At 60.0% G+C, this 57,259-nt stretch carries 53 protein-coding genes (1 of these 53 only partly in view); 19 read left to right on the top strand and 34 right to left on the bottom strand.

Translation table 11 applies throughout. From position 1 onward, the window contains the following. The 12 genes from fabZ to rpsB form a co-directional block, all read right to left on the bottom strand. Positions 1-5, bottom strand: the 5' portion of a protein-coding gene (fabZ, locus tag QYQ93_RS07360) for a 3-hydroxyacyl-ACP dehydratase FabZ (protein ID WP_034118457.1). It extends 436 nt beyond the left edge of the window; the window shows 5 of its 441 coding nt (coding positions 1-5); the start codon lies at positions 3-5; its stop codon lies beyond the left edge, outside the window. Positions 6-116: 111 nt separating this feature from the next. Then, positions 117-1,172, bottom strand: coding sequence for a UDP-3-O-(3-hydroxymyristoyl)glucosamine N-acyltransferase (gene lpxD, locus QYQ93_RS07355; protein ID WP_043049623.1), 1,056 nt, complete (start codon positions 1,170-1,172; stop codon positions 117-119). A 3-nt stretch (positions 1,173-1,175) separates the two neighbouring features. Continuing rightward, on the bottom strand, positions 1,176-1,679 hold the full coding sequence (locus QYQ93_RS07350) for an OmpH family outer membrane protein (RefSeq protein WP_003172279.1): 504 nt from the start codon (positions 1,677-1,679) through the stop codon (positions 1,176-1,178). A gap of 45 nt (positions 1,680-1,724) precedes the next feature. Then, complete coding sequence (gene bamA / locus QYQ93_RS07345; RefSeq protein WP_043049622.1) at positions 1,725-4,112, bottom strand: outer membrane protein assembly factor BamA; 2,388 nt, start codon at positions 4,110-4,112, stop codon at positions 1,725-1,727. Positions 4,113-4,186: 74 nt separating this feature from the next. Then, complete coding sequence (gene rseP / locus QYQ93_RS07340) at positions 4,187-5,539, bottom strand: sigma E protease regulator RseP (protein WP_338476624.1); 1,353 nt, start codon at positions 5,537-5,539, stop codon at positions 4,187-4,189. Between the two features lie 53 nt (positions 5,540-5,592). After that, positions 5,593-6,783 carry a 1-deoxy-D-xylulose-5-phosphate reductoisomerase gene (gene ispC, locus QYQ93_RS07335; protein WP_043049620.1) on the bottom strand — a complete coding sequence of 397 codons (1,191 nt, stop codon included), beginning with the start codon at positions 6,781-6,783 and terminating at the stop codon, positions 5,593-5,595. Further along, the gene (locus tag QYQ93_RS07330) at positions 6,780-7,586 is read right to left on the bottom strand and encodes a phosphatidate cytidylyltransferase (protein ID WP_043049619.1); all 807 of its coding nucleotides are present in this window, start codon (positions 7,584-7,586) and stop codon (positions 6,780-6,782) included. Before QYQ93_RS07330 ends, ispC begins: the two co-directional genes overlap by 4 nt. Then, positions 7,587-8,342 carry a polyprenyl diphosphate synthase gene (gene uppS / locus QYQ93_RS07325; protein ID WP_034118451.1) on the bottom strand — a complete coding sequence of 252 codons (756 nt, stop codon included), beginning with the start codon at positions 8,340-8,342 and terminating at the stop codon, positions 7,587-7,589. A 17-nt stretch (positions 8,343-8,359) separates the two neighbouring features. Next, on the bottom strand, positions 8,360-8,917 hold the full coding sequence (gene frr / locus QYQ93_RS07320; RefSeq protein WP_043049618.1) for a ribosome recycling factor: 558 nt from the start codon (positions 8,915-8,917) through the stop codon (positions 8,360-8,362). Further along, positions 8,914-9,657 (bottom strand): UMP kinase, encoded by a 744-nt coding sequence (pyrH, locus tag QYQ93_RS07315; RefSeq protein WP_003172271.1) that lies wholly within the window; start codon positions 9,655-9,657, stop codon positions 8,914-8,916. Before pyrH ends, frr begins: the two co-directional genes overlap by 4 nt. Before the next feature lie 211 nt (positions 9,658-9,868). Next, positions 9,869-10,732, bottom strand: coding sequence for a translation elongation factor Ts (gene tsf / locus QYQ93_RS07310; protein WP_043049617.1), 864 nt, complete (start codon positions 10,730-10,732; stop codon positions 9,869-9,871). Between the two features lie 191 nt (positions 10,733-10,923). Further along, positions 10,924-11,661: a 30S ribosomal protein S2 gene (gene rpsB, locus QYQ93_RS07305; protein WP_003219330.1), complete on the bottom strand. Its 738-nt coding sequence runs from the start codon at positions 11,659-11,661 to the stop codon at positions 10,924-10,926. A 387-nt stretch (positions 11,662-12,048) separates the two neighbouring features. Here rpsB and map point away from each other — a divergent pair, with 387 nt between their 5' ends. The 3 genes from map to dapC all read left to right on the top strand — a co-directional run bounded on the left by map (position 12,049) and on the right by dapC (position 16,956). After that, positions 12,049-12,831, top strand: coding sequence for a type I methionyl aminopeptidase (gene map, locus QYQ93_RS07300; protein WP_338476623.1), 783 nt, complete (start codon positions 12,049-12,051; stop codon positions 12,829-12,831). Between the two features lie 65 nt (positions 12,832-12,896). After that, on the top strand, positions 12,897-15,599 hold the full coding sequence (locus QYQ93_RS07295; protein ID WP_217880358.1) for a [protein-PII] uridylyltransferase: 2,703 nt from the start codon (positions 12,897-12,899) through the stop codon (positions 15,597-15,599). Positions 15,600-15,756: 157 nt separating this feature from the next. Further along, on the top strand, positions 15,757-16,956 hold the full coding sequence (gene dapC / locus QYQ93_RS07290; RefSeq protein WP_338476622.1) for a succinyldiaminopimelate transaminase: 1,200 nt from the start codon (positions 15,757-15,759) through the stop codon (positions 16,954-16,956). A gap of 10 nt (positions 16,957-16,966) precedes the next feature. On the opposite strand, the gene QYQ93_RS07285 is transcribed toward dapC, so the two are convergent. After that, positions 16,967-18,610, bottom strand: coding sequence for a Na+/H+ antiporter (locus tag QYQ93_RS07285; protein ID WP_338476621.1), 1,644 nt, complete (start codon positions 18,608-18,610; stop codon positions 16,967-16,969). Between the two features lie 267 nt (positions 18,611-18,877). On the opposite strand from QYQ93_RS07285, the gene QYQ93_RS07280 reads away from it, so the two are divergent. From QYQ93_RS07280 to QYQ93_RS07265, 4 genes are all read left to right on the top strand, one after another. Then, the gene (locus QYQ93_RS07280) at positions 18,878-19,186 is read left to right on the top strand and encodes an arsenate reductase (RefSeq protein WP_231998992.1); all 309 of its coding nucleotides are present in this window, start codon (positions 18,878-18,880) and stop codon (positions 19,184-19,186) included. Between the two features lie 31 nt (positions 19,187-19,217). Further along, positions 19,218-20,252: a 2,3,4,5-tetrahydropyridine-2,6-dicarboxylate N-succinyltransferase gene (gene dapD / locus QYQ93_RS07275; RefSeq protein ID WP_043049611.1), complete on the top strand. Its 1,035-nt coding sequence runs from the start codon at positions 19,218-19,220 to the stop codon at positions 20,250-20,252. A gap of 67 nt (positions 20,253-20,319) precedes the next feature. Beyond that, the gene (locus QYQ93_RS07270) at positions 20,320-21,525 is read left to right on the top strand and encodes a cysteine desulfurase (RefSeq protein ID WP_338476620.1); all 1,206 of its coding nucleotides are present in this window, start codon (positions 20,320-20,322) and stop codon (positions 21,523-21,525) included. Beyond that, positions 21,522-21,935 (top strand): SufE family protein, encoded by a 414-nt coding sequence (locus QYQ93_RS07265; protein WP_043049609.1) that lies wholly within the window; start codon positions 21,522-21,524, stop codon positions 21,933-21,935. The genes QYQ93_RS07270 and QYQ93_RS07265 overlap by 4 nt, the downstream gene beginning before the upstream one ends. A gap of 493 nt (positions 21,936-22,428) precedes the next feature. Here the strand turns inward: QYQ93_RS07265 and tcdA are convergent, their stop codons facing one another. Beyond that, positions 22,429-23,238, bottom strand: coding sequence for a tRNA cyclic N6-threonylcarbamoyladenosine(37) synthase TcdA (gene tcdA, locus QYQ93_RS07260; RefSeq protein ID WP_422394039.1), 810 nt, complete (start codon positions 23,236-23,238; stop codon positions 22,429-22,431). 217 nt (positions 23,239-23,455) lie between these two features. On the opposite strand from tcdA, the gene QYQ93_RS07255 reads away from it, so the two are divergent. The 4 genes from QYQ93_RS07255 (at position 23,456) to QYQ93_RS07240 (ending at position 28,663) form a co-directional block, all read left to right on the top strand. After that, positions 23,456-26,047 (top strand): glycosyltransferase, encoded by a 2,592-nt coding sequence (locus QYQ93_RS07255; RefSeq protein ID WP_338476618.1) that lies wholly within the window; start codon positions 23,456-23,458, stop codon positions 26,045-26,047. 223 nt (positions 26,048-26,270) lie between these two features. Next, positions 26,271-27,422, top strand: a complete 1,152-nt coding sequence (gene dapE / locus QYQ93_RS07250) for a succinyl-diaminopimelate desuccinylase (RefSeq protein ID WP_043050894.1) — start codon at positions 26,271-26,273, stop codon at positions 27,420-27,422. Further along, complete coding sequence (locus tag QYQ93_RS07245; protein ID WP_338476617.1) at positions 27,422-28,231, top strand: putative RNA methyltransferase; 810 nt, start codon at positions 27,422-27,424, stop codon at positions 28,229-28,231. The genes dapE and QYQ93_RS07245 overlap by 1 nt, the downstream gene beginning before the upstream one ends. A 54-nt stretch (positions 28,232-28,285) precedes the next feature. After that, positions 28,286-28,663, top strand: coding sequence for a hypothetical protein (locus QYQ93_RS07240; protein ID WP_043050896.1), 378 nt, complete (start codon positions 28,286-28,288; stop codon positions 28,661-28,663). Between the two features lie 131 nt (positions 28,664-28,794). On the opposite strand, the gene QYQ93_RS07235 is transcribed toward QYQ93_RS07240, so the two are convergent. After that, positions 28,795-29,004: a cold-shock protein gene (locus QYQ93_RS07235; protein ID WP_043050897.1), complete on the bottom strand. Its 210-nt coding sequence runs from the start codon at positions 29,002-29,004 to the stop codon at positions 28,795-28,797. A gap of 180 nt (positions 29,005-29,184) precedes the next feature. Here QYQ93_RS07235 and plsB point away from each other — a divergent pair, with 180 nt between their 5' ends. Genes plsB through QYQ93_RS07220 form a run of 3 tightly spaced genes read left to right on the top strand, consistent with a single transcriptional unit; the run spans position 29,185 to position 32,874 of the window. After that, positions 29,185-31,704, top strand: a complete 2,520-nt coding sequence (gene plsB / locus QYQ93_RS07230) for a glycerol-3-phosphate 1-O-acyltransferase PlsB (RefSeq protein ID WP_043050898.1) — start codon at positions 29,185-29,187, stop codon at positions 31,702-31,704. Between the two features lie 51 nt (positions 31,705-31,755). After that, positions 31,756-32,157, top strand: a complete 402-nt coding sequence (locus QYQ93_RS07225) for a YbaY family lipoprotein (RefSeq protein ID WP_043050899.1) — start codon at positions 31,756-31,758, stop codon at positions 32,155-32,157. Positions 32,158-32,184: 27 nt separating this feature from the next. Then, positions 32,185-32,874, top strand: coding sequence for a DUF4197 domain-containing protein (locus QYQ93_RS07220; RefSeq protein ID WP_043050900.1), 690 nt, complete (start codon positions 32,185-32,187; stop codon positions 32,872-32,874). Positions 32,875-32,999: 125 nt separating this feature from the next. Here the strand turns inward: QYQ93_RS07220 and QYQ93_RS07215 are convergent, their stop codons facing one another. The 3 genes from QYQ93_RS07215 to QYQ93_RS07205 form a co-directional block, all read right to left on the bottom strand. Beyond that, positions 33,000-33,233: a hypothetical protein gene (locus tag QYQ93_RS07215; RefSeq protein WP_043050901.1), complete on the bottom strand. Its 234-nt coding sequence runs from the start codon at positions 33,231-33,233 to the stop codon at positions 33,000-33,002. 624 nt (positions 33,234-33,857) lie between these two features. After that, on the bottom strand, positions 33,858-36,923 hold the full coding sequence (locus tag QYQ93_RS07210; protein WP_338476616.1) for an efflux RND transporter permease subunit: 3,066 nt from the start codon (positions 36,921-36,923) through the stop codon (positions 33,858-33,860). 4 nt (positions 36,924-36,927) lie between these two features. Then, positions 36,928-38,028 (bottom strand): efflux RND transporter periplasmic adaptor subunit, encoded by a 1,101-nt coding sequence (locus QYQ93_RS07205; RefSeq protein ID WP_338476615.1) that lies wholly within the window; start codon positions 38,026-38,028, stop codon positions 36,928-36,930. Positions 38,029-38,121: 93 nt separating this feature from the next. Here QYQ93_RS07205 and QYQ93_RS07200 point away from each other — a divergent pair, with 93 nt between their 5' ends. Continuing rightward, positions 38,122-38,757, top strand: a complete 636-nt coding sequence (locus QYQ93_RS07200) for a TetR/AcrR family transcriptional regulator (protein WP_043050905.1) — start codon at positions 38,122-38,124, stop codon at positions 38,755-38,757. 39 nt (positions 38,758-38,796) lie between these two features. On the opposite strand, the gene QYQ93_RS07195 is transcribed toward QYQ93_RS07200, so the two are convergent. Next, positions 38,797-39,579 carry a class I SAM-dependent methyltransferase gene (locus tag QYQ93_RS07195; protein ID WP_338476614.1) on the bottom strand — a complete coding sequence of 261 codons (783 nt, stop codon included), beginning with the start codon at positions 39,577-39,579 and terminating at the stop codon, positions 38,797-38,799. A 96-nt stretch (positions 39,580-39,675) separates the two neighbouring features. Here QYQ93_RS07195 and QYQ93_RS07190 point away from each other — a divergent pair, with 96 nt between their 5' ends. Beyond that, positions 39,676-40,296, top strand: a complete 621-nt coding sequence (locus QYQ93_RS07190; RefSeq protein ID WP_043050907.1) for a hypothetical protein — start codon at positions 39,676-39,678, stop codon at positions 40,294-40,296. Between the two features lie 3 nt (positions 40,297-40,299). On the opposite strand, the gene QYQ93_RS07185 is transcribed toward QYQ93_RS07190, so the two are convergent. From QYQ93_RS07185 to ppc, 7 genes are all read right to left on the bottom strand, one after another. Beyond that, a complete protein-coding gene (locus tag QYQ93_RS07185) occupies positions 40,300-40,998 on the bottom strand; it encodes an extensin family protein (protein WP_043050908.1) in 699 nt (232 codons plus the stop codon). Between the two features lie 3 nt (positions 40,999-41,001). Continuing rightward, the gene (locus QYQ93_RS07180) at positions 41,002-41,829 is read right to left on the bottom strand and encodes an isocitrate lyase/phosphoenolpyruvate mutase family protein (RefSeq protein WP_338476613.1); all 828 of its coding nucleotides are present in this window, start codon (positions 41,827-41,829) and stop codon (positions 41,002-41,004) included. A 27-nt stretch (positions 41,830-41,856) separates the two neighbouring features. Continuing rightward, positions 41,857-42,717, bottom strand: coding sequence for a DUF72 domain-containing protein (locus tag QYQ93_RS07175; RefSeq protein WP_043050910.1), 861 nt, complete (start codon positions 42,715-42,717; stop codon positions 41,857-41,859). Next, positions 42,717-43,019 carry a hypothetical protein gene (locus QYQ93_RS07170; protein ID WP_043050911.1) on the bottom strand — a complete coding sequence of 101 codons (303 nt, stop codon included), beginning with the start codon at positions 43,017-43,019 and terminating at the stop codon, positions 42,717-42,719. The genes QYQ93_RS07175 and QYQ93_RS07170 overlap by 1 nt, the downstream gene beginning before the upstream one ends. Before the next feature lie 160 nt (positions 43,020-43,179). Then, entirely contained in the window at positions 43,180-43,866 is a 687-nt protein-coding gene (gene tsaB, locus QYQ93_RS07165; RefSeq protein WP_338476612.1) for a tRNA (adenosine(37)-N6)-threonylcarbamoyltransferase complex dimerization subunit type 1 TsaB, read from the bottom strand. A gap of 89 nt (positions 43,867-43,955) precedes the next feature. Continuing rightward, complete coding sequence (gene adk / locus QYQ93_RS07160) at positions 43,956-44,603, bottom strand: adenylate kinase (RefSeq protein ID WP_032893225.1); 648 nt, start codon at positions 44,601-44,603, stop codon at positions 43,956-43,958. Positions 44,604-44,883: 280 nt separating this feature from the next. Beyond that, positions 44,884-47,511: a phosphoenolpyruvate carboxylase gene (gene ppc / locus QYQ93_RS07155; protein ID WP_338476611.1), complete on the bottom strand. Its 2,628-nt coding sequence runs from the start codon at positions 47,509-47,511 to the stop codon at positions 44,884-44,886. 196 nt (positions 47,512-47,707) lie between these two features. Here ppc and QYQ93_RS07150 point away from each other — a divergent pair, with 196 nt between their 5' ends. The 3 genes from QYQ93_RS07150 (at position 47,708) to QYQ93_RS07140 (ending at position 49,600) form a co-directional block, all read left to right on the top strand. Beyond that, positions 47,708-48,052, top strand: coding sequence for a hypothetical protein (locus tag QYQ93_RS07150; RefSeq protein WP_043050914.1), 345 nt, complete (start codon positions 47,708-47,710; stop codon positions 48,050-48,052). Between the two features lie 280 nt (positions 48,053-48,332). Further along, on the top strand, positions 48,333-48,758 hold the full coding sequence (locus QYQ93_RS07145) for a DUF4398 domain-containing protein (RefSeq protein ID WP_043050915.1): 426 nt from the start codon (positions 48,333-48,335) through the stop codon (positions 48,756-48,758). Between the two features lie 56 nt (positions 48,759-48,814). Then, complete coding sequence (locus tag QYQ93_RS07140; protein ID WP_043050916.1) at positions 48,815-49,600, top strand: OmpA family protein; 786 nt, start codon at positions 48,815-48,817, stop codon at positions 49,598-49,600. A 410-nt stretch (positions 49,601-50,010) separates the two neighbouring features. On the opposite strand, the gene QYQ93_RS07135 is transcribed toward QYQ93_RS07140, so the two are convergent. The 8 genes from QYQ93_RS07135 to prfB all read right to left on the bottom strand — a co-directional run bounded on the left by QYQ93_RS07135 (position 50,011) and on the right by prfB (position 57,235). Continuing rightward, a complete protein-coding gene (locus QYQ93_RS07135) occupies positions 50,011-50,412 on the bottom strand; it encodes a hypothetical protein (RefSeq protein WP_124421687.1) in 402 nt (133 codons plus the stop codon). A gap of 124 nt (positions 50,413-50,536) precedes the next feature. Next, positions 50,537-50,863: a hypothetical protein gene (locus QYQ93_RS07130; protein WP_043050917.1), complete on the bottom strand. Its 327-nt coding sequence runs from the start codon at positions 50,861-50,863 to the stop codon at positions 50,537-50,539. Further along, positions 50,860-51,765, bottom strand: coding sequence for an alpha/beta hydrolase (locus QYQ93_RS07125; protein WP_043050918.1), 906 nt, complete (start codon positions 51,763-51,765; stop codon positions 50,860-50,862). Before QYQ93_RS07125 ends, QYQ93_RS07130 begins: the two co-directional genes overlap by 4 nt. 43 nt (positions 51,766-51,808) lie before the next feature. Continuing rightward, the gene (locus QYQ93_RS07120) at positions 51,809-53,086 is read right to left on the bottom strand and encodes a flavohemoglobin expression-modulating QEGLA motif protein (RefSeq protein WP_043050919.1); all 1,278 of its coding nucleotides are present in this window, start codon (positions 53,084-53,086) and stop codon (positions 51,809-51,811) included. Positions 53,087-53,107: 21 nt separating this feature from the next. Continuing rightward, complete coding sequence (locus tag QYQ93_RS07115) at positions 53,108-53,656, bottom strand: hypothetical protein (protein ID WP_043050920.1); 549 nt, start codon at positions 53,654-53,656, stop codon at positions 53,108-53,110. Between the two features lie 16 nt (positions 53,657-53,672). Further along, positions 53,673-54,389 carry a TetR/AcrR family transcriptional regulator gene (locus QYQ93_RS07110; protein ID WP_080889122.1) on the bottom strand — a complete coding sequence of 239 codons (717 nt, stop codon included), beginning with the start codon at positions 54,387-54,389 and terminating at the stop codon, positions 53,673-53,675. Positions 54,390-54,553: 164 nt separating this feature from the next. Beyond that, the gene (gene lysS / locus QYQ93_RS07105) at positions 54,554-56,056 is read right to left on the bottom strand and encodes a lysine--tRNA ligase (protein WP_338476609.1); all 1,503 of its coding nucleotides are present in this window, start codon (positions 56,054-56,056) and stop codon (positions 54,554-54,556) included. An 83-nt stretch (positions 56,057-56,139) separates the two neighbouring features. Next, positions 56,140-57,235 (bottom strand): peptide chain release factor 2 gene (gene prfB, locus QYQ93_RS07100; protein WP_124399583.1). Its coding sequence is split into 2 segments (ribosomal slippage): positions 56,140-57,162 and positions 57,164-57,235, totalling 1,095 coding nucleotides; the frame shifts between segments, so codons are not numbered across the junction. Positions 57,236-57,259 lie beyond the last annotated feature (24 nt).

Here is a 57,259-nt window from a genome sequence, read left to right as displayed (position 1 = left end):
ATCATTTCGGGGGGAAGCCTGTAATAAAGATTGGGGGCGGGCGGACTAAGCGCACGCCCCGCTAGCAAATCAAGGGAGCAGTCTAGCGGCTGTGCACACTTGATATGGAAATGGTATCAGCCTTCTGATGAAGCATTACCGCCAGGGGTCACGTCCCCAACACGCTTTTCCAGCTGTTTGATGCGTCGTGCCATATCGTCGATCTTCCTCAACCGCGCCGCACTCTTGCGCCATTCAGCCGCAGGTTGCATGGCGGTCCCGGAAGAATAGGCCCCAGGCTCGGTAATCGAGTGGGTCACCATGGTCATACCGGTGATGAAGACGTTGTCGCAAATGTCGATATGCCCGACCAGCCCGACACCACCGGCGAGCATGCAATGCTTGCCGATCCTGGTGCTGCCGGAGATACCCACGCAGGCAGCCATGGCGGTGTGATCGCCAATCTGTACGTTGTGGGCGATCTGGATCTGGTTATCGAGCTTCACACCGTTACCGATCACGGTATCGGCCAGGGCCCCGCGATCAACAGCGGTGTTCACGCCGATCTCTACATCGTCGCCGATCAATACCCCACCGACCTGGGCGATCTTGTGCCAGACACCCTTGGAGTTGGCAAAACCGAACCCTTCACCGCCGATCACCGCACCCGACTGAATGACCACACGCTGACCAATACGCACATCGTGGTAGAGAGTCACACGGGGAGCCAGCCAGCCACCGGCACCGATTTCACAGCGCGCACCGATAAAGCAGTGGGCGCCCACGGTCACGCCTGCACCGATACGCGCGCCACTCTCGATCACGGCAAACGCACCAATGCTGGCCGAAGGGTCAACCTGGGCATCCGGGGCGATCACGGCCGATGGATGAATACCGCCGGCCGCCTTGGGCTTTGGATCGAACAGGTGTGACGCCTTGGCGTACGACAGGTACGGGTCGGCCACCACCAGCGCGTCCCCGATAAACCCTTCGGCGTCAGCGGCCTTCAGCAACACGGCTGCGGCCTGGCAATCGACCAGGTACTTACGGTATTGGGGATTTGCAAGGAAGCTCAACTGAGCTGGGCCAGCCTCCTGCAAGGTGGCTAGCCCAGTGATTTCTTTCTCCGGGGAGCCACGCAAGGTGGCTCCCAGGAACTCGGCCAACTCGCCGAGCCTGATAGTCGCGGTCATGGGTTACTTCAGCTGGTTCATGCGCTCGATCACCTGGCGGGTGATGTCGTATTGAGGCTTGACGTCAATCACGGCGCCGCGCTCGAACACCAGGTCGAAGGCACCCTTCTTGATGACTTCTTCCACGGCGCTGTCGAGCTTGGGCTTGAGCTGCTTGAGCATTTCACGGTCGGCCACAGCCTTGGCTTCGTTCAGCTCCTTGGACTGAAACTGGTAGTCACGGGCCTTTTGCTTGAATTCAAGCTCCAGACGCTCGCGCTCGCCTTGCTGCATCTTGTCGCCACCGGCTACCAGGCGATCCTGGATGCCCTTGGCGCTGCTTTCCAACGTCTTGAGCTTGGTCAGTTGCGGACCGAACTTCTTCTCGGCATCCACCGCGTACTTCTTGGCCGCGTCGGATTCCAGCAGGGCCATCTGATAGTTCAGCACGGCGATTTTCATTTCGGCGAAGGCCGGGGTGGTTACCAGCACAGTGGCCAGCAGGACCAATTGAGTCAACTTACGCACGATGTACTCCTACAGAATCCGTTGTCGTTATCTTAGGTCAGACGCTTAGAACGTCTGGCCGAGGGAGAATTGGAAAATCTGGGTTTCAGCGTTATCCGGTTTCTTGATCGGCATGGCCAGAGCAAAGCTCAACGGGCCCAGCGCCGTCACCCAGGTCACACCCACGCCCACGGAGCTCGCCAGGTTGCTGAGGCTCACGTCGTTGCACTGGGTGTTGGACCGCGAACCGTTCGGGTTGGTGACTTGCTCACACTTGGAGTCGAACACGTTACCCACGTCCCAGAAGACCGAGGTGCGCAGCGAACGCTGGTCCTTGACGAATGGCAGCGGGAACAGGATCTCTGCACCACCCTGGATCAGCACGTTACCACCGAATGGCAGCGGGTCGTTGTCGTCGTCACGTCGAGTTCCAACGTTACCGGTTTGATCAACACCGCGGCTCGGGGTACCACGCGGACCCAAGGTGCTGTCCTTGAAGCCACGTACCGAGTTGAAACCACCTGCATAGTAGTTTTCATAGAACGGCAAGCCGTCAGTGGAACCATAACCGTCGCCATAACCCAGCTCAGTGTGCAGGCGCATGGTGTAGTTGTCGCTCAACGGCTGGAACAGCTGGCCGCGGTAGTCGAGCTTGAAGAACGACAGGTCGCTGCCCGGCGTGGTGACTTCCGCAGTCAGGCTTTGGGAGTGACCACGGGTTGCCAGCACACCTTTGTTCAGGGTCGACTCGGACCAGCCGGCAGACGCCTTGAAGTTCAGGAACTTGTCGCCTTCACGACGGGTGAAGTCAAAGATCTCATCCACGGTGTAAACACCGGTCTTGATCTCATCCTGTTGCGCGGTGATGCCAAAGGTCAGGCGCGAGGTCTCGCTGATCGGGTAACCAATGTTGGCGCCCACACCCAAGCTGTCGATCGCATAGCTTGCAACGTCAACGTCAAGGTCTTTGTAGTCGGTGGTGCGGTAGAAGGCGTTGTAGCCCAGGCTCACACCGTCAGCAGTCCAGTAGGGGTCGACATAACCGAAGTTATAGCGGCTCTGGTATTCGCTGCGGGTCAGGCCGATGGAGACCTTGTTACCGGTACCGAGGAAGTTGTTCTGGGTGATCGAGCCACCGAGGATCAGGCCGGCACTCTGTGCGAAGCCGACGCTGGCGGTGATCGAACCCGAGGCTTGCTCTTCAACGGCGTAGTTCACGTCAACCTGGTCATCCACACCCGGTACGGCCGGGGTTTCGACGTTGACTTCCTTGAAGAAGCCCAGGCGCTCGAGACGGGTCTTGGACTGGTCGATCAGGTAGGTCGAAGCCCAGCCACCTTCCATCTGGCGCATTTCACGACGCAGCACTTCATCGGCAGACTTGGTGTTGCCACGGAAGTTGATGCGGTTGACGTAGGCACGCTTGCCCGGGTCGACCACGAAGGTGATGTCCACGGTGTGGTCTTCATCATTCGGGGTCGGCACGCCGTTGACGTTGGCGAAGGTATAGCCTTCGTTACCCAGGCGACGGGTGATCAGCTCGGAGGTGGTGGTCATCAGCTTGCGCGAGAACACTTGGTCCTTCTGCACCAGCAGCAGGGACTTGACCTGGTCTTCTGGGACTTTCAGGTCGCCGCTGAGCTTGACGTCACGAACCTTGTACTTCTCGCCTTCGTTGACGTTGACGGTGATATAGACGTGCTTCTTGTCCGGAGTGATGGACACTTGGGTCGAAGCGATGTCCATGTTGATGTAGCCGCGGTCCAGGTAGTAGGAGCGCAGGCGCTCGAGGTCACCGGAGAGTTTTTCACGGGCGTACTTGTCATCGTTCTTGAAGAACGACAGCCAGTTGGTGGTCTTGAGTTCGAACAGGTCGACCAGGTCGTCATCAGCGAACTTGGTGTTGCCCACCACGTTGATGTGCTGGATGGCCGCCACGGTGCCTTCGTTGATATTGACCTTCAGGCCCACACGGTTACGAGGCTGCGGGATCACTTCGGTTTCCACGGTCGCGGAGTAGCGGCCCTGGGCAACGTACTGACGTTGCAGTTCGTTACGCACACCTTCAAGGGTAGCGCGCTGGAAGATCTCGCCCTCGGCCAGGCCGGATTGCTTGAGACCCTTCATCAGGTCTTCAGTGGAGATGGCCTTGTTACCCTCGATCGCGATACTGGCGACGGAAGGTCGCTCGACGACCGTGATAACCAGGACGTTACCTTCGCGACCCAGTTGGATATCTTGAAAGAACCCGGTTTTGAACAGCGCACGAGTGGATTCCACCAGGCGACGATCATCCGCCTGTTCCCCGACGTTCAACGGCAAGGCACCAAAGACGCTACCGGCGGAAACCCGCTGGAGGCCGTTGACACGAATATCGGAGATAGTGAAGGACTCGGCGTGAACTTCGGCGATCATCAATACGGTGAGAACCGCAGTTAGCAGCAGACGTTTCATGAAGTCCTTTCTTATTCCAACTGGCAATAAACAAACTGCCGCAAAATGCGGCAGATTCGCAATTCAGCGAAGCGTTACAGTCGTCCCAGATCGTTGACCAGAGCTAACAACATCACCCCGACCACCAAACTGATACCGATCTGTATCCCCCAACCCTGCACCCGATCCGACAAGGGGCGACCACGCACCCACTCGACCAGATAAAACAGCAGATGCCCCCCATCCAACACTGGAATGGGCAACAAATTCAGAACCCCAAGGCTAATACTCAGATAAGCCAGGAAATTCAGGAAATCCGCGACACCCGACTGGGCAGAAGCGCCCGCCACTTTAGCAATGGTTATCGGTCCACTCAAGTTTTTTACCGAGAGCTCACCGAACAACATTTTCTTGAGGGATTCGAGGGTCAGTACGCTCATGGTCCAGGTGCGTTTCGCGCCCTCGCCAATTGCCGCCAAAGGCCCGAAGCTGACCTCTCGCACCATCGACGGCGGCCACTCGACACCCTTGACTCCGGCACCCAGGTAACCCCCGGCTGCCTTGGCTTCTCCCCGAACCGACAAGGTTACCGGGACGTCAATTTGAGCACCCTCGCGCTCAACTTTCAGCACAATCTTGGTATCAGGCCGTACACGCACCAGGTCGACCACTTGCTGCCAGTCACCCAGCGCCTGGCCATCGAGGGCCAGCAGGCGATCGCCGGTTTTCAGGCCAGCTGCCTGGGCCGGGCCTTTCGGATCCAGCTCAGCCAGCACCGGCGGCAACGCAGGACGCCAAGGACGAATCCCCAGGGATTTGATCGGATCGGGCTCGTCGGCCCCCTTGAGCCAATGATCCAGCGCCAATGCCCGCGTGGTTTCGGCGCTGGAATCCTGGTCACGCACCACCACATTGACGGTGCCGCTTTCACCCAGGCGACGCACCAACTGCAAATTGACCGCGCCCCAACCCGTGGTTGGCTCGCCATCAATGGAAACAATTTCCTGCCCAGCGATCAGACCGGCCTTGGCGGCGATACTGTCCGCCTCGACCGCACCGATTACCGGACGCACTTGCTGGCTGCCCATCATGGCCAGCACCCAGAAGAACACTATAGCCAACAGGAAGTTGGCGATCGGGCCCGCTGCAACAATCGCGATGCGCTGACGAACGGTCTTACGATTGAACGATTGGTCCAATTGATCGGCGGGTACTTCGCCTTCGCGCTCATCGAGCATCTTGACGTAGCCACCCAGCGGGATAGCGGCGATCACAAACTCGGTGCCACGACGATCATGCCAGCGCAACAAAGGCATGCCGAAACCGACGGAAAAGCGCAATACCTTGACGCCGCAACGACGCGCCACCCAGAAGTGGCCGAATTCGTGGAAGGTAACCAGCACACCCAGAGCAACCAGGGTGCCGACAATCATGTAGAGCGCACTCATCTAATTTCTCCGCATTTCAATCCAATGCCTGAAGGCTCGAACCCACCCACAGCCTAACGCGTATTGCGGCCCAGCCATTGTCCGGCCAGGGCTCGCGCCTTGGTATCCGCCTCGAACACGGCCCCCAGGTCATTCACCGCCACGACAGACTCAAGGCCCAGGACGTCTTCGATGATACTCGCGATCTGTGGAAAGCGGATGCGCCGTTCGAGAAACGCCGCCACAGCCACTTCATTGGCCGCATTCAGCATCGCCGGCGCGGTGCCACCCGCCTCGGCCGCCTGCCGCGCCAGGCGCAGGCAGGGAAAGCGCTGTTCGTCCGGCGCTTCGAAGTCCAGGCGCGCAACCGCAAACAGATCCAATGGCGCAACGCCGGAATCAATGCGCTGCGGCCAAGCCAGGGCGTTGGCGATCGGTGTACGCATATCCGGATTACCCAACTGCGCCAACACCGAACCGTCTACGTAATCGACCAGGGAGTGGATTACGCTTTGCGGGTGAATCACCACCTCAACCTGGTCGGGCCGCGCATCGAACAACCAGCACGCCTCAATCAATTCCAGGCCCTTGTTCATCATGCTCGCCGAATCCACGGAGATTTTGCGCCCCATGGACCAGTTCGGATGAGCGCAGGCCTGGTCGGGAGACACATGTTCCAACTCGGCCAACGGAGTCTGCCGGAACGGCCCACCAGACGCCGTCAGCAGAATCCGGCGCACGCCGACCTGGCTCAAGCCACGGGCAAAATCCCCTGGCATGCATTGGAAAATTGCGTTGTGCTCGCTGTCGAGGGGCAACAGCACCGCACCGCTCTTGCGCACCGCTTGCATAAAGAGGGCGCCGGACATGACCAGGGCTTCTTTATTGGCCAGCAGAATCTTCTTGCCGGCATCGACTGCAGCGAGGGTCGGGCGCAAACCCGCCGCGCCGACAATCGCCGCCACAACGGTATCCACCTGCGTATCGGCCGACACTTGGCACAGTCCCGCCTCACCCACCAGGACTTGCGTGGCCAGCCCGGCAGTCCGCAGGTCATCCTGCAGACTCCGGGCTGCCGCGGCCTCGGGCACTACGGCAAAGCGCGGCGCATGGCGCACACACAAGGCCAGCAACTCGCTCAAGCGCGTGAAGCCGGTCAGGGCGAAAACCTGATAGCGATCAGGATGACGTGCAATGACGTCCAGGGTACTCAGCCCGACCGAGCCGGTCGCACCCAGTACGGTGACCTGTTGCAGGCGGCTCACGAAGCGATCATCCACAGCAGCACGGCGAAGATCGGCAGCGCGGCAGTCAGGCTGTCGATACGATCCAGCACACCACCATGCCCTGGCAGCAGGTTACTGCTGTCCTTTACCCCGGCCTGGCGCTTGAACATGCTTTCAGTGAGGTCACCCACCACCGAGATGAACACGACGATAGCCGTGCCCAGCAAGGCCAGGAAAATCTCCTTCACCGACCAGCCCCGCACCATACCGACTACCAGCGTGATCAGCAGCGTCAATCCCAAGCCGCCGTATACGCCTTCCCAGCTTTTGCCGGGGCTGACGGCCGGAGCCAACTTGCGCTTGCCGAAGGCACGGCCGGAGAAGTAGGCGCCAATATCTGCGCCCCACACCAGCACCATCACCGCCAGGATCAACTCGTTACCGAGGGGATAACGCTTGATTTCCACCAACCCTTGCCAGGCCGGCAGCAGAATCAGCAGGCCAATCACCAGCTTGCAGGCCACGCTCGACCACTGACCACTGGTGCGCGGGTAAGTCAGCACCAGGAATGTCGCCAACGCCCACCACAGCACTGCCGCACCCAGTACCCAAGGCGCAATGTCAGGCAGGATGTACATCAGGAACAACAGAACTGCGACCACTGCCGCATACGCCATACGCGGCAATTGGTTGCTGAAACCCGCCAGGCGCGCCCACTCCCAGGCTCCCAGCGTCACGACCAGGCCGATAAACAGCGCAAAGCCGGAACCTTCAAGCAGGAAAAAACCACACAAGGCAATCGGCAGCAGGATCAGCGCCGTGATGATTCGTTGTTTTAACATTTAAACCCGGGCTCCAGCTTCGATCTGCTCGCTCGTTTTACCGAAGCGACGCTGACGGGAAGCGAAATCAGCCAGCGCATTACGCATGGCATCGTGTTTGAAGTCCGGCCAGAACAGGTCGGAGAAGTACAACTCGGTGTATGCCATCTGCCACAGCAGGAAATTGCTGATGCGATGCTCGCCACCGGTACGAATGCACAAGTCCGGCAACGGCAGGTCGCCAGTCACCAGGCAGGTTTGCAACAGTTCAGGCGTGATGTCGTCCGGCCGCAGGTGACCGGCCTGCACTTCGCGGGCCAACCGCTGCGCTGCCTGGGCGATATCCCACTGGCCACCGTAGTTGGCTGCGATCTGCAGCACAAAACGATTACTGCCTGCGGTAATGGCCTCGGCTTCGCGCATGGCGGCTTGCAGTTCCGGGTGGAACCGCGAGCGATCACCAATGATGCGCAGACTGATGTTGTTGTCATTGAGGCGCTTGGCCTCTCGACGCAGCGCCTTGAAGAACAGGTCCATCAAGGCGCTGACTTCATCGGCGGGCCGCTGCCAGTTTTCACTGGAGAAGGCGAACAAGGTCAACACTTCGACCTTGGCCTCAGCGCACACCTCAATCACCGCCCTTACCGCGTCAACACCCGCTTTATGCCCGGCAACACCCGGCATAAAGCGTTTTTTCGCCCAGCGATTATTCCCATCCATGATGATCGCGACATGGCGCGGCACCACGGAGGGCACAGTCTGCTTGGTCTTTTCCATGAAGGCGTCCTGACCCCTTATACGGCCATCAGGTCCTTTTCTTTTTCTTCGGTCGCCTTGGTGATCTGCGCTTCGGCGTCCTTGGTCAGCTTGTCGATATCAGCGACGGCACGACGCTCTTCGTCTTCGCTGATTTCCTTGTCCTTGACCAGCTTCTTCAGGTCACCCAATGCATCACGGCGGATGTTGCGCACGGCAACGCGCGCATCTTCAGCGGCACTGCGTGCCTGCTTGGTGAAGCCTTTACGGGTTTCTTCAGTCAGGGCAGGCATGGAGATCAGCAGCAACTCGCCCAGGTTGGTCGGGTTGAGGTTCAGGCCGGCGCTCTGGATCGCTTTGTCCACAGCAGCAAGCATGTTGCGCTCGAAGGCCACGACTTGCAGGGTGCGCGAGTCCTTTACGGTGACGTTGGCTACGCTACTCAGAGGAGTGTCAGCGCCGTAGTAAGGCACCATCACGCTGCCCAGGATGCTCGGGTGCGCCTTGCCGGTACGGATCTGGCCAAATGCGTGGCTCAGGGATTCCAGGGATTTTTGCATACGCGCCTGGGCGTCTTTCTTGATTTCATTGATCATTGTTGGCCTTCCTCGATCAGAGTCCCTTCTGCGCCGCCGTGTACGATGTTCAGCAGGGCGCCGGGCTTGTTCATGTTAAATACGCGCAACGGCATCTTGTGGTCGCGGCACAGACAGATAGCCGTCAGGTCCATCACACCCAGCTTGCGATCCAGCACTTCATCGTAGGTCAGATGATCGAACTTCTCGGCATGCGGGTCTTTGAATGGGTCTGCAGTGTATACACCATCCACCTTGGTCGCCTTCAGCACCACGTCAGCATCGATTTCGATAGCGCGCAGGCACGCAGCCGAGTCGGTGGTGAAGAATGGGTTACCAGTGCCGGCAGCAAAAATCACCACTTCCTTGGCGTTCAGGTGGCGCATGGCTTTGCGGCGATCATAGTGATCGGTCACGCCAACCATGGAAATAGCCGACATCACGATGGCCGAGATGTTGGCGCGCTCCAAGGCGTCGCGCATGGCCAGGGCATTCATCACAGTGGCCAGCATGCCCATGTGATCGCCGGTGACACGGTCCATGCCTGCCGCACTCAGTGCCGCACCGCGGAACAGGTTGCCACCGCCAATCACCAAGCCGACCTGCACGCCGATACCGACCAGTTGGCCGACTTCCAGCGCCATGCGGTCAAGCACCTTGGGGTCGATCCCGAACTCTTCCGAGCCCATCAGGGCCTCGCCGCTGAGCTTGAGTAGAATGCGTTTATAGCGAGCCTGATAACCACTGCCCTGCTGAGCCATTGCGAATCTCTCCTGCGGCGTATTTTTTAAAAAATTCTTGGCGAGCCGTTTACGGCTTGCGTTCACTCTAGCTGGACGCTATCACAGCGCCATCGGAACACGGCTTTGTAAGCCAGTTCCGAGAGGAAACCAAATAAAATTGGCCTTCCCATTTGAAAAGAGGCTGCGCGCGTGAGCGGGCAGCCTCTTTCGGCGACAGTCTGGAACTGTCTTATTGCTTGGCGGCAGCCAGCTGGGCAGCAACTTCTTCAGCGAAGTTGTCGACCGGCTTATCGATGCCTTCGCCTACTTTGAAGTAAGTGAAGGAAACGATTTCAGCACCGGCTTTCTTAGCCAGTTCGCCAACCTTGATTTCAGGGTTCTTGACGAACGCCTGCTCAACCAGGCTTGCTTCAGCCAGGAACTTGCTGATACGGCCTTTGATCATGTTTTCAACGATGTTCTCTGGCTTGCCGGCGATCTTGTCGGCGTTGAGGCTCAGGAACACAGCTTTTTCACGTTCGATTGCGTCGGCAGACACTTCCGAAGGCAGCAGGAACTCAGGGTTGCTTGCAGCAACGTGCATGGCGATGTCTTTGGCCAGCTCAACATCGCCGCCTTTCAGAACAACCGCTACACCGATTTTGTTGCCGTGCAGGTAGCCACCAACAACATCACCTTCAACGCGAACCAGGCGACGGATGTTGACGTTTTCGCCAACCTTGCCGACCAGTACCAGGCGATCAGCTTCTTGAGCTTCGATCAGAGGCTCAACGGTGGTCAGCTTGTCAGCGAAGGCTTTCTCAACGCTGGCAGCAACGAATGCCTTGAAGTCATCCTGCAGGGCCAGGAAGTCGGTCTGCGAGTTCACTTCCAGCAGAACGGCGGATTTACCGTCTTCCTTCAGGGCGATGGCGCCTTCAGCAGCGACGTTGCCTGCTTTCTTGGCAGCCTTGATGGCGCCGGAAGCACGCATGTCATCAATGGCTTTTTCGATGTCGCCGCCAGCCTTGGTCAAGGCCTTTTTGCAATCCATCATGCCTTCGCCGGTACGCTCACGCAGTTCTTTAACCAACGCTGCAGTAATCTCTGCCATTTCAAAATCCTCTTGGATAGGTTTTCAACCATTCCACCCGATCAAACGGGCGATCAATTCTTCCCGAATCTCCGTTGTAGGCCGCTGCACGTTACAAATAATGTAGCTGCGCTGCCGACAAATGGTTTTCGAGGTGGCAAAAAGGGGGCCAAGCCCCCTTTTTGCTTACTGAGTCAACGCCAGGGCGTCAGTTACTCAGCGGCAGCTACCGGAGCTTCTTCAACGAACTGCTCGGTACCACCAGCAACGTGGTTGCGGCCACGGATTACAGCGTCAGCCATCGAACCCATGTACAGCTGGATAGCGCGGATTGCGTCATCGTTGCCTGGGATGATGTAGTCAACGCCTTCCGGGCTGCTGTTGGTATCGACTACGCCGATAACCGGGATGCCCAGCTTGTTGGCTTCGGTGATCGCGATGCGCTCGTGATCAACGTCGATAACGAACAGTGCGTCAGGCAGACCGCCCATGTCCTTGATACCACCCAGGGAACGATCGAGCTTTTCCAGGTCACGAGTGCGCATCAGCGCTTCTTTCTTGGTCAGCTTGGCGAAAGTACCGTCTTCGGCTTGCACTTCAAGGTCACGCAGACGCTTGATGGAAGCACGGATGGTTTTGAAGTTGGTCAGCATGCCGCCCAACCAGCGGTGATCGACGTACGGCGAACCGCAACGTGCTGCTTCTTCAGCAACGATCTTGCCAGCGGAACGCTTGGTGCCGACGAACAGGATCTTGTTTTTGCCCTGGGCCAGGCGCTCTACGAAAGTCAGCGCTTCGTTGAACATTGGCAGGGTTTTTTCAAGGTTGATAATGTGGATCTTGTTACGCGCGCCGAAAATGTACTTACCCATTTTCGGGTTCCAGTAACGGGTCTGGTGACCGAAGTGCACACCGGCCTTCAGCATATCGCGCATGTTGACTTGGGACATGATAGTTCCTTAATAAGTCGGGTTTGGCCTCCACGTATCCCAATGACCAACCAGCGGCTTCAAGGCCTCCGGCACCCAGGTCATCGTGTCGACACGTGTGTGGATTTAAGCTTTGCGGGGTATCCCCGGAAAGCGGCGCATTTTATACCACAGCATCGACAAAAACGAAACCCGCAATCACATTTGCCCCCCGCGACCTTTACCCAACCCCTTGAATAGAGCCAACCTGCCGCCACCTTATAGAGAGAAGCGATCACCAGACGCTCATGATTTGACACCATCGTCTGTTAGAATCGCGTTTTTTGGGACTTGCGCGAATACTTCAACCCTTTGTCGCGCCCCCGTGAACCGTATTGATTTCAGCGCGTCGCGCTAGAGAGAGCCTGTATGACCGTTACCTTGAAAACCGCCGAAGACATCGCAGGCATGCGCGTTGCCGGCAAACTGGCTGCCGACGTGCTGGAAATGATTGCCGAACACGTCAAGCCCGGTGTCACCACCGAAGCGCTGGACCGTATCTGCCACGACTATATAGTCAACGTGCAAAAGGCCATCCCTGCCCCGCTGAACTACAAAGGCTTCCCCAAATCGATCTGCACCTCGATCAACCACGTGGTCTGCCATGGGATTCCCGGTGACAAGCCGCTGAAGGACGGCGACACCCTGAACATCGACGTCACCGTGATCAAGGATGGCTACCACGGCGACACCAGCCGCATGTTCCACGTCGGCAACGTGCCGGTGTGGGCCGAGCGCCTGTCCCAGGTCACCCAGGAATGCATGTACAAGGCCATCGAGATCGTCAAGCCTGGCTGCCGCCTGGGTGACATCGGCGAAGTGATCCAGAAGCACGCGGAAAAGAACGGCTTCTCGGTCGTGCGCGAATTCTGCGGCCACGGCATCGGCAAGGTGTTCCACGAAGAACCGCAGATCCTGCACTACGGCAAGGCCGGCACCGGCATGGAACTCAAGGCCGGCATGACCTTCACCATCGAGCCGATGATCAACCAGGGCAAGTCCGACACCAAGGTACTGGGCGACGGTTGGACCGCCATCACCAAGGACCGCAAGCTCTCGGCCCAGTGGGAACACACACTGCTGGTCACCGACACCGGCTACGAGATCTTCACCCTGCGCGCCGACGACACAATCCCTCGCGTCTCTGCGTAAAAGGCTGTGCTGGTTTTCCCAGGCTGTGCTGTGACTGACTATTAGATAGAAAGGAAAGCCGATCGATGCCCCAGGTGGATCCCGAACTCTTCGACCGCGGCCAGTTCCAGGCCGAACTGGCACTGAAGGCGAGCCCCATCGCCGCCTTCAAGAAGGCCATCCGCCAAGCCCGCGAAGTGCTCGACGCACGCTTTCGCAGCGGTCGGGACATCCGTCGCCTGATCGAGGATCGTGCCTGGTTCGTCGATAACATCCTGCAAAAAGCCTGGGAACAGTTCAGCTGGAGCGCAAACGCCGATATCGCCCTGGTGGCGGTCGGCGGCTACGGTCGCGGCGAGCTGCACCCCTACTCCGACATCGACCTGCTCATCCTGCTGGACAGCGCCGACCACGAGATCTTTCGCGATTCCATCGAGCGTTTTCTGACATTGCTGTGGGATATTGGACTGGAGGTCGGCCAGAGCGTGCGCTCGGTGGCCGAATGCGCCGAAGAAGCCCGCGCCGACCTGACGGTGATCACCAACCTGATGGAAAGCCGCACCATCGCCGGCCCCGAGCGCCTGCGCCAACGTATGCTCGAGGTCACCAGCACTGCACACATGTGGCCGAGCAAGGATTTCTTCCTGGCCAAGCGCGCCGAACAGAAGGCGCGGCATCACAAGTACAACGACACCGAATACAACCTGGAACCCAACGTCAAAGGCTCCCCGGGTGGGCTGCGGGATATTCAGACGATTCTATGGGTGGCGCGCCGCCAATATGGCACGCTGAACTTGCGCGCCCTGGCCGGCGAAGGCTTCCTGGTGGAAAGCGAAAACACCCTGCTGGCCTCGTCCCAGGAGTTTCTGTGGAAGGTGCGCTACGCCCTGCACATGCTCGCCGGGCGATCCGAAGACCGCCTGCTGTTCGATCACCAGCGCTCCATTGCCACCCTGCTGGGCTTTGAAGGCGAAGACGCGAAGACCAGCATCGAAAGCTTCATGCAGCAGTATTACCGTGTGGTCATGAGCATCGCCCAGCTCAGTGACCTGATCATCCAGCACTTCGAAGAGGTGATCCTGGCCCCCGAAGACGAAGCGCCGCCACAGCCGATCAATGCGCGCTTCCAGCTGCACGATGGCTATATCGAAGCACGCAACGACAACGTGTTCCGCCGCACCCCGTTCGCCATGCTGGAAATCTTCGTGCTGATGGCCCAGCAGCCGGAAATCAAAGGCGTGCGCGCCGACACCATTCGCCTGCTGCGGGAAAACCGCCACCTGATCGACGACGAATTTCGCAACGACATCCGCAACACCAGCCTGTTCATCGAGCTGTTCAAGTGCCGCATCGGCATCCACCGCAACCTGCGGCGCATGAACCGCTACGGCATCCTCGGGCGCTACCTGCCGGAGTTCGGCTTTATCGTCGGGCAGATGCAACATGATCTGTTCCACATCTATACCGTCGACGCCCACACCCTGAACCTCATCAAGCATCTGCGTAAGTTGCAGTACACCCAGGTGTCAGAGAAATTCCCGCTGGCCAGCAAGTTGATGGCCAAGCTGCCCAAGCCCGAGCTGATCTACCTGGCCGGGCTGTACCACGACATCGGCAAGGGCCGGCATGGCGACCACTCGGAAATTGGCGCAGTGGACGCCGAAGCCTTCTGCCAGCGCCACCAGTTGCCCCTGTGGGACAGCCGCCTGATTGTCTGGCTGGTGCAAAACCACCTGGTGATGTCGACCACAGCCCAGCGCAAGGACTTGTCCGACCCGCAGGTAATCCACGACTTCGCCGGAATCGTCGGCGATGAAACCCGCCTCGACTACCTGTACGTGCTGACGGTCTCCGACATCAACGCCACCAACCCCACGCTGTGGAACTCCTGGCGTGCCAGCCTGTTGCGCCAGCTCTACACGGAGACCAAGCGCGCCCTGCGCCGCGGCCTGGAGAACCCGGTGGATCGCGAAGAGCAGATCCGCCGCACCCAGAGCGCGGCCCTGGATATCCTGGTGCGCGGTGGCAATGACCCGGACGACGTCGAGCAACTCTGGTCGCAACTGGGTGATGATTATTTCCTGCGCCACACCGCAGGCGACGTGGCCTGGCACAGCGACGCGATCCTGCAGCAACCGGCTGATGGCGGCCCCCTGGTGCTGATCAAGGAAACCACCCAGCGCGAATTTGAAGGCGGCACGCAGATCTTCATCTATGCGCCAGACCAGCACGACTTTTTTGCCGTGACCGTGGCCGCCATGGACCAGCTCAACCTGAATATCCACGACGCCCGGGTCATCACCTCCAGCAGCCAGTTCACCCTCGACACCTACATCGTGCTCGACACCGACGGCGACTCGATTGGCGACAACCCGGTGCGGGTGAAAAAGATCCGCGAGGGCCTGACGGAAGCACTGCGCAACCCGGATGATTACCCGACCATTATCCAACGCCGAGTGCCACGCCAGCTCAAGCATTTTGCCTTTGCGCCCCAGGTGACTATTTCCAACGATGCACAGCGCCCGGTGACAGTGCTGGAACTCAGCGCACCGGACCGTCCGGGGCTGCTGGCACGCATCGGCGGAATTTTCCTTGAATTCGACCTGTCATTGCAGAACGCCAAGATTGCGACCCTCGGCGAGCGGGTAGAGGACGTGTTCTTCATTACCGATGCCGACAACCAGCCGCTGTCCGACCCGGAACTGTGCCGACGCTTGCAGGACGCCATCGTGCAGCAATTGAGCGTGACCCAGGAGCCTGGCGTTGAGCTGACGCGCCTGACTATTTGAACACCCGGCTTATTGTGGGAGGGGGCTTGCTCCCGATAGCGGTGGGTCAGCAACAAAGAGATCAACTGACAGGCCGCTATCGGGAGCAAGCCCCCTCCCACCTTTAGCTCTGCTTTGTCCGGCACATCGCATTACAACTGAATTAACGAGATCTTCGATGAACAACGCCCTTAACCAGTTGCAGCCCTACCCCTTCGAGAAATTGCGCGCTCTGCTCGGCAGTGTCACGCCAAACCCGGACAAACGCCCTATCGCGCTGTCTATCGGCGAGCCCAAGCACACGTCGCCAGCATTCGTTGCCGAGGCACTGAGCAACAATCTCGACCAGATGGCGGTGTACCCCACCACCTTGGGCATCCCTGCACTGCGCGAAGCCATCGGCGCCTGGTGCGAACGCCGCTTCAACGTGCCCAAGGGCTGGCTGGACCCGGCGCGTAACATCCTGCCGGTCAACGGCACCCGTGAAGCGCTGTTCGCCTTTACCCAGACCGTGGTCAACCGCGGCGACGATGCACTGGTGGTCAGCCCGAACCCGTTCTACCAAATCTACGAAGGCGCCGCGTTCCTGGCCGGCGCCAAGCCGCACTACCTGCCGTGCCTGGATGCCAACGGCTTCAACCCGGATTTCGAGGCGGTTTCGCCGGATATCTGGAAACGCTGCCAGATCCTGTTCCTGTGCTCGCCAGGCAACCCGACCGGCGCGCTGATCCCGGTGGGCACTCTGAAAAAACTCATCGCCCTGGCCGACGAACATGACTTCGTAATCGCCGCCGACGAGTGCTACAGCGAGCTGTACTTCGACGAACAAACCCCGCCGCCGGGCCTGCTCAGTGCCTGCGTCGAACTGGGCCGCCAGGACTTCAAGCGTTGCGTGGTGTTCCACAGTCTATCCAAGCGTTCCAACCTGCCAGGCCTGCGCTCGGGCTTTGTGGCCGGCGATGCCGACATCCTCAAGAGCTTCCTGCTGTACCGCACCTACCACGGCTGCGCGATGCCGGTGCAAACCCAACTGGCAAGCATTGCCGCCTGGCAGGACGAAGCCCACGTACAGGCCAACCGTGACCTGTATCGCGAGAAGTTCGACGCGGTGCTGGCGATCCTTAAACCAGTGCTGGATGTGCAGAGCCCGGACGGTGGTTTTTATTTGTGGCCGAACGTGAATGGCGACGATGCTGCTTTCTGCCGTGATTTGTTCGTAGAAGAACACGTGACCGTGGTGCCGGGCTCTTACCTGTCACGGGAAGTGGATGGCGTCAACCCAGGCGCCGGGCGCGTGCGCATGGCGCTGGTGGCACCGCTAGCTGAATGCGTGGAAGCGGCCGAGCGGATTCGAGACTTTATCCAACGGCGCCGATAAGGCCCATGGGTCACTTCATGTGACCCAGATTCGCCTCACTCATATCCAATTCCGCCAGCACTTCCCTCAAAACGTCATCGCCAATCTGGTGATGGCGGCTCAAGCTATAAAGCTCCAGGCGTTGTGCACGCAGGGCCTTGAGCCGCAGTTTGCGCTCCAGCTGATCCATCTGTTGCGCCAGCGCCTGGGCTTCGGCCGAGTCATTGAAGACCTCCAGTTGGTGGCGGTATTCCGACATCAGCCGGGCCTTCAACTCCGTAGCCAGTGCAGCCTGGGCCGCATCCGACGGTTCGGCCTCTGCGGGCTCCTCGGCCTCGAGCGCATGAATGGCCGCCACCGCAGTCTTTTTCCACGCCTCGCGCACCTCGTTATGGCGCTTTTCATCCGGGCTCTTTTCGACGCCACGCAGTAACAACGGCAGCGCGATACAGGCAGCAACCAGCGACAACAAAATCACCCCGGCCGCAATGAAGATCAGCAGGTCACGCTCAGGGAAATTCAGCCCCGGTGCCAACAGCAGCGGCACCGACATGACACCGGCCAAGGTCACAGCCCCGCGGACACCACCGACGGTCAACAACCAGCAGGAACGGGCGGTCGGCACCAGGGTAAGCGCACTTTTCCCACGCAGCCTGCGAAGCAAGCCCGACAGGCGCCAGATGCTTTGCACCCAGATAAAACGTAATACCACCAGCACCAGGAAGATCGCCACCACATCCAGGCAGCGATACAACAGGGTGGGCCACAGCGTGGTTTCGTGACTCACCACCGCCTTGATGATGTCCGGCAATTGCAAGCCGAGCAGCAGGAAGATCAGGCCGTTGAAGGCGAATTCCAGCAACGACCAGACACTGCGATTGAGCAAGCGCGTACTGGTCTGGCGTGGCAGCAGGTCAAGCCAGCTCTGCATCATGCCCGCCGCTACCGCCGACAAAATGCCCGAAGCGCCCAGCCGCTCGGCCAACACGTAGGCAGCAAAGGGCAGCAACAGCATGAACACCACATGGGTCGCCGGGTCATCCCAGCCCCGCGCGATCATCCAGGCGCGCAGGCGGCCAACCAGCCAGCTCAACGCCACGCCGACCGCCAGGCCGCCCACGGCGACCAACACAAATGTCAGGCTGGCATCCGCCAGGGAAAACACCCCGGTCAACGCCGCTGCCAGGGCGAACTTGAAGGTGACCAGGCCCGACGCGTCATTCATCAACGCCTCGCCCTGAAGCATATGCATCAGCGGCTTGGGTAAACGGTTCTGGGAAATGGCCGACACCGCCACGGCATCCGTTGGTGATAAAACTGCCGCCAGGGCGAAGGCCACAGGCAGCGGAATCGTCGGCAATATCCAGTGGATGAAGTAGCCGGCGCCGACCACGGTGAATAACACCAACCCTACCGCCAGCGTCAGGATCGGCCCGCGCAGACGCCACAATTCGCGCTTGGGCATGCGCCAGCCATCCGAAAACAGCAATGGTGGCAGAAACAGAAACAGGAACAGCTCCGGGTCCAGGGCCACATGCAGCCCCAGCGTTGGCCAGGCCAACAAGGCTCCGGCGGCAATCTGCACCAGCGGCAAGGGCAGAGGAATGACACGCCCGACCAGGCGCGAAACGCTGACCAGCATCAGCAGGATAAGAACGGTATAAGCGGTTTGCATAACGCGGGTTTCCCGGGCAATCGACTTGCAACGACACTCGTGAGGCAACAACTGGCCGTTGAAGTGCCATATTACCCGGCTATGTTACCCGTTCATGCTACGCGCAGGCTTTTGCACAAAAGTCGCAGAGTGTTGACGAGCGGCGCCGAAACTTGCTGGTCGTGGCATAATCCGTGACCTTTCATTTTCGTACGTCCAAAGGGGGGCAATTCCTTGACCGCTTCAAGCAAAACCTTGCACCTTTTCGGCATCAAAGCCTGCGATACCATGAAAAAGGCGCGCACCTGGCTCGATGAGCACGCGGTGAGCTATGAGTTCCATGACTACAAAACGGTCGGTATCGACCGCGAACACTTGACCCAATGGTGCAACGAGCACGGTTGGCAGGTGGTTTTGAACCGTGCGGGCACCACCTTTCGCAAACTCGAAGACGAACGCAAAGCCGATCTCGATCAGTCGAAAGCCATTGAATTGATGCTCGCACAACCCTCGATGATCAAGCGCCCGGTGCTCGATCTCGGTGACAGAACCCTGATTGGCTTCAAGCCAGATAGTTATTCGGCGGCCCTCAAGTAGGCCAGCCTTCCATTTTTGTAGAGGTAACAGCATGTCCAATTCCCTGTTCAGCCTGGGCTTCGGCGTCGGCACTCAGAACCGCCAAGGTGCTTGGCTGGAAGTGTTTTACGCACAACCGTTGCTCAACCCGTCGGCCGAGATCGTTGCCGCCATTGCGCCGATCCTGGGTTACACCGAGGGCAACCAGGCGATCACGTTCACCATCAGCCAAGCGCTGCAACTGGCCGATGCACTCAAGAACGTCGACGCCACCCAAGCCGCGCTGCTAAATCGCCTGGCAGAAAGCCATACGCCGCTGGTCGCTACCTTACTGGCCGAAGACGCCGCGCTGACCTCCACGCCTGAGGCCTACCTCAAGCTGCACCTGCTGTCCCATCGCCTGGTCAAGCCCCACGGCCTGAACCTGGCCGGCGTGTTCCCGCAGCTGCCGAACGTGGCCTGGACCAGCCAGGGCGCCATCGATATCAACGAGCTTGCCGAACGCCAACTCGAAGCGCGCCTGCGTGGCGATCTGCTGGAGGTGTTCTCGGTGGACAAGTTCCCGAAAATGACTGACTACGTGGTACCGGCCGGTGTGCGTATCGCCGATGCTGCGCGTATCCGCCTGGGCGCCTACGTGGGCGAAGGCACTACCGTGATGCACGAAGGTTTCGTCAACTTCAACGCCGGCACCGAAGGCCCGGGCATGATCGAAGGCCGCGTATCGGCAGGCGTATTCGTTGGCAAAGGCTCGGACCTGGGCGGCGGTTGCTCCACCATGGGCACCCTGTCGGGCGGCGGCAATATCGTGATCAAGGTGGGCGAAGGCTGCCTGATCGGCGCCAATGCCGGTACCGGTATCCCATTGGGCGATCGCAACACCGTGGAGTCGGGCCTGTACATCACCGCCGGCACCAAGGTTGCCCTGCTCGACGAGCAAAACCAGCTGGTCAAGGTGGTCAAGGCGCGCGAGCTGGCTGGCCAACCAGACCTGCTGTTCCGTCGTAACTCCGAGACCGGTGCCGTGGAATGCAAAACCCACAAATCGGCCATCGAACTGAACGAAGCGCTGCACGCTCACAACTAAGCAGCCACTCGATGCCACTAGCGGGTCGCACCTTCGGGGCGGCCCGCTTATACGAGTTTTGACCACCATGCTTGTGCCCTCCCCCTGGCGCGCCGATTTCCCGGCCATCGCCACCCTGCAACGGCAAGACCAGACCTATCTGGACAACGCCGCCACCACGCAAAAACCCCAAGCCCTGCTGGATGCGATCAGCCATTACTACGCCAATGGTGCGGCCAATGTGCACCGCGCCCAACATTTGCCCGGCGCCCATGCGACCCAGGCCTTTGAAGACAGTCGCAGCAAGGCCGCACAGTGGTTGAACGCAGGTGACAGCGGGCAGATCGTGTTCACACACGGCGCGACTTCTGCGCTGAACCTCCTGGCCTATGGCCTTGAGCACCTATTCAATGCGGGCGATGAGATAGCCATCAGCGCCCTGGAACACCACGCCAACCTGTTGCCCTGGCAGCAATTGGCCAAACGGCGTGCGCTGACGCTGGTGGTATTGCCCCTGGACGATGACGGCGTGATCGACCTGCAAGCCGCCGCATCATTGATCGGCCCGCGCACGCGCCTGCTGGCGGTGAGCCAGTTGTCCAACGTGCTGGGCACCTGGCAGCCGCTGGAAGCGCTACTGACGCTGGCCCAGGCAAACGGTGCCCTGACTGTTGTGGATGGCGCCCAAGGCATCGTGCATGGTCGCCACGACGTACAGGCCCTGGGCTGCGATTTCTACGTATTTTCCAGCCACAAGCTCTACGGCCCGGACGGCGTCGGCGTGCTGTTCGGTCGCAACGCTGCCCTGCATCACCTGCGCCACTGGCAGTTTGGCGGCGAGATGGTGCAGCAGGCAGATTATCAAGGCGCCAGCTTCCGCCCTGCCCCACTGGGGTTCGAAGCCGGCACGCCGCCCATTGCCGGCGTGATCGGCCTGGGTGCCACCCTGGATTACCTGAGCTCACTGGATCAGCACGCCGTGACCGCCCATGAAGCGGCACTGCACGACTATTTGCTGCGCGGGCTGAAAGCACGCAATGGCGTGCGCGTACTGGGATCACCGCAAGCAGCGCTGGTGAGCTTTGTGGTGGACGGTGTGCATAACGCCGACCTGGCTCACCTGTTGACCGAGCAAGGCATCGCCGTGCGCGCCGGGCATCATTGTGCAATGCCGCTGCTCAAGGCCATGCACTTATCCGGCGCCATTCGAGTGTCCCTGGCGCTGTACAACGACTCCGATGACTTGGAGCGCTTCTTTGAAGCGTTGGACCAGGCGCTGGATATGTTGCGATGAGCTTGCCAGTGGACGCGATGGCTGCGCTGCAGGCATTCCAGGCTGTCGGCGGTTGGGAGCAGCGCGCGCGGATGCTGATGCAATGGGGCGAGCGACTGCCCGCGTTGGCGGATGATGAAAAGGTCGACGCCAACCTGGTGCAAGGCTGTGAAAGCCTGGTGTGGTTGGTGGGGCATTTGCAGGACGGCCATTGGCAGTTTGCTGCCAGCAGCGAGGCAAGGATGATTCGCGGGTTGGTGGCGCTGTTGCTGGCGCGGGTCAATGGGGTGTCGGCTGATGAACTGCAAGCGGTGGATTTGCCGGGTTGGTTTGCACAACTAGGCCTGTCCCGGCAGCTGTCACCATCGCGCACCAACGGCTTGAATGCAGTCCTGCAACGTATGCGCGAACTAAGCCATACACACAACTGAATGTGGGAGGGGGCTTGCTCCCGATGGCGGCGTATCAGCCACCAGATCTATCAATCTGACACTCCAACTTGATAGCAACCGACGGTAACCACGATGCGAAGCGAGCCGCTCTTGACCTTGATCTGCTTTTGATCTCAGGCGCCCCGTTAAACCACGCTGGTCGGAATTCGACAGGGATTTGGGGGGTAAACCGGCAGGGATGCCGGTTTAGCCGCCCCGCGCCATGGATGGCGCGTGGCGGCGGCCCCCCCAAATCCATGGCGGATTACGGGCACACCGAGCCTGAGCGAGGTGCCGAGTGGTGGGGCAAGAGCGTTTTGCTTACTTTTGCGCTGTTTGTTCAAAAGTGAGCCGCCGTAAGGGCGGAACCCATAGCGGCCGTTACCCAAATAACGGATATGTACTCAGTCTGATCCAACATCCTGGTCGGCCCTGAGGCCGCCATCGGGAGCAAGCCCCCTCCCACATTTTGAACGGTGTAAAGCTCTGAGACTCAGAGGGGCTTGACCCGCTCCGAAGGTCTGCGCACACCAGCCACAATCTTATCTACCGCTTTGGTCGCCGCGACCATGCCGAACGAAGCGGTCACCATCATCACCGCGCCAAACCCTCCGGCGCAGTCCAGCTTGACCCCATCCCCGACAAAACTCTTCTGTAAACAGATGCTGCCGTCCGGCTTGGGATAGCGCAGCTGCTCAGTGGAAAACACGCAGGGCACGCTGTAATGGCGGGTCACAGTGCGGGAGAAACCATAGTCGCGGCGCAGGGTGGAGCGCACTTTCGAGGCCAGGGGGTCATTAAAGGTACGGTTCAGGTCGCACACTTGGATCAACGTGGGATCAATCTGCCCGCCGGCGCCGCCGGTGGTGATGATCTGGATCTTGCGGCGCTTGCACCAGGCGATCAGCGCCGCCTTGGCGTTGACGGCGTCGATGCAGTCGATCACGCAGTCGATGTTCGGGGTGATGTACTCGGCCATGGTGTCGCGAGTGACGAAATCCGCCACCGCATGCACGGTGCAATCCGGATTGATGCCTCGCAGACGCTCGGCCATTACCTCGACCTTGGGCTTGCCCACGGTGCTATCCAGGGCATGCAACTGCCGGTTGCTATTGCTGACGCAGACATCGTCCAGATCAAACAGTGAAATCTCGCCCACCCCGCAACGGGCAATCGCTTCCGCCGCCCAGGAGCCTACGCCGCCGACGCCGACAATTGCCACATGGGCCGCTTTCAAGCGTTCCAGGCCCTCAATGCCGTACAAGCGGGCGACGCCTGCAAACCGCGGATCTTCTGTACTCATGATCATTACCCCAAAAACCGGCGCGCATTATGGACTACAGAGCGACAAGTTCGAAGCTTCCAGCTACAAGTAAAGAACTTAGGTGAACTTTCGCAGACTAATGTCCGGCTTTTCCTTGTCTGCTATACGCTCAGGAAGGGGCCGGTGTAGGATGCGCGCCGTTCGGCGTAGGCCGACACCTCTTTTCGTTCCACACCTTTTGGAACCCGAAATCGCCATGTCATCGCGTAAATTTGGACTCAACCTGGTGGTAGTGCTGGCAATTGCCGCGCTGTTCACCGGCTTCTGGGCGCTGATCAACCGCCCGGTCACCACTCCCAACTGGCCTGAACAGATCTCCGGGTTTTCCTACTCGCCGTTCCAGCAGGGCCAGTACCCGCAGAAAAACCAGTTCCCCACTGATGAACAGATGCGTCAAGACCTGGCAATCATGAGCAAGTTGACGGATAACATCCGTACCTACTCGGTCGACGGCACCCTGGGCGACATCCCCAAGCTGGCCGAAGAGTTCGGCCTGCGCGTGACCCTGGGGATCTGGATCAGCCCGGACCTGGAACGCAACGAGCGTGAAATCCAGCGCGCCATCGAAATCGCCAACACCTCGCGCAGTGTTGTGCGCGTGGTGGTCGGCAACGAGGCGTTGTTCCGAAAAGAAATCACCCCAGAAGCCCTGATCGTGCTGCTGGACCGGGTGCGCGCCGCGGTAAAAGTACCGGTGACCACCTCCGAGCAATGGCACATCTGGGAAAAGAACCCGCAACTGGCCAAGCACGTTGACCTGATTGCCGCGCACATCCTGCCATTCTGGGAATACATCCCGATGGACAAGGCCGGCCAATACGTGATCGACCGCGCCAAAGACCTGAAGAAAGCCTTCCCGAAAAAACCGCTGCTGCTGTCGGAAGTTGGCTGGCCGAGCAACGGCCGTATGCGCGGTGGCAATGAGTCGTCCCCAGCCGACCAGGCGATTTACCTGCGCACGCTGGTGAACAAGCTCAATCGCCAGGGTTATAACTACTTCGTGATCGAGGCCTTTGACCAGCCTTGGAAGGTCAGCGACGAAGGCTCGGCGGGCGCGTATTGGGGCGTGTTCAACGCCGCACGCCAGCAGAAATTCAATTTTGAAGGCCCGGTGGTGGCGATCCCGCAATGGCGCGTACTGGCCATCGGCTCGGTGGTGCTTGCACTGCTGTCACTGACCCTGCTGATGATCGACGGCTCGGCCCTGCGTCAACGCGGTCGTACTTTCCTGACCTTTGTCGCGTTCCTGTGTGGGTCAGTGCTGGTCTGGATCGGCTACGACTACAGCCAGCAATACAGCACCTGGTTCAGCGTCACCGTGGGCATCCTCCTCGCCCTGGGCGCCCTCGGTGTGTTTATCGTGTTGCTGACCGAAGCCCACGAACTGGCAGAAGCGGTGTGGACCCACAAGCGTCGGCGTGAATTCCTGCCGGTGATCGGGGATTCGCACTACCGCCCGAAAGTGTCCATCCATGTGCCGTGCTACAACGAGCCGCCGGAGATGGTCAAACAGACCCTCGACGCCCTGGCCGCCCTCGATTACCCGGACTACGAAGTCCTGATCATCGACAACAACACCAAGGACCCTGCGGTGTGGGAACCGGTGCGTGACTACTGCGAAACCCTGGGCCCGCGCTTCAAGTTCTTCCACGTCGCCCCTCTGGCTGGTTTCAAGGGTGGCGCGCTGAACTACTTGATCCCGCACACCGCCAAGGATGCTGAAGTGATCGCGGTGATCGACTCGGACTACTGCGTGTCGCCCAACTGGCTCAAGCACATGGTGCCGCACTTCGCCGACCCGAAAATCGCTGTGGTGCAGTCGCCCCAGGATTACCGCGACCAGAACGAAAGCACCTTCAAGAAGCTCTGCTATGCCGAATACAAGGGCTTCTTCCATATCGGCATGGTCACCCGCAACGACCGCGACGCGATCATCCAGCATGGCACCATGACCATGACCCGGCGCTCAGTGCTTGAAGAGTTGGGCTGGGCCGACTGGTGCATCTGTGAAGACGCCGAGCTGGGCCTGCGCGTGTTCGAGAAAGGCCTGTCGGCGGCCTATTACCACGACAGCTACGGCAAGGGCCTGATGCCGGACACCTTTATCGACTTCAAGAAACAGCGTTTCCGCTGGGCCTATGGTGCGATCCAGATCATCAAGCGCCACACCGCCAGCCTGTTGCGCGGCAAGGACACCGAGCTGACCCGTGGCCAGCGTTACCACTTCCTCGCTGGCTGGCTGCCGTGGGTGGCCGATGGCATGAACATCTTCTTTACCGTCGGCGCGCTGTTGTGGTCGGCGGCAATGATCATCGTGCCGACCCGGGTCGACCCACCGTTGCTGATTTTCGCTATCCCGCCATTGGCGTTGTTTGTGTTCAAGGTCGGCAAAATCATCTTCCTCTACCGTCGTGCGGTAGGCGTGAACTTGAAAGATGCGTTCTGCGCCGCGCTGGCCGGGTTGGCGCTGTCCCACACCATCGCCAAGGCGGTGCTGTATGGCTTCTTCACCACCAGCATTCCGTTCTTTCGTACGCCGAAAAACGCGGATAACCACGGCTTCTGGGTGGCGATCTCCGAAGCCCGCGAAGAAATGTTCATCATGCTGCTGCTGTGGGGCGCCGCGCTGGGGATCTACCTGGTACAGGGCCTGCCCAGCAACGACATACGCTTCTGGGTAGTGATGCTGCTGGTGCAATCGCTGCCGTACGTAGCGGCGCTGATCATGGCGTTTCTGTCGTCGCTGCCCAAGCCCGCACCGAAGGCAGAGCCTGTGCCTGCGGTGTAAAAACTTGCGCAAAGCACTAAACGGCGGCCTCTGGCCGCCGTTTTGCTATAAGATAACGGCCCTTTTGTGTGCCTTACACCCATCACTGTAGGAGCGAGCTTGCTCGCGAAAATCGTTAACGATGACGTGGGCATCCTGAATGCACGCGGTGCCCTTGAGTTTTTCGCGAGCAAGCTCGCTCCTACAGTTAGAACGTCGCCGCCTCGATTTCCGGAGTTTCCCCATGACGGCCCATGCCGACCTTTCGCCGACCCTTCAACTTGCCATCGACCTGATCCGTCGCCCCTCGGTCACGCCGATCGATGCCGATTGCCAGAAGCTGATGATGCAGCGCCTGGGCGACGCCGGTTTTGCGCTTGAACCGATGCGCATCTTCGACGTGGACAACTTCTGGGCCACCCACGGCAAGCATGAGGGCCCGGTGTTGTGCTTCGCCGGTCACACCGACGTAGTACCGACCGGCCCGGTGCAGGCCTGGCAGAACGACCCGTTCGATGCGTTGATCGATGAAAATGGCATGCTCTGCGGGCGTGGCGCGGCGGACATGAAAGGCAGCCTGGCGGCGATGCTGGTGGCGGCTGAACGCTTCGTCAGCGACTACCCGGACCACAAGGGGTCGGTAGCGTTCCTGATCACCAGCGACGAAGAAGGCCCGGCGCACCACGGCACCAAGGCCGTGATCGAACGCCTGGCGGCACGCAAGGAGCGCCTGGACTGGTGCATCGTCGGCGAACCGTCGAGTACCACCCTGGTGGGCGATGTGGTCAAAAATGGCCGTCGCGGCTCCCTCGGCGCCACCCTGACCGTACGCGGTGTACAGGGCCACGTGGCCTACCCGCACCTGGCGAAGAACCCGATCCACCTCGCCGCGCCGGCCCTGGCGGAACTGTCTGCCGAGCACTGGGATGACGGCAACACCTTCTTCCCGCCGACCAGCTTCCAGATTTCCAACCTCAACTCCGGCACCGGCGCCACCAACGTGATCCCCGGTGACCTGACGGCGGTGTTCAACTTCCGCTTCTCCACCGAATCCACCGTCGAGGGCCTGCAACAACGGGTCGCGGCGATCCTGGATAAACACGGCCTGGACTGGCACGTGGAGTGGGCACTGTCGGGCCTGCCGTTCCTCACCGAGCCGGGGGCTCTGCTGGATGCGGTATCCGCCAGCATCAAGGCGATCACCGGACGTGAGACCAAGGCGTCCACCAGCGGCGGTACCTCCGATGGGCGCTTTATTGCCACCCTGGGTACCCAAGTGGTCGAACTGGGCCCGGTCAACGCGACTATCCACCAGGTCAATGAACGCATCCTGGCCAGCGACCTCGATGTACTGACCGAGATCTATTACCAGACCCTGATCAAGTTGCTCGCCTGATGCTTGCCTGCCCCATTTGCAGCGCACCGCTCAACGCGGTGGACAATGGCGTGGCCTGCGCGGCCGGGCACCGTTTCGACCGCGCGCGCCAGGGTTACCTGAACCTGTTGCCGGTGCAGCACAAGAACAGCCGCGACCCGGGCGACAACCTGGCCATGGTCGAGGCACGCCGTGACTTCCTCAACGCCGGGCACTACGCCCCGGTGGCCAAGCGCCTGGCCGAGCTGGCCGCCGAGCGCGCGCCGCGGCGCTGGGTCGACATCGGCTGTGGCGAGGGTTACTACACCGCGCAGATCGCCGAGGCCCTGCCCCATGCCGATGGCTATGCCCTGGATATCTCCAAGGAAGCGGTCAAGCGCGCGTGTAAACGTAACCCTGACCTAACCTGGTTGATCGCCAGTATGGCCCGTGTGCCATTGGCCGATGCCAGCTGCCAGTTCCTCGCCAGCGTGTTCAGCCCGCTGGATTGGCAAGAAGCCAAGCGCCTGCTCAGCCCCGGCGGCGGCTTGATGAAGGTCGGCCCGACCAGCGGCCACTTGATGGAACTGCGCGAGCGCCTATACGACGAAGTGCGCGAATACACCGACGACAAACACCTGGCCCTGGTGCCGGACGGCATGAGCCTTGCGCACAGTGAAACCCTGGAATTCACCCTGAGCCTGGCCGCCCCCAAAGACCGCGCCAACCTGTTGGCGATGACGCCCCACGGCTGGCGTGCCAGCGCCGAGCGTCGCAGCGAGGTGATCGAGGCGGCTGAGCCACTGCTGGTCACTGTGTCGATGCGCTACGATTATTTCGTGCTTCAATAACCGCCTTTCAAGCATCCGCGAATGGATTTTCGAATCCCGCAACGAGGAACATCCATGCGCCAACCCGATATTGAGATTTACCTGAAAGACGCCGACGTCGATCACAAGGCCATCGCCGCCTGGCTCGGCGCCGCCCTGGGGCCGTGCACCGAGTGGGTCCAGAAAGGCCAGACCTACAAGTGCAAGGCCGGCAGCGTGCCGGTCACCTGGCTGCCCAAGGCTGTTGGCAAATGGAACAGCCTGTACCTGGAAAGCGACCAGACCCCGTGGGACGACGACATCGCCTGCGCCCGTGCCGCATTTGCCGCGCTGAATGTCGAAGTGCGCTGCGCACCGGGGACGTGGGTCGAGGAAGAAGGAGAGGAAAGTGCCGACACCTGGATTCGCATCAGCATAGACGGTGAAGAACAGATCACCTGGAAGACCACCTGATCCCGAGCTGCAGACCCAATCAAAATGTGGGAGGGGGCTTGCTCCCGATGCAGAGTGTCAGTCACTAAATATAGAGACTGACCCACCGCTATCGGGAGCAAGCCCCCTCCCACATTGGTTCAGTAGTGAACTTACAAACCGACCACATCCTCGGCCTGCAAGCCCTTCTCCCCCGTCACCACAGCGTATTCCACCTGCTGGCCCTCGGCCAACGAACGGTGGCCTTCACCTCGAATGGCGCGGTAGTGCACAAACACATCCTTGCCATCCTCACGCTGAATAAAGCCGTAGCCCTTTGCATCGTTGAACCACTTCACACTGCCCGTTTCTCGCGTTGCCATCAGTTCACTCCCACTTAGTTTTTATTGTTGAGTCGGTTGCATTGAACCGCCGAGTATAAGACAGGCTCAAAAACCATCAACTCAAGTTTACATCGCTGCTTTTTTGCCGATTTTCGGCGAATACGGCACACTACCCGCCCGAGCGCCTGCTCGGTTTTTTCCACTTGAAGCAGTTCGCCTATGACCCGCTCCCCGTTCCGCCGTCTGGTGTTTGGCACCTTGCGCCGACTGTTGTACCTCTGGGTTCGTTCCGAGACGATCAACCAGTCGTCCCTGACCCTTAACCTGGACCGCAGCCGGCCGGTTTTCTACGTCCTGCAATCCCCCTCCCTCACCGAGTTGGCCGTGGTCGATGCCGAGTGCACCAAGGCCGGCCTGCCGCGCCCGGTGCTGCCGGTATCGGTGGGGCCGTTGATGGAGCCCGCGGCGTTCTTCTACCTCACGCCGGATCCGGATTGGCTCGGCCGCCAGGACAAGCGCGGTACGCCGCCCACCCTGGCGCGCCTGGTCAATACCCTCACCGAACACGCCGAAGAGAATGCACAAATCATTCCGGTCAGCGTGTTCTGGGGCCAATCCCCCGAAAGCGAGTCCAGCCCGTGGAAGCTGTTATTCGCCGATAGCTGGGCGGTCACCGGGCGCCTACGCCGGTTGTTGAGCATCCTGATCCTGGGGCGCAAGACCCGCGTGCAATTCTCCGCGCCCATCAACCTGCGTGAATTGATCGAGCACAATAAAGGCCACGAACGCACCGTGCGCATGGCCCAGCGCATCCTGCGTGTGCACTTTCGTAACCTGAAGACGGCGGTGATCGGTCCCGACCTGTCCCACCGCCGTAATCTGGTGAAGGGCCTGGTCAATATGCCGCTGGTCCGCCAGGCCATCCTGGATGAGGCCGAACGCGAAAAGATCTCTCCGGAAAAAGCCAAGGCCCTGGCCCTGCGCTATGGCAACGAGATCGCTTCGGACTACACCTACACCGCGATCCGCTTCCTGGAAGTGGTGCTGAGCTGGTTCTGGAACAAGATCTACGACGGCATCAAGGTCAACAACATCGAAGGCGTGCAGAAGGTGGCCCAAGGCTACGAGGTGATCTACGTGCCTTGCCACCGCAGTCATATCGACTACCTGCTGCTGTCTTACCTGCTGTTCAAGAATGGCCTGACCCCACCGCACATCGCCGCCGGCATCAACCTCAACATGCCGGTGATCGGCAGTCTGCTGCGCCGTGGCGGGGCGTTTTTCATGCGCCGCACCTTCAAGGGCAACCCGCTGTACACCTCAGTGTTCAATGAATACCTGCATACCCTGTTCACCAAGGGTTTCCCGGTGGAGTATTTCGTGGAAGGCGGCCGTTCGCGCACCGGACGCATGCTGCAACCGAAAACCGGGATGCTGGCGATTACCCTGCGCAGCTTCCTGCGCTCCTCGCGCATGCCGATCGTGTTCGTGCCGGTATATATCGGCTATGAGCGTGTGCTCGAAGGCCGCACCTACCTGGGGGAACTGCGTGGCGCGAGCAAGAAGAAAGAATCGATCTTCGATATTTTCAAAGTGGTCGGCGCCCTCAAGCAGCGCTTTGGCCAAGTCGCCGTCAACTTCGGTGAACCGATCAAGCTGGCCGAATTCCTCGACGCCGAACAACCGGATTGGCGCGCCCAGGAACTGGGCCCGAACTACAAGCCGGCCTGGCTTAACGAAACCACCAACCGACTCGGCGAGCAGGTGGCGCGGCACTTAAACGAAGCTGCAGCGATCAACCCAGTGAACCTGGTGGCCCTGGCACTGCTGTCGACCACGCGCCTGGCCCTGGATGAGCAAGCCATGGCGCGCCAGTTGGACCTGTATCTGGCGCTGTTGCGCCGAGTGCCCTACTCGCCCCATACCACCCTGCCGGAAGGCGATGGCCTGGCGCTGATCAAGCACGTCAAGGACATGAAACTGCTGTCGGAACAGAGCGACGCCCTGGGCAAGATCGTCTACCTGGACGAACAGAACGCCGTCCTGATGACCTACTACCGCAACAACGTGCTGCACATTTTTGCCCTGCCGGCGTTGCTCGCGAGCTTCTTCCAAAGCAGCTCGCGGATGAGCCGCGAACAGATCCTGCGCTACACCCGCGCGCTCTACCCGTACCTGCAATCGGAGCTGTTCATCCGCTGGTCGCTGGAGGAGTTGGACACCGTGGTCGACCAATGGCTGGACGCGTTCGTCGAACAAGGCCTGTTGCGCTTCGAAAACAACGTGTACCTGCGCCCGGCACCGAGCTCGCGGCAGTTTGTGCTGCTGACGCTGCTGTCCAAAAGCATCGCCCAGACCCTGCAGCGCTTCTACATGGCGATCTCGCTGCTGCTCAACAGTGGCCAGAACAGCATCAGCGCCGAGGAGTTGGAAGACCTGTGCACGATCATGGCCCAGCGCCTGTCGATCCTGCACGGCCTCAACGCCCCGGAGTTCTTCGACAAGAGTCTTTTCCGACATTTCATCCAGACGTTGTTGGAGCAAGATGTGCTGCGCCGCGATGAAGCCGGCAAACTGAGCTATCACGACCTGCTTGGCGAGCTGGCCGAAGGCGCGGCCAAACGCGTGCTGCCGGCCGATATCCGCCTGTCAATCCGCCAGGTCGCCTTGCACCGCGTGGATGGTGCCGCCGAGACACCGGCCGAAGCAAATGCCGTCACACCTGAACAAAGCCGCTAGATTGACTGAGGCGCCGGGCGGATTCCGGCGCCGTTGAAAAGGAGCTGTACCATGAAAAAGATCATCCTCCTGGGCCTGACTGCCCTGCTCGGAGCTTGCCACTCGATAACCCCTACTCCGAAGGCCAGCCTCGACGGCGAAGTGTTCTACCTGCAACGCATCGCCTTGCCGCCTGCCGCCACACTGAGCGTCAGCCTGCAAGACGTGTCCCTGATGGACACTGCGGCCGTGACCCTCGCCGAACAGAAAGGCCCGGTCAAAGGCCAGGTGCCGCTGCCATTTCACCTGAGCTATGACCCGGCCCAGGTCAAGCCCGGTCACACCTACTCGGTGAGCGCTCGCATCGAGTTGGACGGCAAGCTACTGTTTATCACCACCGAGCGGCACGTCGTGCAGCTCAACGGCCAGGATCCCCAACCGCTGCGCCTGCGGGTCGATGCGGTCGCACACTGATCATTCCAACGTCATAAGGAAGCGCCAATGCTCCGTAAAACTCTTCGCCTTACTGCCCTGTGCGCCGGGCTGATGTTCGGCGCCAATGCCATGGCCCTGGATCTCGGTAGCCTGTCCCAGGGCGACGCCAGCGGCGGCCTCAAGGATGCCTTGACCCAAGGTGCGCAGATCGCCGTGAAGCAATTGGGTAAGCCTGGTGGTTTCAGCGACAACCCGGAAGTGAAAATCGGCCTGCCGGGCAAACTCGGCAAAGTCGCCGACAAGCTGAAAATGTTTGGCATGGGTGACCAGGTCACACAGCTGGAAACCAGCATGAACGCGGCGGCTGAAACCGCCGTGACCCAGGCCCAGCCGATTCTGGTCAACGCCGTGAAGAAGATGAGTGTGACCGACGCCAAGGGCATTCTCAGTGGTGGTCAGGACTCCGCCACTCAATACCTGGACAAAAGCAGCCGAGAGGAAATCCGCGCCAAGTTCCTGCCCATCGTCAAGGCCGCCACCGACAAGGTCGGCGTGGCCCAGCAGTACAACGCCCTGGCCGGCAAGGCCGCAGCTTTCGGTGCGGTGGATGCCAAGAGCGCCAACGTCGAAAACTATGTGACCGAGCAAGCACTGGACGGGTTGTTCAAGATGATTGCGCAACAGGAAGAGACCATTCGCAAGAATCCCGCAGCTGCGGCTACGAGCCTGGCCAAGAAAGTATTTGGCACCCTATAACCCTTGTGGGTAAGCGCAACGTTGAAAATTGAGAACGCCCTGACTCTTTCAGGGCGTTTTTTGCAAAGCCTAAGTACCGGGCTCTTACGACAAGTACTCACTACCTTTCGCTTTGACAAATATGCTCAATAGAGAATGGGCCGGTTCGACAAAATGTTGCTGTTATGAGCAACGGACGAACTCGCATTGCTGTTGAGGTTATTGTTGTCGTTGTTGATATTGACATTGACGGGCTGGTTGCAGCCGCCGCCACCATGTCTAGAACCGTACCCCATCATTAATCCCATCATTGATCCCATCGTTGATCCCATCACGAGGCCGGCAAACTGTGTCGGTAGCGTCACTAAATTTAAAAGCATACACACTCCTTAAGAATTTGATTCACACCAAAACCCGGCTCACCGTGCTCCATACGCCAGCAGCCTGAGGCCGAGTAATCCTTGTGTGGTATTTTGATAAAAAAGGTTCCTACCCCGTGTACGAAACGCGACGCAAATCTAGTAGGCCTTTATATTCAGCGGGCAACCTGCGCCCTATCTGTAGAACGACGTGAGTGGTGTCTGCCCACGATAAACATGCGGTAGATCGTGATTAGCGTAGGTGTGATGAGGATATTGATGACCATGAACGCCTGCTCGGGTCTGCGAAAAACTCGGGCGAACAGGATGTTGGTGACCTGAAGCTGGCCGGTGGTGCTCGGAACTATCAACGGAGGGGCGATCCTCCTTCTGGCTCGTTAGGAAATTGCTGAGTAGAGACCCTAGGAACGCGCCCTTGAAACTTGCAATTGCAGACAACAGAAACATAAGAACTCCCTGAAAACTTGCTTCAAACGGACCACCGATTGGGTGAGCCCTTCCCATGTGCCTGCTGGGCAGGCACAGGTAAGTGGAGTTCCAACGTAATTCGTTCCTGCCGCGGCGCACGGCCTTTGCATCTTCATGTAAGTAACAAGAGGCGTTGTCTGAACGTAGGCAACACGATTACGCGACGCCCTTCCTCACTCGAAACCATGCGGCGTACAGGGCTGGCAGGAACAGCAGCGTCAACGCTGTCGCCACAATCAATCCGCCCATGATCGCCACGGCCATCGGCCCGAAGAACACGCTACGCGACAGCGGAATCATCGCCAGTACGGCCGCCAGGGCCGTCAGCACGATGGGTCGGAAGCGTCGGACGGTGGCTTCGATAATCGCCTGCCAGGGTGCCAGGCCGGCCTTGATGTCCTGCTCGATCTGGTCCACCAGGATCACTGAGTTGCGCATGATCATCCCCGACAAGGCGATGGTGCCGAGCATGGCAACGAAACCGAAGGGTTGGCGGAATACCAGCAGAAACAGGGTGACGCCGATCAACCCCAGTGGCGCGGTAAGGAATACCATCGCGGTGCGTGAGAAGCTGCGCAATTGCAGCATCAGTAACGTCAGTACCACCACAATGAACAGCGGCACACCCGCCTTCACCGAGTTCTGCCCACGAGCGGAGTCCTCAACCGTGCCGCCCACGTCCAGCAGGTAGCCGTCCGGCAGTTCGGCACGCACCTGTGCAAGGGTCGGCAGGATCTGCTGGACCAATGTCGCCGGTTGTTCCTTGCCGTAGATATCGGCGCGCACGGTCACTGTCGGCAGGCGATTGCGGTGCCAGATTATGCCCTCTTCAAAACCATATTCGAGGGTGGCGATCTGCGACAGCGCCACGCTTTTACCGTTGTTAGTCGGCACCGCCAGGCTTGGCAGCCGCGACAACTCGGTACGTTCATGGACAGTGCCGCGCAGGAGGATCTCGATCAATTCATTGTCCTCCCGGTATTGGCTGACACTGGAACCGGTCAAGGAACTCTGCAGGAACTTCGACAGGTTGGCGGTGCTCACGCCGAGGGCACGCGCGCGGTCCTGGTCGATGTTCAGGTAGACGATTTTGCTCGGTTCTTCCCAATCCAGGTGTACGTTGACCACATGGGCGTTTTCGCGAACCTTGGCCGCCACTTTGCGGGCCAGTGCGCGGACTTCTTCAATGTGCTCGCCAGTCACACGAAACTGCACCGGGTAACCCACGGGCGGGCCATTCTCCAGGCGGGTGACCCGCGAGCGCAGGTCGGGGAATTGCTCGTTGAGCGTTCCGATCAGCCAGGTGCGCAGGCTTTCACGTTCCTCAATGGTGTTAGCCAGCACCACAAACTGCGCAAAGCTGGCGGCCGGCAATTGCTGGTCCAAAGGCAGGTAAAAGCGCGGCGAGCCGGTGCCCACATAGGCCACGTAATTGTTGATGCCGGCGTGTTCCTTGAGCAACGTCTCCAGGCGCTTGACCTGGTCGGCGGTGTTGCTCAGGGAGGCACCTTCGGCCAGTTTCAGATCGACCATCAGCTCCAGGCGCCCGGACGCCGGGAAGAACTGTTGCGGCACGAAGCGGAACAACGCAACCGAGCCAATGAACAACAGCAAGGTAAGGACGATGACCGTCTTACGCCGACGTACGCACCACTCCACCAAACGTCTTACGCGCTGGTAAAAAGGCGTGCCGTAGGGATCAGGACCATCGGCGCCATGCTTGGCTGCATGAATCTTCGCAAGGTCCGGCAGGAGCTTTTCCCCCAGGTAGGGTACAAACACCACGGCGGCTACCCAGGACGCCAGCAAGGCGATGGTCACTACCTGGAAGATCGAACGGGTGTATTCGCCAGTGCTCGATTGCGCGGTGGCAATCGGCAGGAAGCCCGCCGCCGTGATCAACGTACCGGTGAGCATGGGGAACGCGGTGCTGGTCCAGGCGAAGCTGGCAGCCTTGAGGCGGTCGTAGCCCTGCTCCATTTTGATCGCCATCATTTCCACGGCGATGATCGCGTCATCCACCAGCAAGCCCAGGGCCAGGACCAAGGCGCCGAGGGAAATCTTGTGCAGGCCGATGCCGAGGTAATACATAGTGGCAAAGGTCATCGCCAGTACCAGCGGAATCGCCAGGGCAACCACCATGCCGGTACGCACACCGAGGGAGAAAAAACTCACCAGCAATACAATCGCCAATGCTTCGGCGAGTACTTGAACGAATTCGCCGACACTGGTCTTCACCGCTGCCGGTTGGTCCGACACCTTGCGCAGCTCCATGCCTGCAGGAAGGTTCTTCTGCAAGCGTGCGAATTCACCTTCAAGGGCTTTACCCAGCACCAGAATATCCCCACCGTCACGCATGGCCACGGCCAGGCCGATGGCGTCTGCGCCCATATAACGCATGCGCGGTGCCGGAGGGTCATTGAAGCCACGGTGGATGTCGGCCACATCACCGATGCGGAAGGTGCGATCCCCCACACGGATCGGGAAGTTGCGGATTTCCTCCACGGTTTTGAAATTGCCCGATACCCGCAACTGCACGCGCTCGCTCGGGGTTTCAAAGAAACCGGCGGTCGAGACCGCATTTTGTTCCTGCAAGGCCTGCTGTACCGCGGCCAATGGCAACCCGAGGGTGGCGAGCTTGAGGTTGGACAGTTCGATCCAGATTTTCTCGTCCTGCAGGCCAAGCAGCTCGACCTTACCTACGTCCGGAACCCGCTGCAGTTGAATCTGGATGCGGTCGGCGTAGTCCTTGAGCACGGCATAGTCAAAGCCATCGCCGGTCAGCGCATAGATGTTGCCGAAAGTGGTGCCGAATTCATCGTTGAAAAACGGTCCCTGGATATCCGGCGGCAAGGTCTGGCGGATGTCGCTGATTTTCTTGCGCACTTGGTACCACAGCTCAGGGATCCGTACCGAAGGCATCGAATCGCGAGCCATGAAGGTCACCTGTGATTCACCGGGGCGCGAGAAGGACACGATGCGCTCGTACTCACCGGTCTCCATCAGTTTTTTCTCGATGCGCTCGGTGACCTGGCGTGACACTTCCTGGGCCGTGGCGCCGGGCCAGTTGGTCTTGATCACCATGGCCTTGAAGGTAAAGGGCGGGTCTTCGCTTTGCCCCAGCTTGGTGTAGGACAAGGTGCCGATCACCGCCAGCAGGATCATCAGGAACAGCACGATCTGGCGATTACGCAACGCCCATTCGGAGAGATTGAAACCCATGGGACTACTCCTTGGCCGCCAGATTCACCACACGGTTGGAGCGATCCACCGGGCGCACTTGCTGGCCCTCATGGAGCACATGCACGCCTGCGGCAACCACCCAGTCGGTGGGGGTCAAGCCTTCCAGTACCGGCACGGTTTTTTCGCCAAAGGCGCCAATGCGCACCGGGGTGCGCTCAAGCGTGTTGTCCGGTTGTACGCGCCAGACATAAGACGCGCCATTCTCGGCGCTGAGGGCAGACAGCGGCACCGACAGTGGAATGACACCGTCAGCTTGTATGAACACACGGGCACTTTGGCCCAGCTCGGCGGGTACTTTGCCACCCGTGAAGGCCACGCGAGCGGCGAAGGTGCGTGATTTCGGGTCGGCGGCAGGTGACAGCTCTCGAATGCGCCCGGCGAAGCGTTGATCCGGCTGGCTCCACAATTCCACCGACACCGCTTGGTCAATCTTGAAACGGCCAAAGCCATGTTCGGGCAGGCTGATCAACACCTCACGCTCGCCATCGGTGGCTAGGGTGAACACAGTCTGGCCAGCGGAGACCACTTGGCCCACTTCCACTGCACGCTTTGCTATCACCCCTTCCTGGGGCGCACGCAGTACGGCGTAGCCGGCCTGGTTGCTCGAGACCTCGTGCTCGGCCTTGATCTGTCTGAGGCGTGCTTCACCCGCCCGGTAGAGGTTTTCAGAATTGTCGTACTGCGAGCGGCTGACCATCTGACGATCCATCAGGGTCTTGTAGCGATCACGCTCTGCGCGCACCAGGCTCAGGTTGGCCTCGGCGGCAGCCACTTGGGCACGGGTAGCTTCCAATTGCAGGCGCACGTCCTGGGGGTCGAGTTCGGCAAGCGGCTGGTTGGCCTTGACCCGCTCCCCCTCCTCCACCAGGCGCTTGCTGACTTTGCCACCGATGCGAAAGGCCAGGTCCGGCTCATAACGGGCACGCACCTCGCCGGGGTAACTGTCCATCGCCTGCGCGGAGGGTTGCGGTTGTACCACCATGGCTGGGCGGACGCTGGTTGGGGTCGCTTCTTCATGGCCGCAGGCGGCCAACAGGAAGACCAGGCTGACAGGCAAAGCAAGGGGCAGGACGGCGCTGCGCATGCTGAAGGACCTTTCGCAAATAGTGCTAGGAATAATTATACTGGCCGGTATGTTATTAATACCAAACTCGCCAGTCCAGTATTAAAGGTGAAAATGTCCGACAATCCTGTGAACACCGCCAGCCCCGGGCGTCCCAAGGACATGGCAAAACGCCAGGCAATCCTCGAAGCGGCAAAATCTCTGTTCTTGAGCAAGGGTTACGCAAGCACCAGTATGGATGCGGTCGCACTGGCGGCCGGCGTATCGAAACTCACCGTCTACAGCCACTTCACCGACAAGGAGACGCTGTTCACCGCCGCGGTGGTGGCCAAGTGTGAAGAGCAGTTGCCGGTGATGTACTTCGAGTTGCCCGCAGGCATGCCCGTCGAGACGGTGCTGCTGAACATCGCACGGGGCTTCCATCGGCTGATCAACAGCGAGGAGTCGGTGAACCTGCATCGCCTGATGATGACCAGCGGCAATCAGGACGTGAAACTCTCAAAGATCTTCTTTGAAGCCGGCCCCATGCGCATGCTGCAAGGCATGGAGCGCCTGCTCGGCAAGATTGACCAGAGCGGTGCCCTGCGCATCGATAAACCATTCAAGGCAGCCGAACACTTCTTTTGCCTGCTCAAGGGCACGGCGAATTTTCGCTTGTTGTATGGCTGCGGCGGGCAACTGAGCGCCGTAGAGGCCGAGGAACATGTGCAGGAGGTCGTGAGGTTGTTTATGCGCGCGTTCAGGCCCTGAACCCATCGTCCCCACGCGCCTGCGTGGGAACGGCCAGCTTCAGGGTTTCAAGGCTTTTTTAGCATAGATGTCATAACGGCTGGATTTACCGTCCAATGCATGGCTCGGCTTCGGCCCGTCAATGCAAGGCGCCTTGCGCGGGCGCTTGACCACCACGCGGTGGCTGGCCAGCGCCAGGGCAGCCGCGAGCAACGCCGGTGCATCCGGATCATCGCCTACCAGCGGCCGGAACAGGCGCATTTCCTTCTTCACCAGGGCAGTTTTCTCACGGTGCGGAAACATCGGATCAAGGTAGATCACCTGCGGCGGCTCACCTTCCCAATTAAGCATCACGTCGATGGAGTTGCCCTTGAGCAGCTGCATGCGCGCCACAATCGGTGCCACTTCAACATCTTGCGCAGCCCGTGCCAGGCCGTCTTCGAGCAAGGCGCCGATCAACGGCTGGCGCTCGATCAGGCTCATCTCGCACCCCAGGCTGGCGAGTACGAACGCGTCCTTGCCCAAGCCAGCCGTGGCGTCCAGCACCCGGGGCCGCACGCCTTGGGCGATGCCCACGGCCTTGGCGATCATCTGCCCGCTGCCACCGCCATATAGACGCCGGTGCGCCGCCCCGCCCTCGACAAAGTCGACCCGCACGGGCCCCGGCGCATCAGGCCCAAGCTGTTGCAGTTGCAGGCCCTGCTCCCCGACTTGCAGGGAAAAATCCGCATCCGCCACCTGCAGGGGCAAACCCAACAGCGTAGCCCACTGCTCGGCGCGGGCCTGGAAACTGTCGGCCAACGCCTCGACCTGGATGCGGCTGGCCGCTGGTTGTTCGCTCATCAATCGCTACGCTCGAAAATATTAAGGATCGGCCAAAAACGGCCGATAAAAACAACAGTCAGGTATTTTGCCAGAGCTGAGCGACGACCGAGAAAAATGTCAGACATTCTTCCTCTAACCATCGGTGTACTGCCGACCCACAACCATTACGGCCTACGCAATACCCAAGCGCTGGCCGGGGTGAGTCATGTGTGGCAGGACTTCTTCGCCCGGGCATTGGCCGAGCAGCTCGGTGAAACACCGCAGGCGCTGGCCGCCAAGGCGCCAGCACCGCTGGACCCAGCGGTTGAGCCCAGTGAAGGCGCCGACTTGTTGTCGCAGATCCTCACCCAACGTGAGTGCGAGGTGAAAGACACCGAGATCGCGCCGCCCGAGCCGCTGTTCCTGCCGATAGCCGAATTCGAAACCGAACTGCTGCCACCGGCCGCGACACCGTTCCCGGAAGACGAAATCATCGCCCAACAGCGCCTGCAGGATTTCGACAGTGGCTGGGTACGGCCGATTGTCCTGAACGCCGGCCAACCGCTGCCAGCGCCAGGCCCGGCGCCGCAGCCACGCCCCCTGCACCTGCCGATTGCCGAGTTCGAACTGGACCTGTTGCCACCGGCTGCTGCGCCTTACCCTGAAGAAGAGCTCATGGAACAGCAAAAGGCCTTGGATTTCGACTACTACTGGGCACGCCCGCTGGTCACCCAAAACCTGCGCCTGGCCGCTTAAACCTCAGCGACACACCCACCACCGCCCCATATCCAGATGAAAGTGGTTGCGATGCGCCGCGTTGTAGTCAGGGCTCAATACCACGTTGAAATCGCCGCAAGCGCCATCGCGTACCTGGCGCAGGAACCGCGCACCGTCACCCTCCCCCGGCCAATCCTTGAGCACGCTGATGCTGCGCCCATCCGCCAGGCGAAAACCGGCGATGTCCAGGGCATTGGCCGAAGCGTGCTGACTGATTCGCCCTTCGGCTCGGTTGTAGACATTGCGACAGGCAAAGCTGCCCAAATGCTCGACGCGACTCACCCTCTGGCTAAAAATCGCCTGGGCCGCCGGTTGCAGACTGTGACGCTCGAACAAGGCAAACGCCACGGCCAGCGGGCAACTGGCGAGAAAGCTGCTGCTCAAGGCCACGTCAGCGCCCTGCACCCGCAAGATATTGCGCAAGGGGCACGCCGCATCGGTCGCGGTATCCGCCTGGCGACTCACCCGCAGGCCGGAGGTTTTCAACACCTGATCACACAGCGCCGGGTCATCCTGCAAACGGCTAAGCTTGTAGCGCGTCAGCAGGTTCGGGCTGGCGCGCACATCCAAAGGCGCCCAGGGATTCCATTCAGCCGGCATCGGCACCCAGCCACGCCAAACTCCCAGCGCGAACGCGCACGCCAGCAATAGCAACGCACCCGACACTTTTATCCAGCTCACGGCTCAGCCCTTGAAAAATTGAGTGGCCTGGGCATAAGACATCGAACGCTCGGTAAAGGTGAATGTGCCCTGTTCATGGACTTCCCGCGCAGCGCGATAGAATTCGCCATACGCCGCCAACGCCATGGCCGAGCCGATGCTGATGCGCTTGACGCCCATCGCGCTCAACTGTGCCACGCTGAGCTTAAGGCCACCGGACATCAACACATTCACGGGTTTAGGTGCCACAGCCTTGACCACCGCCAGCACCTCTTCGGCACTGCGCAAGCCCGGGGCATAAAGCACGTCGGCGCCGGCTTCGGCAAAGGCCTGCAGGCGCCGAAGGGTGTCGGGCAGATCGAGGCGGCCATGCAGGAGATTTTCTGCGCGGGCGGTCAGGGTGAAGGGGAATGGCAAACTGCGGGCGGCGGCGACGGCGGCCTCCACACGCTCAACAGCCAGATCAAAGGGATAGATCGGGTCTACGGCAATGCCCGTGGCATCTTCGATGGAGCCACCGACAATCCCGCTGGCCGCCGCCCGCAGGATGGTCTGGGCGCAGCCTTCGGGGGTATCACTGAAGCCGTTTTCCAAGTCCGCCGCGACCGGCAGCGTGGTGGCGTTGGCGATCATCGCAGCATTGAGCAGAGTGTCCTCGAGGGTCAGGGCGCCCTCCGCATCCGGCCGCCCCAGGCTGAATGCATAACCCGCGCTGGTGGTGGCCAGCGCCTCGAAGCCCAGGCTGGCGAGCATGATCGCGGAGCCGGCATCCCAGGGGTTGGGCATCACAAACGCGCGGTCACGCTCATGCAGGGCCTTGAAGGTTTCGGCGCGTAGGGCTTGGGCATCCATGACTGACTCCTGGCGAGAAAAGGAGCCTTAGAGTAACCCCAGTTGCTCCGCTTCGGGCGCTCGATGCAAGGTGGGCAGCGGCGGCAAGCCGGGCAGGCGCGCCATCAGCTTGGCGTGAAAGCGCAGGGCAAGTTGCGCGGCGAGGCGATTATCCGAAGTGTGCAGGAACATGTAGGGCGTACGCCCCTCTTCGATCCAACTGGCGATCTTTTCCACCCATGGGATCAGGAACGGATCGTTGGCCTCAAGCTGCGGATGGCCGATAAAACGCACCTGGGGAAACTGGGTCAGCGCCGCCGGGCGCGGTGGCACCCTGGGCTTTTTTGCTTGTGCATGCAGCACCGCCGCCGACGTGGAGGTGCAGCTGAACAGGGCACGGGGATCCAGGCAAATGCGCTCGACGCCACGGTCACGTAAAAGGCGGTTGAGCATGCGTTCGGCGTCGCCTTTGGCGAAGAACTGCTCATGCCTGACTTCCACGGCCAGCGGACGATCAATACCATCAAGGAACCCGGCCAGCTCAGCGAGGCGTTGCGGTGTAAAACCCTTGGAAAGTTGCAGCCACAGCGGCGAAACGCGCGCCCCCAGAGGGCTCATTAGCCCGACAAAACTTATCGCCGCCGGCAATTGCTCACGCAAGTCGCCGGCATGGCTGATATCCCCGGGAAATTTGGCGGTGAAGCGGAAGTCATCGGGCATGATGTCAGCCCAGCGCTGCACAGTGGCGGCCGAGGGGCGAGCATAAAATGTGGTATTGCCTTCAACGGCGTTGAAGACTTGGGAGTACAGGCCGAGATAATCGCTGGAACGAGCATCCAAGGGATACAGGTATTCGCGCCAGGCGTTTTCACTCCAGGACGGGCAGCCGATGTAGTAAGGCAACCCCATCAGATATGGATATCGAGACCCAGCACTTCCATATCCCATTCGACAAAGCCGGCAGTGGTCAGGTAACTGGCCAAGGCGGTGGCAACGCTTTTGCTCATGGAGCGGGGGAAGACCATGTCTTGCTGACGGGCGGGAACGCCGCTGGTACGGACACCTGCAGCACTTTGGGCGCGGGAGGGTGACTCAGAGTGGACTTCGATGAAGTCCGGCGAATCCTCGACCGAATCATCTACCGTCACGTTCGCCTTGCGCGGCTTACGCTTGAGTGGGTAGGACTGTGAGGAAAAGCCGTCTATACGCATACATGCAGACTCGGTATCAATGATGGCAATTTAGCGGCACTTTCCGTGGTGCGCAAATGCTCTGGTGATAACTAGAACACATAATTCGTAAAAGGTTTAAAAACTGCGGCAAATTCTGACGATTGGCGACATTTGCCACCGAATGCCTACATTCTTGACGTCAAATAATTCCGCGTTCGGCCTTGGTCTGCGCCACTTTATCGCGCAGGTAAACCGGTGCGGCCTGATCTGCCGCAATGGCCTCGCCGCGCTCGAATGCGAACCGTGCCAATGCCAGCAAATCTTCGGCATGGGGCAACATTGCAGCATCCTGTCCTGCCAACTGCACATTGATACGTTCGCCATAGCCCCAGCCCGTGCCGGCACCGAACCAATCTCCACTGGCATCACTCGGTAATGTCACCGCTTGCGGCGCCTGTACCGCTTCCACACCCACCAGACGCATTTCACCGGCGGTCTCGCGGTAGCAACCCCAATAGACCTCATCCATGCGCGCATCAATCGCCGCCGCCACTTGCGTGGCGCCGTGCTCACGCAATGCGCGCTGGGCCAGCACGGCGAGGTTGGACACCGGCAATACCGGACGCTCCAATGCAAAGGCCAGGCCCTGCACCACGCCGATGGCAATACGCACACCGGTAAAGGCACCGGGGCCACGACCGAAGGCGATGGCATCCACAGACGCCAGGGTGGTGCCGGCGTCTTCAAGTAACTGCTTGATCATCGGCAACAGCTTCTGCGCATGCAGGCGCGGGATCACCTCGTAGTGGCTCGTTACCTTGCCATCGTGCAGCAAGGCGACGGAGCAAGCTTCAGTCGCGGTGTCCAGGGCCAGCAGGGTGCTCATCGGTGTAGGTGTCCAAGTCGGAAAAAAGTGCGCCAGTATAAACAACAACGGCCCGCAAGCGGGCCGTTGTACACACGCGGATAGCTGAATCAGCTCAGCGCTTGCAACACCTTGGCGGTGATGGCTTCTACCGAACCTACGCCAGGGATATGGCTGTACTTCGGCTTGCCCTGGGCAGCGGACAGCTTCTGGTAGAAATCCACCAGCGGTTTGGTCTGGGAGTGGTAGACCGACAGGCGATGACGCACGGTTTCTTCGGTATCGTCTTTGCGCTGCACCAGGTCTTCGCCGGTGACATCGTCCTTGCCTTCCACTTTCGGCGGGTTGTAGACGATGTGGTAAACGCGGCCCGAGCCTTCGTGGACACGGCGGCCGGCAATACGCTGGACGATTTCTTCATCTTCAACCGCGATTTCGACCACGGCGTCCAATTCAACACCCGCCTTCACCAGCGCTTCAGCCTGGGGAATGGTGCGTGGGAAGCCGTCGAACAGGAAACCGTTCTTGCAATCGTCCTGGCTGATGCGCTCCTTGACCAGGTTGATGATCAGGTCATCGGAGACCAGGCCACCGCTGTCCATCACGCTCTTGGCGATCAGGCCCAGCTCGGTGCCAGCCTTGACGGCCGCACGGAGCATGTCGCCGGTGGAGATTTGTGGAATGCCGAATTTTTCAGTGATGAACTTTGCCTGAGTACCTTTACCGGCCCCGGGAGCTCCCAGCAGAATGACGCGCATCGATGTGCTCCTCAATTTTTTATAGAGATGACGCTCGGATTCGCCGCGTGGGGCCAATCTCGTAAAAATGTGGTTCCAGGCCGATCAAACGGCCAAAGGCTGATCAAGATACACAGCAGGCCCTTACCATACAAGCCGCCAAAAGTAGGAGAAACCCGCGCCCGGCATGCGTCAGCGACGGGGTGTGCCTGAGCGCAACCCGCTCCTTCAAACGATGACCGCCCTTTTCAGGGCGGTCATCGGGGTTTATCCGCAAGCCGTTGAGAACACGCGAGAAACCTCAACCGGTGTTGCGCAAACCGGCGGCAATACCGGCGACGGACACCAGCAGCGCCTGTTCCAGAGGGCTGTCTTGCGCCGCCTCCTGTTGACGCGAACGTGCCAGCAACTCGGCCTGTAACAAGTGCAAGGGGTCAAGGTAGGTGTTGCGCAGACGTATGAACTCCAGTGTGTCGGGGCTATGGGCCAGCAGCTGCGACTGGCCGGTCAGGCCAAGCACCACGCCACACGCCTGCGACAATAGGTCGCGTAAGTGCGCACCCAATGGCAGCAAGTCCGGCTGCACCAAGCGTTCGTCATAAAGACGGGCAATATCGGCATCCGCCTTGGCCAGCACCATTTCCAGCATGTCGATGCGCGTTCGGAAGAACGGCCACTGCTCACGCATCTGCTCCAGCAACGGGCCTTCACCCCGTTCCAGCGCCTTGCTCAATGCTGCTTCCCAACCGAGCCAGGCAGGCAGCATAAGGCGCGTCTGGGTCCAGCCGAAGATCCACGGAATGGCACGCAGGCTTTCAATACCACCGGCCCGGCGCTTGGCCGGACGACTGCCCAGGGGCAAACGACCCAGCTCCTGCTCTGGGGTGGACTGGCGGAAGTATTCAACGAACTGCGGATTTTCCCGTACCACGGCACGGTAAGCGCTGACACCGTCGGCCGCCAGTTCATCCATCAAATGACGCCAGGCCGGCTGCGGTGGTGGCGGCGGCAACAGGGTCGCTTCCAGCACGGCGGCCAGATAGAGATTGAGGTTTTGTTCGGCAATATCCGGCAGGCCGAACTTGAAGCGAATCATCTCGCCTTGTTCCGTGGTACGGAACCGCCCCGCCACCGAGCCCGGTGGCTGCGACAGGATCGCCGCGTGAGCCGGACCGCCGCCACGGCCGACCGTGCCGCCACGTCCGTGGAACAGCAGCAACTCAACTTGCTGCTCACGGCAAATATCCACCAGGCGCTCCTGCGCTCGATATTGTGCCCAGGCCGCAGCGGTAGTGCCGGCGTCCTTGGCCGAGTCCGAGTAGCCGATCATCACTTCCTGCGGGCCCTGCAACCGTGCGCGATAGCCCGGCAGTTGCAACAGCCGCTCCATCACGGGCCCGGCGTTATCCAGGTCGGCCAGGGTTTCGAACAGCGGTACCACGCGCATCGGCCGTTGTACGCCCGATTCTTTGAGCAGCAACTGCACCGCCAGCACATCCGACGCGGCGCCCGCCATGGAGATAACGTATGAACCCAATGATGCCGCCGGAGCCGCTGCGATTTCCTTGCAGGTATTCAAGACTTCGGCGGTGTCCGCCGACGGTTTGAAATAGCCTGGCAACAACGGCCGACGATTGGCCAGCTCCTGGGTGAGGAAGCTGATGCGCGCATCTTCGTCCCAGTCCTCATAACGCCCCAGGCCCAGGTAGTCAGTGATCTCGGTCATGGCCGCCGAGTGGCGGCTGGAATCCTGGCGCACATCCAGGCGCACCAGGAACAGGCCGAAGGTCACGGCGCGTCGCAGGCAGTCGAGCAGCGGGCCATCGGCAATCACGCCCATGCCGCATTCATGCAGCGACTGGTAGCACAACTCCAGCGGGTCCAGCAGGTCACGGTTGTCCTGCAACACTTCGGCAGGCGCCGGCGTACTGGCGGTCAACGACGCGTGGGCCCACTGCCGGGTGGCACGCAGGCGTTCACGCAGTTGCTTGAGCAACGCGCGATAGGGCTCGACGCTATCACCAACCTTGGCCTGCAACGCCGGGCTGGCTTGCTGCATCGACAACTCGGAGGCCAGGTGATCGACGTCACGCAAATACAGATCCGCCGCCATCCAGCGTGCCAACAACAGCACTTCACGGGTGACCGGCGCGGTGACATTCGGGTTGCCGTCACGGTCACCGCCCATCCACGACGCAAAGCGAATCGGCGCTGCCTCCAGTGGCAGGCGCAGCCCGGTAGCGGCAAACAGGGCCTGGTCAGCCTTGCGCAGGTAATTGGGAATGGCGTGCCAAAGCGAATGCTCGATGACCGCAAAGCCCCATTTGGCTTCGTCTACGGGGGTGGGCCGGATGCGACGGATTTCTTCGGTATGCCAGGCTTCAGCGATCAGTCGTTGCAGGCGTGTGCGGATCTGCTCGCGCTCGGCACTGGTAAGGTCACGGTGATCCTGCAAGGCCAATTGCGCGGCGATTGCATCGTATTTCTGGATCAGGGTGCGGCGGGCCACTTCGGTGGGGTGGGCGGTCAGTACCAGCTCGATCTCCAACCGCGCCAACTGACGGGCCAGGGACTCATCACTGTGGCCTTCGCTTTTAAGGCGCGCCAGCAACTCCGGCAAGACCCGGGATTCGAACGGCGCCGGTTGCGACTCGTCGCGTCGATGAATCAACTGATACTGCTCGGCAATGTTGGCCAGGTTGAGGAACTGGTTGAAGGCCCTGGCCACGGGCAGCAGTTCGTCTTCCTGCAGCTGGTTGAGACGGGTGCTCAACTCGTCGCCGGCGCCGCGGCGGTCGGCCTTGGCGCCTTTGCGGATCTGCTCGATCTTATCGAGGAAACCATCGCCGTACTGCTCTCGAATGGTATTGCCCAACAGCTCACCCAGCAGGTGAACATCCTCACGCAAGCGTGCATCGATATCACTCATCAGCCAATCTCCAGCCAGAAATCCGGGACGCGCAGGTGTTCCAGAGTGCCGCCCGCGTCGGTATCTGACAAGGCCGAACGCAAACGACTTTAAACCTTGTGGCTGACAGCGAGTCTCAAGAGTGAGCCGCCACGTTATCCACGCAGGCGGCTGGTCACTCATCACCGCCTGCCATTGCAGGCTCATTGAGGTTGCCATGAAGATTCGAGAACTGCCCCAGCACTGGGAAGAAACCGCCAAGGGTCGCCTGACCCAGACTGAATACGCGATTCATCTGGATGTGGAATCCGCTGCACGCTTGGCTGCCCTTGCCGAGATGTACCCCAAGCGCCATACCGAGGAATTGCTCGGCGAGCTGATCGGTGCCGCCCTGGAAGAGCTGGAAGCCAGCTTCCCCTATATCAAGGGTCAGCAGGTGATTGCCACCGACGAGGAAGGCGACCCTTTGTATGAAGACGTCGGGCCTACCCCGCGTTTTCTGACCCTGTCGCGCCGTTATCTGCACGATCTGTCAGCCAGTGCCGACGAACAAAAGCACTGATAAACATCTGCAATGCCTATCTGAATTAAGTATTCCGGGCCTCTTAGAGGCTCGGCCTACCTCTGCGAGCACTGAAAGTTCCATGTTTAAACGCTGACCGATCAGTCAGATATTTTTTTAGGCAAATCGCCATCTTCTCTGAACTTTTGAAAAAAGCCGCCGGTCACAGCCAGTAAGCCATCACTTGGAACGGTCGTTTGAAACTGGCGTCATGTGCTTTATCGCCGGGCCCGCAATCGATACGCCACGATGGATTTTGATGTTTTTCAGGAGTTATCCAATGGAGTTGAAGACGATGAACACCAGCACTGCCAAATCCTCGTTTAACCACCTGCGCGGGCTCAAATTGGCCGCGCTGGCAATCGGCACCAGCTTCGTTCTCGCGGGCTGCGCCGGCAATCCTCCAACCGAGCAGTACGCCGTGACTCAATCGGCTGTCAACAGCGCCGTGAGCGCCGGCGGCACCGAGTATGCTGCCGTGGAAATGAAGGCGGCCCAGGACAAGCTCAAGGAAGCTGAACTGGCCATGCACGACAAGAACTACGACAAGGCTCGTATGTTGGCTGAGCAGGCCGAGTGGGACGCTCGCGTCGCTGAGCGTAAAGCCCAGGCTGCCAAGGCTGAACAGGCTGTGAAGGATTCCCAGAAGGCTGTTGAAGAGCTGCGTAAGGAAGGCATGCGCCCGGCTGCTATCCAGCAGAAGTAAGCCGCAGACCCTTGACTGCATCGCACCTGATATCGAATTGAAAGGACGACACGACTATGCGTAAACAACTGATGATCCCTGCCCTGCTGGCGATGAGCGTTGCCTTGGCGGCGTGCTCCACCCCGCCGAACGCGAACCTGGAAAATGCACGGACCAACTTCTCGGCCCTGCAAACCAACCCGCAAGCCACCAAGCTGGCAGCCCTGGAAACCAAAGACGCCAGCGAATGGCTGGACAAGGCTGACAAGGCGTACCGCGACAAGGAAGACGAGAAGAAGGTCGACCAACTCGCCTACCTGACCAACCAGCGCGTTGAAGTCGCCAAGGACACCATCTCCCTGCGCGAGAACGAAGCCAAGCTGAAAAACGCCGGCGACGAACGCGCCCGCGCCCTGCTGGACGCCCGCGATGCGCAGATCAAGCAACTGCAAAACAGCTTGAATGCCAAGCAGACCGACCGTGGCACCCTGGTGACTTTCGGTGACGTGCTGTTCGCTACCAACAAGTCCGACCTGAAATCCAGCGGCCTGGTGAACATCACCAAGCTGGCGCAGTTCCTGCGCGATAACCCGGACCGTAAAGTCATCGTTGAAGGCTACACCGACAGCACAGGTTCCGACTCGTACAACCAGAGCCTGTCCGAGCGCCGTGCTGCTTCCGTGCAGCGTGCACTGGCTCAACAAGGCGTGGACATCTCGCGCATCGTGACCCAGGGCTATGGCAAGGAATACCCGGTTGCAGATAACGGCAGCGTATCTGGCCGTGCCATGAACCGTCGCGTTGAAGTCACCATTTCCAACGATAACCAGCCGGTCAAGCCACGGTCTTCCGTTGCCTACTGATTGATGCTGGATAGAAAAACCCACCTGACGGTGGGTTTTTTTTGATCAGGAATATCTGCTCGTGCGATCGGTATCTTCATCTGACGGCGTTATCATTGCTCCGCTACGGGAGGTATCGGTCAAACTGTCCCCCAAATTATTACGCGCCTGCTCTTGCGCGTTTTGCCGCTCCAATGCCTGATGTGCCCTGACCATGGCCAGCATTTTGCGTATCGCACGAATGTCTATCACTGCTTCCCGGCCCCGCTTCGCGTAAAAGTTATATGCCCTCTGTGGCTATCCGCGCAAAACGGTTCCAGATAATTTCGTCAGACTTGGCCTCCAGGGAGTAGTGACTTATCGACACGCTTCGTCCCCCTGCACGCACGACAACCCGCCCATCACCAGGCAGGTTGTCGGATAACCGTCGATCAGTAGTCGATTCGGCCCTGGTTTCCGGCCCCGCCCGCCGGAATCTGATCTTCACGTTGCGCACCACCCAGACCGCGTTGACTGAGCTCCTCAGCCACTCGCCTCAGTAGTTCGAGTAGCGCATCGCTGCCACCGCCCGCAGCCCCCTGGGAACCTCCAGACCCCTGGCTACCGCCTCCACCCTGTCCGCCTTGGTTGGCTTGAGAAAGCTGGGATTCAAGTTGTCTCCCAAGATCTCCAAGTTGCGCGTCGGAGAGTTGCTTAAGATTTACGTCTAAGCTCGAATTGCCCAGATTGCCCAGATTGCCCAGATTGCCCAGATTGCCTGCGCTCTGTACGCCACTGACACCACCCATAATTTCATGCTCCAGATTAATGAATACGCGGAACTGATCGGCCAAGCCAATCAGTCCACAATCTGTGGCAAGCGCGCCAAAGTGGTTCCAGCCTGTAGCGGAACGCAGCAGCCTTAAATGACTAATCGGCCTGTATAACGGAGTTTTCCCACAACAGCAGTGCGGCGCTTCATTGTTGCAACTGTGGGGTTTCCTGCCCCATGCAACGAACAGCCTGCTTCTTGTTGTTCACCAGTACGCCGCTCAAGCCTTTCTGTTCGGTATCAAACATCACCAACACACCGTCCACGCACTGCGCCACTTGCGCGGCGGGCGTCAGGGATATTTTGTAATCCTCACCCGGCAAGGTCTTGAGCATGGTGAAGTCGCTGAGCAGCAATGCATCCTCCGGCTTGGCGAAATGCAGGTAACCGTAGTACCACAGGCAGCCGACGGTGCCGATGATGGTGCCGATACCGGTGAGGATCAGCGGGATCATGTTGCGTTCTTCACTCATTGCGGGCTCTCTGATGGATCAACTTTAGAGGTTGGATAATTCGGGATTTCGCCCAGGCGACGCAGGCCATTGAAATGCTGTGGATCTTCCAGGTAACGCAACATCACCGTCTGCCAGGTCTTGTCGGCAAACGTCTGCACATGGCCGCCACGGGTCAGTTGCAGCACCCTTGGCGGTGGGGCCGCTTGATACAGGCGCAGCCCATTGGACACCGGCACGATCGGGTCATCCAGGCTGTGAAACAGCAGTTTTGGCACGCCGGTCAACTGGGGCATGGCTTTGATCGCACTGTCGGCATCGGGCACCAACCAGGACAAGGGCACCTGGAACGGCCAGGTTAACCATGAAGTGCTCAGGGCGAATTGTCCTACGTCACGATAACTGGCCGGCACACCGTCCAGCACCAGGGCTTTGAGTTGGCTTTGACGCTCCGGATGGGCTGCCAGGTAATGCACCGCCAGTGCGCCGCCCAGGCTTTGGCCCAACACAATCAGCGGTTGACCCTGGGTCTGAGGCGCCTTGTCGATCCAGCTGAACGCGGCATCGATATCCTGGTAGATCGCCGGCAACGACGGCTTGCCTTGCGAGAGTCCATAGCCGCGATAGTCCAGCAACAGCACTTGATAGCCTTGCTCGGGCAACCACCAACTGCCACCCAGGTGCCAGGACAGGTTGCCGCCGTTGCCGTGCAGGTGCAGCACCGTGCCCTTGAGCGGCACACCGGGTTTGGCCGGTAGCCACCAGGCGTGGAGCTTGATGCCGTCGGCGGTGGTGATGGTGACGTCGCGGTATTGCAGGCGGGCTTTTTCCGGCGTAAACGGCAGGCCGGGTTCGGGGTAGAACAGCAAGGAGCTGCAGCCATTGAGTATAAGTAGCAGGCATAGAATGCCGAGGATTCTCATCCGTTGAAACCTCGCTAACAAATATGAAGTCCCTTGGAGACCCCTAAAGGATATTGGAGTAATCCGCCTCGATGCGGTCCAGGCTCAGGTGGTTGAGGAAGTTGGAGAAACACATCCACGCCGCCAGCGCGTTCATGTCACGAAACTGATCCGGCAGGTACTTGGGCGGTACCACCAGGCCTTCGTCGACCAATTGGCGCAGGGTACGCATGTCTTCCAGGGTGGTCTTGCCGCAGAACAGCAGCGGCACTTGTTCCAGCTTGCCTTTACGCACAGCAAGCTGGATGTAGTTGTAGACCATGATAAAGCCCTTGAGGTAGGACAAATCCTTGGTAAACGGCAGGCCGGTCGGCACCGATCCACGGAATACCCGGCTGGCGTTGCCATAGCTCTCGGCCATTTCAAAGCCTTGCTCGCGGAAGAACTCGAACACCTGCAGGAAGTCGGCACCCTCCTCCACCATGTGGATGGCGCGGGTACGGTTGGTCAACTTGCGCAGACGGCTGGGGTAGGAAGCAAACGTGATGATTTCCATCAGGATCGCCAGGCCTTCCTGGGTCACGGTGGATGACGGCGGCCCCTTGGAAAGGAACGTGCAGATCGGCTGGTTCTGGCCATTGAGGGTGGTGCCCACATGCACCAGCCCTTCATGCACTTCCAGGGCGCGCACGTCGCGGTCGTTGAACATCGCGTCGGCGCGGATCTTGATGTAGTCGGCGCCGGCTGCCGCGTCGGCGACGATCCCGTCAGACTCGAACACCCGAATGGTTTCCTCCGCTTCACCAAACACCTTGTTCAAGCGCGTTTGCAGCAGGCTGACCGCATCCTTGGCGGTGAGGGTCTTGGCTTCGTCCTTGAGGTCGCCACGGCCATCAATATTGTTCAGGTAGTCAGACAGCATCAGGCCCAGGTCGGCCAGGGTCGGGTCACCGGCGTGGAAGGCATCCGAAGCGGCGCCATACAGCTCCTGGGAGATCAGGCCGAAATCCTCGGTGCCGCGTGCTTCGAGCATGCGCACTACCATGCGGTATTCACGGCACATGCGACGCATGATCTGCCCCACCGGGCTGAACTGCCCCAGGCGACGGGTGATGTCGCGCTCAATGTTCTGGAACTCCAGCTTGACCGCACTGGAGTCGAACGACAGCGGCCGGTTCAGGTAGTAATCGCGGTCCACGGCAGGCATGGCCTTGCCCTTGGCCTTGAGAAATCCCTGGCGAATATTCTCGTCCCATTTCACCGCGTCGAGGACGCGGATCGGTGTTTGCGCCAGCACAATGCGATCGGACAAGGTGCGTATCGTCTGCTGGTATTCGTCCACCCGGTGCTTCCTCTTTAAACGTTATTTACCCACGCGCCGGTAGCGCACGGCTTCAACGAACACATCGGCATTGGCCGGGTCATCCAGGTAGGCAAACACCTGTTCCATGGGGCTATCCACCAGCACGCCGGCGCCTTCGACGGTGTCTACAGTGCTGCCGTGCAAGGCCTGCTGGCCAATGGCTTGGTGGATCTGCTCAAGGTCGAGGTTGTAGACCACAAGTTCGTGCTTTTCATCAAACTCAAAGCCCGCCAGGATGAAATGCCCGCCCAGTCTTGCAGGCAGCGGCGCCGACAGATACCAGCGGCTGCCATGGCGCGAGACGCTGAACAGATACTCATCGCGCTGGCCCGGCCTGGCTTTAGGGTAGCTCACCGCTTTATAACGATGCTCGCCGGCACGGGTGATCTGCAGGTTGAGCGGCTCGCCCCAGGCATTCCTGCTGGCCCACTTGCCTAGCAAAGCCTCTGGCGCGGCCTCAGCCGTCGGCAATGGTTCCTTGAAAGTCACCAGGCAACCGCTGAGCAACAGGGCCAACAAGGCGATTACCGCGACACGCCAGGCTTTCATTGGACATCCCCCGGTGTCAGACCGAAGCCAGCACCAAATGCATGTAACGCTTGAGGATTTCAAGCATCTCTTCGCCAGTCAGCGGCTCTGCGCCGCCGAGCAGGCCCTGATATTCCATCCGACTGATAATAGCCGTCAACACTTTGGCATCCTGTTGCGGCTCACGGGAGCCCAATACCTGGAAAAACTGCCCGGTGCCCTGCAACAGGATCTGCTGGTGGGAACGCACCAGCTCGGCCAGGCGCGGGTTCAGCAAGGCTTCCTGGCGAAAGGCCTGCTCGGCCATCAGATAGTCGCGACGATTGGTCAGTTGGCGCAGCACGTAGTCGGCGGTCAGCCGAGCGATGTCATCGGCCAGCTGCGAGCGCGACTGCGGACTGCCATCGCCATAGGCAACCATTTCGCGCAGCAGGCCTTCGTTGCGCACCCACAACTTGCCCATGAAAGCCGCGCTGCGTTCGACGTATTGGGCGAAGGTATCGGTGAGCAGGTCATCGATATCCTTGAAATAGTAGGTAGTGGCCGACAGCGGCACGCCGGCCTCTGCAGCCACGGCCCGATGGCGCACGGCACGTACGCCATCGCGCACCACGATGCGCATGGCCGCATCGAGAATATCTTGCCTGCGTTGCTCACTGCCCCGGCGGCTGGCCTTGCGGCCTTGATATTGAACGCTTTCAGCCACTGCAGCAGCTATGCCGGCGGCACCTTCTTGAGCCATTACGCGGTTCACCACTTTTCCTCTTTGAGTGTGACGCGGAGCATCACAGGATGCATTCCCACGCAGAGCATGGGAACGATCAACCGATCAACAAAACCTGGCGCTGTTTGTTTGACGCGAACTTACGCCACATAAAAAAGCCGCCTTATAAAAGGCGGCTTCGGTTTTCGCTACGGTTACGCTTGTGGCCGCATGTGCGGGAACAGGATCACGTCGCGGATCGACGGCGAGTCGGTCAACAACATCACCAGCCGGTCGATGCCGATGCCCTCACCGGCGGTGGGCGGCATGCCGTATTCCAGGGCCCGCACGAAGTCGGCGTCGTAGTGCATGGCTTCGTCATCGCCGGCGTCCTTGTCTGCCACCTGGGCCATGAAGCGCTCGGCCTGATCTTCCGCGTCGTTAAGCTCGGAGTAGGCGTTGGCGATTTCACGGCCACCAATGAACAGCTCGAAACGGTCGGTGACGTTGGGGTTCTCGTCGTTGCGACGGGCCAGCGGCGACACTTCGAACGGGTACTGGGTAATGAAGTGTGGCTGTTCCAGCTTGTGCTCCACCAGTTCTTCGAAAATCATCACCTGCAACTTGCCCAGGCCTTCGAAACCCAGCACCTTGGCCCCGGCTTTCTTGGCGATGGCGCGGGCCTTGTCGATGTCATTCAGGTCGTCAGCCGTCAGTTCAGGGTTGTACTTGAGGATCGAGTCGAACACCGACAGACGCACAAACGGCTCGCCGAAATGGAACACCTTGTCGCCGTATGGCACGTCGGTGCTGCCCAGTACCAGCTGTGCCAGCTCGCGGAACAGTTCTTCGGTGAGGTCCATGTTGTCTTCGTAGTCCGCGTAGGCCTGGTAGAACTCCAACATGGTGAATTCAGGGTTGTGACGGGTCGAGACGCCTTCGTTACGGAAGTTGCGATTGATCTCGAATACTTTCTCGAAACCGCCGACAACCAGGCGCTTGAGGTACAGCTCAGGCGCAATGCGCAGGAACATTTCCATGTCCAGGGCGTTGTGGTGGGTTTCGAATGGCTTGGCTGCTGCGCCACCGGGGATGGTCTGCAGCATCGGCGTTTCGACTTCGAGGAAGTCACGCTGCATCAGGAAGCTGCGGATATGCGCAATGACTTGCGAACGCACGCGGAAGGTGTGGCGCACGTCTTCGTTGACGATCAGGTCGACATAGCGCTGGCGGTAACGCTGCTCGGTGTCGGTCAGGCCGTGATGCTTGTCCGGCAGCGGGCGCAGGGACTTGGTCAGCAGGCGCACGCTGGTCATCTCGACGTACAGGTCGCCCTTGCCGGAACGGGCCAGGGTGCCCTCGGCGGCGATGATGTCGCCCATGTCCCAGGTTTTCACCGCGGCCAAGGTGTCTTCGGACAAGGTCTTGCGGTTGACGTAGACCTGGATACGCCCGGTCATGTCCTGGATCACCATGAACGAGCCACGGTTGAGCATGATGCGACCTGCCACCTTGACCGGGATCGCAGCCTCTGCCAGCTCTTCCTTGGTCTTGTCCGCGTACTGCTTTTGCAAGGCATCGCAGTAGTTGTCGCGGCGGAAGTCATTGGGGAAGGCATTACCCTTGGCGCGCTCGGCAGCAAGCTTTTCCTTGCGCAGGGCGATCAGGGAGTTTTCTTCCTGTTGCAGGGCTTGCGGGTCGAGTTGTTGGTCGCTCATGTCTTTAAATTTTCCATCACAGGTTCGTTGCCCCCAGGCCTGCGGCCTGGGGATCGCGGGCAAGCCCGCTCCCACATAGGGTGTTACAGGCCGGATTTCAGGCTGGCTTCCAGGTATTCGTCGATATCGCCGTCGAGTACCTTGTCACAGTCGCTGCGTTCGATGTTGGTGCGCAGATCCTTGATCCGCGACGCATCGAGCACGTACGAACGGATCTGGTGACCCCAGCCGATATCCGACTTGGTGTCTTCCAGCGCCTGGGACGCGGCGTTGCGCTTCTGCATTTCCTGCTCGTACAACTTGGCCCGCAGCATTTTCATGGCGGTGTCCTTGTTGGCGTGCTGGGAACGCTCGTTCTGGCAGCTGACCACGGTGTTGGTCGGTACGTGGGTGATACGTACGGCCGAGTCAGTGGTGTTTACGTGCTGGCCACCGGCACCGGAGGAACGGTAGGTATCGATGCGCAGGTCGGCCGGGTTGATCTCGATTTCCACCTTGTCGTCGATCTCGGGCGAGACGAACACTGCGGAAAATGAGGTGTGACGACGGTTGCCGGAGTCGAACGGGCTCTTGCGCACCAGGCGGTGTACACCGATCTCGGTACGCAGCCAGCCAAAGGCGTATTCACCCTTGATGTGCACGGTCGCGCCCTTGATACCGGCGACTTCACCGGCGGACAGTTCCATGATGGTCGCGTCGAAACCGCGCTTGTCGGCCCAGCGCAGGTACATGCGCAGCAGGATGTTGGCCCAGTCCTGGGCCTCGGTGCCGCCGGAACCGGCCTGGATGTCCAGGTAGGCGTTGTTCGGGTCCATTTCGTGGCTGAACATGCGGCGGAATTCAAGCTTGGCGAGGTTTTCCTCAAGACGGGCCAGCTCGGCGACGACATCGCCCACTGCGCCTTCGTCGTTTTCTTCGACGGCCATGTCCAGCAGGTCACGGCAATCGTCCAGGCCGGTGTTCAGTTCGTCGAGGGTATCGACGATCTGCGCCAGCGCAGAGCGCTCGCGCCCCAGCTCCTGGGCGTATTCAGGTTTGTTCCAGACGCTCGGATCTTCAAGCTCGCGATTGACCTCGGTCAGACGCTCATGCTTTTGATCGTAGTCAAAGATACCCCCGAATAGTTTCGGAGCGCTCGGACAGGTCCTTGATGGTGTTAAGGATCGGGTTGATTTCCATGGCGGGCAGCACTCGTTGGCGAAC

Origin of the sequence: Pseudomonas khavaziana (assembly GCF_036704165.1) — a bacterium.
Classification (GTDB): Bacteria; Pseudomonadota; Gammaproteobacteria; order Pseudomonadales; family Pseudomonadaceae; genus Aquipseudomonas; species Aquipseudomonas khavaziana.
This window is presented reverse-complemented; position numbering and strand designations above follow the sequence as displayed.

Bases quoted from the DNA above. Each gene is read 5' to 3' on its own strand.
- QYQ93_RS07170 (WP_043050911.1), bottom strand. From the start codon at position 43,019: ATGCGTATAGACGGCTTTTCCTCACAGTCCTACCCACTCAAGCGTAAG.
- QYQ93_RS07285 (WP_338476621.1), bottom strand. From the start codon at position 18,610: ATGCAAACCGCTTATACCGTTCTTATCCTGCTGATGCTGGTCAGCGTT.
- QYQ93_RS07225 (WP_043050899.1), top strand. From the start codon at position 31,756: ATGAAAAAGATCATCCTCCTGGGCCTGACTGCCCTGCTCGGAGCTTGC.
- QYQ93_RS07180 (WP_338476613.1), bottom strand. From the start codon at position 41,829: ATGGATGCCCAAGCCCTACGCGCCGAAACCTTCAAGGCCCTGCATGAG.
- rseP (WP_338476624.1), bottom strand. From the start codon at position 5,539: ATGAGTGCGCTCTACATGATTGTCGGCACCCTGGTTGCTCTGGGTGTG.
- bamA (WP_043049622.1), bottom strand. From the start codon at position 4,112: ATGAAACGTCTGCTGCTAACTGCGGTTCTCACCGTATTGATGATCGCC.
- QYQ93_RS07140 (WP_043050916.1), top strand. From the start codon at position 48,815: ATGCGTAAACAACTGATGATCCCTGCCCTGCTGGCGATGAGCGTTGCC.
- QYQ93_RS07175 (WP_043050910.1), bottom strand. From the start codon at position 42,717: ATGGGGTTGCCTTACTACATCGGCTGCCCGTCCTGGAGTGAAAACGCC.
- QYQ93_RS07240 (WP_043050896.1), top strand. From the start codon at position 28,286: ATGCGCCAACCCGATATTGAGATTTACCTGAAAGACGCCGACGTCGAT.
- map (WP_338476623.1), top strand. From the start codon at position 12,049: ATGACCGTTACCTTGAAAACCGCCGAAGACATCGCAGGCATGCGCGTT.
- QYQ93_RS07295 (WP_217880358.1), top strand. From the start codon at position 12,897: ATGCCCCAGGTGGATCCCGAACTCTTCGACCGCGGCCAGTTCCAGGCC.
- rpsB (WP_003219330.1), bottom strand. From the start codon at position 11,661: ATGTCCCAAGTCAACATGCGCGATATGCTGAAGGCCGGTGTGCACTTC.
- QYQ93_RS07330 (WP_043049619.1), bottom strand. From the start codon at position 7,586: ATGTTAAAACAACGAATCATCACGGCGCTGATCCTGCTGCCGATTGCC.
- lpxD (WP_043049623.1), bottom strand. From the start codon at position 1,172: ATGACCGCGACTATCAGGCTCGGCGAGTTGGCCGAGTTCCTGGGAGCC.
- dapD (WP_043049611.1), top strand. From the start codon at position 19,218: ATGTCCAATTCCCTGTTCAGCCTGGGCTTCGGCGTCGGCACTCAGAAC.
- QYQ93_RS07265 (WP_043049609.1), top strand. From the start codon at position 21,522: ATGAGCTTGCCAGTGGACGCGATGGCTGCGCTGCAGGCATTCCAGGCT.
- adk (WP_032893225.1), bottom strand. From the start codon at position 44,603: ATGCGCGTCATTCTGCTGGGAGCTCCCGGGGCCGGTAAAGGTACTCAG.
- lysS (WP_338476609.1), bottom strand. From the start codon at position 56,056: ATGAGCGACCAACAACTCGACCCGCAAGCCCTGCAACAGGAAGAAAAC.
- tsaB (WP_338476612.1), bottom strand. From the start codon at position 43,866: ATGAGCACCCTGCTGGCCCTGGACACCGCGACTGAAGCTTGCTCCGTC.
- QYQ93_RS07220 (WP_043050900.1), top strand. From the start codon at position 32,185: ATGCTCCGTAAAACTCTTCGCCTTACTGCCCTGTGCGCCGGGCTGATG.
- ppc (WP_338476611.1), bottom strand. From the start codon at position 47,511: ATGAGTGATATCGATGCACGCTTGCGTGAGGATGTTCACCTGCTGGGT.
- plsB (WP_043050898.1), top strand. From the start codon at position 29,185: ATGACCCGCTCCCCGTTCCGCCGTCTGGTGTTTGGCACCTTGCGCCGA.
- QYQ93_RS07255 (WP_338476618.1), top strand. From the start codon at position 23,456: ATGTCATCGCGTAAATTTGGACTCAACCTGGTGGTAGTGCTGGCAATT.
- QYQ93_RS07145 (WP_043050915.1), top strand. From the start codon at position 48,333: ATGGAGTTGAAGACGATGAACACCAGCACTGCCAAATCCTCGTTTAAC.
- QYQ93_RS07235 (WP_043050897.1), bottom strand. From the start codon at position 29,004: ATGGCAACGCGAGAAACGGGCAGTGTGAAGTGGTTCAACGATGCAAAG.
- QYQ93_RS07195 (WP_338476614.1), bottom strand. From the start codon at position 39,579: ATGAGCGAACAACCAGCGGCCAGCCGCATCCAGGTCGAGGCGTTGGCC.
- QYQ93_RS07215 (WP_043050901.1), bottom strand. From the start codon at position 33,233: ATGCTTTTAAATTTAGTGACGCTACCGACACAGTTTGCCGGCCTCGTG.
- QYQ93_RS07245 (WP_338476617.1), top strand. From the start codon at position 27,422: ATGCTTGCCTGCCCCATTTGCAGCGCACCGCTCAACGCGGTGGACAAT.
- tcdA (WP_422394039.1), bottom strand. From the start codon at position 23,238: ATGAGTACAGAAGATCCGCGGTTTGCAGGCGTCGCCCGCTTGTACGGC.
- dapC (WP_338476622.1), top strand. From the start codon at position 15,757: ATGAACAACGCCCTTAACCAGTTGCAGCCCTACCCCTTCGAGAAATTG.
- QYQ93_RS07190 (WP_043050907.1), top strand. From the start codon at position 39,676: ATGTCAGACATTCTTCCTCTAACCATCGGTGTACTGCCGACCCACAAC.
- QYQ93_RS07115 (WP_043050920.1), bottom strand. From the start codon at position 53,656: ATGAAAGCCTGGCGTGTCGCGGTAATCGCCTTGTTGGCCCTGTTGCTC.
- QYQ93_RS07200 (WP_043050905.1), top strand. From the start codon at position 38,122: ATGTCCGACAATCCTGTGAACACCGCCAGCCCCGGGCGTCCCAAGGAC.
- QYQ93_RS07130 (WP_043050917.1), bottom strand. From the start codon at position 50,863: ATGAGTGAAGAACGCAACATGATCCCGCTGATCCTCACCGGTATCGGC.
- QYQ93_RS07270 (WP_338476620.1), top strand. From the start codon at position 20,320: ATGCTTGTGCCCTCCCCCTGGCGCGCCGATTTCCCGGCCATCGCCACC.
- QYQ93_RS07150 (WP_043050914.1), top strand. From the start codon at position 47,708: ATGAAGATTCGAGAACTGCCCCAGCACTGGGAAGAAACCGCCAAGGGT.
- QYQ93_RS07280 (WP_231998992.1), top strand. From the start codon at position 18,878: ATGAAAAAGGCGCGCACCTGGCTCGATGAGCACGCGGTGAGCTATGAG.
- tsf (WP_043049617.1), bottom strand. From the start codon at position 10,732: ATGGCAGAGATTACTGCAGCGTTGGTTAAAGAACTGCGTGAGCGTACC.
- QYQ93_RS07210 (WP_338476616.1), bottom strand. From the start codon at position 36,923: ATGGGTTTCAATCTCTCCGAATGGGCGTTGCGTAATCGCCAGATCGTG.
- QYQ93_RS07125 (WP_043050918.1), bottom strand. From the start codon at position 51,765: ATGAGAATCCTCGGCATTCTATGCCTGCTACTTATACTCAATGGCTGC.
- frr (WP_043049618.1), bottom strand. From the start codon at position 8,917: ATGATCAATGAAATCAAGAAAGACGCCCAGGCGCGTATGCAAAAATCC.
- pyrH (WP_003172271.1), bottom strand. From the start codon at position 9,657: ATGGCTCAGCAGGGCAGTGGTTATCAGGCTCGCTATAAACGCATTCTA.
- QYQ93_RS07205 (WP_338476615.1), bottom strand. From the start codon at position 38,028: ATGCGCAGCGCCGTCCTGCCCCTTGCTTTGCCTGTCAGCCTGGTCTTC.
- uppS (WP_034118451.1), bottom strand. From the start codon at position 8,342: ATGGAAAAGACCAAGCAGACTGTGCCCTCCGTGGTGCCGCGCCATGTC.
- dapE (WP_043050894.1), top strand. From the start codon at position 26,271: ATGACGGCCCATGCCGACCTTTCGCCGACCCTTCAACTTGCCATCGAC.